This is a genomic window from Prosthecobacter sp., from assembly GCF_044236155.1.
Classification (GTDB): domain Bacteria; phylum Verrucomicrobiota; class Verrucomicrobiia; order Verrucomicrobiales; family Verrucomicrobiaceae; genus Prosthecobacter.
The window spans coordinates 1-57671 of sequence record NZ_JBIIHA010000003.1; the positions used below are offsets into that span (position 1 = coordinate 1).

The 57671-nt window shown below is 60.3% G+C and carries 43 protein-coding genes and 1 tRNA gene (1 of these 44 running past the window's edge); 29 read left to right on the top strand and 15 right to left on the bottom strand.

The features are described from left to right. Window positions 1-189: 189 nt before the first annotated feature. A complete protein-coding gene (locus ACILSE_RS03840; protein ID WP_395716032.1) occupies window positions 190-1482 on the top strand; it encodes a TolC family protein in 1293 nt (430 codons plus the stop codon). Here the strand turns inward: ACILSE_RS03840 and ACILSE_RS03845 are convergent, their stop codons facing one another. Continuing rightward, window positions 1483-1764 (bottom strand): putative quinol monooxygenase, encoded by a 282-nt coding sequence (locus tag ACILSE_RS03845; RefSeq protein ID WP_395716033.1) that lies wholly within the window; start codon window positions 1762-1764, stop codon window positions 1483-1485. A 70-nt stretch (window positions 1765-1834) separates the two neighbouring features. On the opposite strand from ACILSE_RS03845, the gene ACILSE_RS03850 reads away from it, so the two are divergent. From ACILSE_RS03850 to ACILSE_RS03860, 3 genes are all read left to right on the top strand, one after another. Continuing rightward, window positions 1835-2881 carry a leucine-rich repeat domain-containing protein gene (locus tag ACILSE_RS03850; protein ID WP_395716034.1) on the top strand — a complete coding sequence of 349 codons (1047 nt, stop codon included), beginning with the start codon at window positions 1835-1837 and terminating at the stop codon, window positions 2879-2881. Between the two features lie 86 nt (window positions 2882-2967). Next, a complete protein-coding gene (locus ACILSE_RS03855; RefSeq protein ID WP_395716035.1) occupies window positions 2968-3885 on the top strand; it encodes a prolyl oligopeptidase family serine peptidase in 918 nt (305 codons plus the stop codon). Between the two features lie 25 nt (window positions 3886-3910). Next, on the top strand, window positions 3911-4396 hold the full coding sequence (locus tag ACILSE_RS03860; RefSeq protein ID WP_395716036.1) for a Fur family transcriptional regulator: 486 nt from the start codon (window positions 3911-3913) through the stop codon (window positions 4394-4396). Between the two features lie 52 nt (window positions 4397-4448). Here the strand turns inward: ACILSE_RS03860 and ACILSE_RS03865 are convergent, their stop codons facing one another. Then, entirely contained in the window at window positions 4449-6152 is a 1704-nt protein-coding gene (locus ACILSE_RS03865; protein WP_395716037.1) for a hypothetical protein, read from the bottom strand. A 195-nt stretch (window positions 6153-6347) separates the two neighbouring features. Here ACILSE_RS03865 and ACILSE_RS03870 point away from each other — a divergent pair, with 195 nt between their 5' ends. The 3 genes from ACILSE_RS03870 to ACILSE_RS03880 all read left to right on the top strand — a co-directional run bounded on the left by ACILSE_RS03870 (window position 6348) and on the right by ACILSE_RS03880 (window position 10313). After that, a complete protein-coding gene (locus tag ACILSE_RS03870) occupies window positions 6348-6992 on the top strand; it encodes a hypothetical protein (protein WP_395716038.1) in 645 nt (214 codons plus the stop codon). Further along, complete coding sequence (locus ACILSE_RS03875; RefSeq protein WP_395716039.1) at window positions 6989-8167, top strand: hypothetical protein; 1179 nt, start codon at window positions 6989-6991, stop codon at window positions 8165-8167. Before ACILSE_RS03870 ends, ACILSE_RS03875 begins: the two co-directional genes overlap by 4 nt. Before the next feature lie 718 nt (window positions 8168-8885). Next, entirely contained in the window at window positions 8886-10313 is a 1428-nt protein-coding gene (locus tag ACILSE_RS03880; protein ID WP_395716040.1) for a hypothetical protein, read from the top strand. Window positions 10314-10340: 27 nt separating this feature from the next. Here ACILSE_RS03880 and ACILSE_RS03885 read toward each other — a convergent pair whose 3' ends face one another. After that, window positions 10341-11705, bottom strand: coding sequence for a DUF1552 domain-containing protein (locus ACILSE_RS03885; protein ID WP_395716041.1), 1365 nt, complete (start codon window positions 11703-11705; stop codon window positions 10341-10343). Between the two features lie 153 nt (window positions 11706-11858). Here ACILSE_RS03885 and ACILSE_RS03890 point away from each other — a divergent pair, with 153 nt between their 5' ends. The 4 genes from ACILSE_RS03890 to nagB all read left to right on the top strand — a co-directional run bounded on the left by ACILSE_RS03890 (window position 11859) and on the right by nagB (window position 16669). Beyond that, window positions 11859-12320 carry a plastocyanin/azurin family copper-binding protein gene (locus tag ACILSE_RS03890; RefSeq protein ID WP_395716042.1) on the top strand — a complete coding sequence of 154 codons (462 nt, stop codon included), beginning with the start codon at window positions 11859-11861 and terminating at the stop codon, window positions 12318-12320. Between the two features lie 28 nt (window positions 12321-12348). Next, complete coding sequence (locus ACILSE_RS03895; protein ID WP_395716043.1) at window positions 12349-12876, top strand: hypothetical protein; 528 nt, start codon at window positions 12349-12351, stop codon at window positions 12874-12876. Window positions 12877-13048: 172 nt separating this feature from the next. Continuing rightward, on the top strand, window positions 13049-14620 hold the full coding sequence (locus tag ACILSE_RS03900; protein ID WP_395716044.1) for an ammonium transporter: 1572 nt from the start codon (window positions 13049-13051) through the stop codon (window positions 14618-14620). A gap of 162 nt (window positions 14621-14782) precedes the next feature. Then, window positions 14783-16669: a glucosamine-6-phosphate deaminase gene (nagB, locus tag ACILSE_RS03905; protein ID WP_395716045.1), complete on the top strand. Its 1887-nt coding sequence runs from the start codon at window positions 14783-14785 to the stop codon at window positions 16667-16669. A 9-nt stretch (window positions 16670-16678) separates the two neighbouring features. Here nagB and ACILSE_RS03910 read toward each other — a convergent pair whose 3' ends face one another. Further along, complete coding sequence (locus ACILSE_RS03910) at window positions 16679-17158, bottom strand: Fur family transcriptional regulator (protein WP_395716046.1); 480 nt, start codon at window positions 17156-17158, stop codon at window positions 16679-16681. Window positions 17159-17779: 621 nt separating this feature from the next. Here ACILSE_RS03910 and ACILSE_RS03915 point away from each other — a divergent pair. From ACILSE_RS03915 to ACILSE_RS03930, 4 genes are all read left to right on the top strand, one after another. After that, entirely contained in the window at window positions 17780-18058 is a 279-nt protein-coding gene (locus ACILSE_RS03915; RefSeq protein WP_395716047.1) for a hypothetical protein, read from the top strand. Window positions 18059-18108: 50 nt separating this feature from the next. Next, complete coding sequence (locus ACILSE_RS03920; RefSeq protein WP_395716048.1) at window positions 18109-20124, top strand: ATP-binding protein; 2016 nt, start codon at window positions 18109-18111, stop codon at window positions 20122-20124. A gap of 94 nt (window positions 20125-20218) precedes the next feature. Next, window positions 20219-21577, top strand: coding sequence for a 30S ribosomal protein S12 methylthiotransferase RimO (rimO, locus tag ACILSE_RS03925; protein ID WP_395716049.1), 1359 nt, complete (start codon window positions 20219-20221; stop codon window positions 21575-21577). A 118-nt stretch (window positions 21578-21695) separates the two neighbouring features. Further along, the gene (locus ACILSE_RS03930; RefSeq protein ID WP_395716050.1) at window positions 21696-24968 is read left to right on the top strand and encodes an efflux RND transporter permease subunit; all 3273 of its coding nucleotides are present in this window, start codon (window positions 21696-21698) and stop codon (window positions 24966-24968) included. Here ACILSE_RS03930 and ACILSE_RS03935 read toward each other — a convergent pair. Beyond that, window positions 24937-26307, bottom strand: coding sequence for a lysostaphin resistance A-like protein (locus ACILSE_RS03935; protein ID WP_395716051.1), 1371 nt, complete (start codon window positions 26305-26307; stop codon window positions 24937-24939). The genes ACILSE_RS03930 and ACILSE_RS03935 overlap by 32 nt on opposite strands. Before the next feature lie 83 nt (window positions 26308-26390). On the opposite strand from ACILSE_RS03935, the gene ACILSE_RS03940 reads away from it, so the two are divergent. From ACILSE_RS03940 to ACILSE_RS03960, 5 genes are all read left to right on the top strand, one after another. Beyond that, window positions 26391-27641: an acetylxylan esterase gene (locus ACILSE_RS03940; RefSeq protein ID WP_395716052.1), complete on the top strand. Its 1251-nt coding sequence runs from the start codon at window positions 26391-26393 to the stop codon at window positions 27639-27641. A 63-nt stretch (window positions 27642-27704) separates the two neighbouring features. Further along, entirely contained in the window at window positions 27705-28733 is a 1029-nt protein-coding gene (locus tag ACILSE_RS03945) for an ROK family protein (protein ID WP_395716053.1), read from the top strand. 8 nt (window positions 28734-28741) lie between these two features. After that, complete coding sequence (locus tag ACILSE_RS03950) at window positions 28742-30295, top strand: hypothetical protein (RefSeq protein WP_395716054.1); 1554 nt, start codon at window positions 28742-28744, stop codon at window positions 30293-30295. Continuing rightward, the gene (gene ppk1, locus ACILSE_RS03955; RefSeq protein WP_395716055.1) at window positions 30270-32411 is read left to right on the top strand and encodes a polyphosphate kinase 1; all 2142 of its coding nucleotides are present in this window, start codon (window positions 30270-30272) and stop codon (window positions 32409-32411) included. The genes ACILSE_RS03950 and ppk1 overlap by 26 nt, the downstream gene beginning before the upstream one ends. Window position 32412: 1 nt before the next feature. Then, window positions 32413-32820, top strand: a complete 408-nt coding sequence (locus tag ACILSE_RS03960) for a hypothetical protein (protein ID WP_395716056.1) — start codon at window positions 32413-32415, stop codon at window positions 32818-32820. 6 nt (window positions 32821-32826) lie between these two features. Here ACILSE_RS03960 and ACILSE_RS03965 read toward each other — a convergent pair whose 3' ends face one another. The 5 genes from ACILSE_RS03965 to ACILSE_RS03985 all read right to left on the bottom strand — a co-directional run bounded on the left by ACILSE_RS03965 (window position 32827) and on the right by ACILSE_RS03985 (window position 40641). Then, window positions 32827-33561, bottom strand: a complete 735-nt coding sequence (locus ACILSE_RS03965) for an MIP/aquaporin family protein (RefSeq protein WP_395716057.1) — start codon at window positions 33559-33561, stop codon at window positions 32827-32829. Window positions 33562-33697: 136 nt separating this feature from the next. Then, the gene (locus ACILSE_RS03970; protein WP_395716058.1) at window positions 33698-34687 is read right to left on the bottom strand and encodes a polysaccharide deacetylase family protein; all 990 of its coding nucleotides are present in this window, start codon (window positions 34685-34687) and stop codon (window positions 33698-33700) included. Further along, window positions 34677-35729 carry a hypothetical protein gene (locus ACILSE_RS03975; RefSeq protein ID WP_395716059.1) on the bottom strand — a complete coding sequence of 351 codons (1053 nt, stop codon included), beginning with the start codon at window positions 35727-35729 and terminating at the stop codon, window positions 34677-34679. The genes ACILSE_RS03970 and ACILSE_RS03975 overlap by 11 nt, the downstream gene beginning before the upstream one ends. Beyond that, on the bottom strand, window positions 35726-38749 hold the full coding sequence (locus tag ACILSE_RS03980) for a PVC-type heme-binding CxxCH protein (protein ID WP_395716060.1): 3024 nt from the start codon (window positions 38747-38749) through the stop codon (window positions 35726-35728). The genes ACILSE_RS03975 and ACILSE_RS03980 overlap by 4 nt, the downstream gene beginning before the upstream one ends. Before the next feature lie 413 nt (window positions 38750-39162). Next, the gene (locus tag ACILSE_RS03985) at window positions 39163-40641 is read right to left on the bottom strand and encodes a hypothetical protein (RefSeq protein WP_395716061.1); all 1479 of its coding nucleotides are present in this window, start codon (window positions 40639-40641) and stop codon (window positions 39163-39165) included. On the opposite strand from ACILSE_RS03985, the gene ACILSE_RS03990 reads away from it, so the two are divergent. Further along, on the top strand, window positions 40640-41521 hold the full coding sequence (locus tag ACILSE_RS03990) for a TatD family hydrolase (protein WP_395716062.1): 882 nt from the start codon (window positions 40640-40642) through the stop codon (window positions 41519-41521). The two genes, ACILSE_RS03985 and ACILSE_RS03990, sit on opposite strands and share 2 nt — an antisense overlap. A gap of 45 nt (window positions 41522-41566) precedes the next feature. Then, window positions 41567-42538, top strand: coding sequence for a PmoA family protein (locus tag ACILSE_RS03995; protein ID WP_395716063.1), 972 nt, complete (start codon window positions 41567-41569; stop codon window positions 42536-42538). An 11-nt stretch (window positions 42539-42549) separates the two neighbouring features. Here the strand turns inward: ACILSE_RS03995 and ACILSE_RS04000 are convergent, their stop codons facing one another. Continuing rightward, window positions 42550-43308 (bottom strand): polysaccharide lyase, encoded by a 759-nt coding sequence (locus tag ACILSE_RS04000; protein ID WP_395716064.1) that lies wholly within the window; start codon window positions 43306-43308, stop codon window positions 42550-42552. Between the two features lie 30 nt (window positions 43309-43338). Further along, a complete protein-coding gene (locus ACILSE_RS04005) occupies window positions 43339-44946 on the bottom strand; it encodes a hypothetical protein (protein WP_395716065.1) in 1608 nt (535 codons plus the stop codon). A gap of 98 nt (window positions 44947-45044) precedes the next feature. On the opposite strand from ACILSE_RS04005, the gene ACILSE_RS04010 reads away from it, so the two are divergent. The 4 genes from ACILSE_RS04010 to ACILSE_RS04025 all read left to right on the top strand — a co-directional run bounded on the left by ACILSE_RS04010 (window position 45045) and on the right by ACILSE_RS04025 (window position 49327). Next, window positions 45045-48080: a hypothetical protein gene (locus ACILSE_RS04010; RefSeq protein WP_395716066.1), complete on the top strand. Its 3036-nt coding sequence runs from the start codon at window positions 45045-45047 to the stop codon at window positions 48078-48080. A 39-nt stretch (window positions 48081-48119) separates the two neighbouring features. Further along, window positions 48120-48395 carry a hypothetical protein gene (locus tag ACILSE_RS04015; protein WP_395716067.1) on the top strand — a complete coding sequence of 92 codons (276 nt, stop codon included), beginning with the start codon at window positions 48120-48122 and terminating at the stop codon, window positions 48393-48395. Then, window positions 48396-49166, top strand: coding sequence for an alpha/beta hydrolase (locus tag ACILSE_RS04020; RefSeq protein ID WP_395716264.1), 771 nt, complete (start codon window positions 48396-48398; stop codon window positions 49164-49166). It begins immediately after the preceding gene. An 85-nt stretch (window positions 49167-49251) separates the two neighbouring features. Beyond that, window positions 49252-49327 (top strand) — tRNA-Lys (locus ACILSE_RS04025). A gap of 4 nt (window positions 49328-49331) precedes the next feature. On the opposite strand, the gene ACILSE_RS04030 is transcribed toward ACILSE_RS04025, so the two are convergent. Next, on the bottom strand, window positions 49332-50021 hold the full coding sequence (locus tag ACILSE_RS04030) for a PIG-L deacetylase family protein (RefSeq protein WP_395716068.1): 690 nt from the start codon (window positions 50019-50021) through the stop codon (window positions 49332-49334). A gap of 66 nt (window positions 50022-50087) precedes the next feature. Next, window positions 50088-50987 carry a lipoyl synthase gene (gene lipA / locus ACILSE_RS04035; protein ID WP_395716069.1) on the bottom strand — a complete coding sequence of 300 codons (900 nt, stop codon included), beginning with the start codon at window positions 50985-50987 and terminating at the stop codon, window positions 50088-50090. Window positions 50988-51188: 201 nt separating this feature from the next. Here lipA and ACILSE_RS04040 point away from each other — a divergent pair, with 201 nt between their 5' ends. From ACILSE_RS04040 to ACILSE_RS04050, 3 genes are all read left to right on the top strand, one after another. After that, window positions 51189-52013, top strand: coding sequence for a peptidoglycan recognition family protein (locus ACILSE_RS04040; RefSeq protein ID WP_395716070.1), 825 nt, complete (start codon window positions 51189-51191; stop codon window positions 52011-52013). Between the two features lie 41 nt (window positions 52014-52054). After that, window positions 52055-54643 (top strand): hypothetical protein, encoded by a 2589-nt coding sequence (locus ACILSE_RS04045; protein ID WP_395716071.1) that lies wholly within the window; start codon window positions 52055-52057, stop codon window positions 54641-54643. Window positions 54644-54861: 218 nt separating this feature from the next. Further along, complete coding sequence (locus ACILSE_RS04050; RefSeq protein ID WP_395716072.1) at window positions 54862-55764, top strand: DMT family transporter; 903 nt, start codon at window positions 54862-54864, stop codon at window positions 55762-55764. Window positions 55765-55770: 6 nt separating this feature from the next. Here the strand turns inward: ACILSE_RS04050 and ACILSE_RS04055 are convergent, their stop codons facing one another. Next, a protein-coding gene (locus ACILSE_RS04055; protein WP_395716073.1) for a PVC-type heme-binding CxxCH protein crosses the window boundary here: on the bottom strand, window positions 55771-57671 show its 3' portion. 1708 nt of this gene lie beyond the right edge of the window; the window shows 1901 of its 3609 coding nt (coding positions 1709-3609); its start codon lies off the right edge, out of view — the gene reads right to left on this strand; its stop codon occupies window positions 55771-55773.

The window sequence follows — 57671 nt, forward strand, 5'->3', positions numbered from 1 at the left end:
TATGGCTCTTATAACACGGGCCAGCTTGGGCACCGCCAACTGATAGCTTGGATGTAATTCCATTCTTCTCGCTACACCAGTTGCTCTATCTGTACAATTTTAAAACACGCCCTAGGCTTTAGCCGACTCTTTGAACTCCCCTATCCTCCCAAACTTCGGCTAAAGCCTAGACTCCAACCTCTGACTGCCATGTCTTCTCTGATTCGATCCCTTGGGCTGCTTGTGTTTGCTTCCGTGTCAGTAGCCGCGCCAGTTCACGTCGATCTTCCGACGGTCATGATGCTCGCGGGAGCGAACAATGATGAGATCCAGCTCGCGAAGACCAAACACACCGAAGTGCTCGCGGAGTCAAAACTGGCTTGGCAGCGGTTTTGGCCTTCGTTGACGCTGGGGGCGGGTTATCGGCGCACGGATGGGAATGTTCAGGACATCGCGGGCGCGGTCTTTGATGTGAGCAAGCAGCAGTACACCGTGGGGCCGAACCTCATGATCGACTGGTCGCCGGGGGACATGTATTACGTGGCGCTGGCGGCAAAACAGCGTGCCCTCGCGGCAGAGCATCTCGCGGAGAAGTCGCGACGCGACATCGTGATGCAGGCCACAGGCCGTTACTACGATCTTTTGGCCGCAGAGGCCTCACTGGCGATCATTGAGGACGATTTGCGGCTCACGCAGGATTACGAAAAGCAGATCGGTGGCGCGGTCGATGCGGGCACGGCGTTTCGGGCCGACTTGCTGCGCGTGAAGACTCAGGTCAGCCGCGAAAAGCTCGCCATCCGCCAGCATCAGGAGAAGCGTGATCTGGCTGCGGCAGCGCTCTCGGAGACGCTGCGTTTGCCTGCGGACAGTGAACTCCGCCCAGCGAAGGCTGATCTGGTGCCGGTGCGCTTGCTCGACCGGAAACTTGGTGTGGCCACGCTCATCTCCCAGGCCGCGCAGCATCGTCCGGAGATGAAAGCGGTCGGCGCGGTGAATCAGGCGGCGGTTTTGGAAAAAGACCGCGCCCGCGTGGCTCCGATGATCCCGAACGTGCAGGCGGGTTACAGCTTTGGCGGCCTCGGCGGCGGCTTCAATCGCGACGTCAGTAACTTCGACGACACGCAGAACATGTACATCGGCCTCGGCTGGAAAATCGGCCCCGGCGGCCTCTTTGACAAACAACGCCAGATCATCGCCGGAGCGCAGGAAGAAGCCACGAAGCTCCAAGCAGGCCAAATCAAGGCCGCGATCGGTCGCGAGGTCGTGGAGGCCGCGGCGAAGGCGCAAAGCGCCCACGATCAAATCGACATCAATGACGAAGCCGTCGCTGCGGCGCAGGAAATGGTGAAACTGGCCAAAGAACGCCAGGCGAGCCAGCTTGGCGTGGTTTTGGAGTATCTGCTGGCTCGTGAAGAACTCACGCGCGCGCGACAAAACCGCGTGCAGGCGGTGGCGGCCTTCAACAAGGCTCAGCACGAATTGAAACGCGCGGTGGGAAAGTGATCAGAGCACCGGGCCTTTGACCGCCCAACGTTTGATGACGAAAGCGGGGCCTTTTTCGCGCCATTTGGCAACATGAGGCGTTGTGTAATGGGCCTCCATGGCGGCTTGATCGCGATAGCTTTCACTGAGGGCGAAGAGATTGGGCTGGTTCGCATCGCGGCTGACTTCGAAACGCAGGCAGCCCGGCTCCTGGCGCGACGCGGCAGCGTTTTCGAGGATGACGGCGAGGAATTCGTCGATCTTCTGTGGATCGATCTCAAGAATGACAATGACATTGACCATGCGGAAGCGACAGAGGCGATTTTTGCTTAACATGCAACCGGCCTTCTGCGTATCATTAGCATCGCCAGCCATGAAAGTCCTATTTGTCGTTGTTTCCGCCCTGCTCGCCAGCAGCCTGCACGCGCAGGACACTAAGCCCGCGCCCGCCACTCCGGCCAAACAAAACACAACGCCACCAGCACCTGCAAAAGCAGAGATCAAGCCCGCCCCTCAGCCGGCGACATCTGCCAAAGTGGAATCCAAGCCCGCTGCAGCAACCGCCAAACCGGCCCCAGTTCCCGCTCCTGCCAAGCCCGCCGAAGCGAAACCCGCCCCCGCCATGCCAAGTGCCGCAGCCAAACCACCACCGCCAAAGCCGGTGGCCATTTTTCCTGACAAGGCGCTCGAGGCCGTGGTGCGCAAACAGGTTTTTGCGAAGCGCGACAGCCAGGATGTTCTGACTGCGGAAGATGTGGCAACCGTGTCAATCATCGAAGGCAAGAAGGCAGGCATCAAGGATTTGACGGGGCTCGAAAAGTGCGTGGCTCTGGCGTCGCTGACTCTGCCAGAGAACCAGATCTCTAATCTGGCGCCGATCAAAGGGCTGGAGCGTTTGCAGTTTCTTGATTTGTCGAACAACCAGATCAGCGACATCAAGCCGCTGTCTGAGTGCAAGGCGTTGCAATATGTGGCGCTCACAGGCAACAAGGTGAGCGATGTCAGCCCGCTGGGCGGAATATCCTCACTGACATCGCTTTATCTGGCGAACAATCAGATCAAGGACGCAACACCGCTTTTCAAGCTGCCGAAGGTGTGGACGCTGTATCTCGAAGGCAACCAGGTGACGAACATCGCGGGCATCGGCGGCATGAAATGGCTGTCGATGCTTTCACTTAAAGGCAACGGCGTGGCGGACCTCACGCCGCTGGAACCGCTGACGGAGCTGCAGTTTTTGTTTTTGGAGAACAACAAGATCACCGACCTCACGCCCCTGCACCGCATGTGGAAGAAGGACAACGATGGCGCCCGCGAGTGGGCGCCGTATTGCCAGATCTTCATTGACGGCAATCCGATCGACGAGAACTCGAAGAAGCTGGTGGAGGAGATGAAGAAGGCGGGCGGGCGGATCACGCCTTGAGAGCGGATCGCAAAATTCTTGCCGCCATGGCCGGACGCGGCTTAGCATGCAGCATGACATCTTTTCGATCTCTTCTCGCCGTAGGCTTGCTCTTTTCCGTAGCGCAGGCAGCCCCCCCGCCGCGGGAGTGGACGTCCAGTGATGGGAATTCGAAGTTCCTGGGTGATCTCATCGAATTCTCCGAGAAGGAGGTGAAAATCCGGCGGAGGTCCGACTTTAATCAGTTCCGGCTGCCGCTCGACCGTCTTTCCAAAGGAGATCAGGATCACATCCGCGGGCTGCTGCGTGAAAGGCGCCGCGATGCCGGAATCAAAGAAGGTGCTTATACCGCAAAAGTGACCGGACAATTCGTCAAAGGCGTGTCGAAGCAGGGCCTGAACTACCAGCTTTGGGGCAATCCGGAGCTCGAGGGCACCCAGCGCTATCCGATTGTCATCTGGCTGCACGGATCGGGTCAGAGCGGCGATGACAACGAGTCCCAGCTCGGTGGCGCGCCGAAAATTCTGACCACCGAGGACAACCAGGGGGAACGTCCGTGCTTCCTGCTCGCCCCGCAGTGTCCCTCCGCCGAGATCGGCTGGAAGAACGAGGTGGCAGACAAGCTGCTGGCGCTGATCGCCGACCTCGCGGACCACCTGCCAATTGATGAGAGCCGCATTTATCTCACTGGCTCGTCAATGGGCGGATTCGGCACTTTTGGGATCGCAGCGAAGTATCCGGAGGTGTTTGCCGCTTGCGTGCCGCTGTGCGGGGGGGGGGACGTTAAATACGCGGAAATTTTGAAGAACATCCCGTTCTGGGTCTTCCATGGCGACAAAGACGACATGGTACCGGTGGAGCGATCACGCGCCATTGTGGAGGCGGTAAAAAAGGCAGGTGGCGAGATGATGAACTACACCGAGCTCGCAGGCGCGGGCCATGGCATCACTGGATTGGTTTATCCACGGACAGATCTGCACGAATGGCTGTTCAAGCAGAAGAGGACCGCCATCGGAACTCGTTGAAAGCCACAAAAAGACGCCCCAGCCCATGCTCCACCACCACCATTCGGCCACATGCCGCCATCACGACGGCGAGTCTGCGCAGCAACTCTCCGTCACCCTGCTGGAACGTGCCAAAGAAGCCGGCCTGCGCCGCACGAAGGCACTGGAGAACATCCTTTTCATCCTCGTTTCAGCACACCAGCCCTTGTCGCTGGCGGACATCTTCGAATCTCCCGATCTGACCAGCGGCGCTGACAAGGCCACCGTTTATCGGGTGCTCATCAAACTGGAGGAACTCGGCTTTATCCGTCGCCTTGGGCTGCATGACCGCAGCACCTATTACACCCTGATCCAGCCGGGTCATCATGACGACTATCTCATCTGCACCCAATGCGGCCGTATTCAGCGCTTGGATCTCTCCTGTCCGGTGGAGGCATTGGAGAAGCAAATTGAGAAGCAGTCAGGATTTCGAGAGCTCTACCACGAACTTGAGTTTTACGGACTGTGTCCGAAATGCGGTCGGGAAAGATAGCACCAATCTCGAACTAGTCAAAAGCCCCGGCGATCATATTCATCTTTCAATGTCACGGGGATGTGACGGATATGACAGTACCGCCACCGTTGGCGGTAGCACCTGGAGTAATACTACCAGTAGGGCTAGGGTTAACCCCTGAGAGATTGTTAGCTGTATTCGTGCTGGCACTTACAGCACCAGTGGCTGCACCGGTGCTTCCTACAGCGGTCGTTGGAGCAGTTCCCGACGTTTCCGTGATTGCGTTTGATGCAGCGGCCACGAGACTTTGTGCAGTCGCACCCGGGGCACTGGCCGTCTCCACAATTGTACTGACGGCGGCATTAACGGCGTCTGTAGTGGTTCCAAGTGCTTCCGCTATCACCTGAGCTGTCGCAGTATCAACCGAGGCTGAAGAGCCAGCAGGAGGAATTGATGAGACAGTCGCACCTCCCACCACAGCAGGCGGGGGAACCCCAAGCAAGACGCCTGCCGGAGTCGGTGCTGCGGACAATGTGCCACCAGTGCCAACTGAAATAGTAGCGATGGCAGGTGCCACATTTGAAATGGCACTTGGGGTGCTGCCTGTTACGATTTGGATTCCCGTGGCGGTCACATTCACCCCTGTAACGCCTGACCCCGAATAGGTGACAGATTGCCCTGCTGCCGTGGTGACCGTAACTGTGGCTTGTGCTTCAGTTGTTCCTGCACCCACAGCAGGACCGGGATCCACCGTGACGGTGACTGTTTCGCCATTGACCACTGCTGTAAAGGCTTGTTGCCCCTGCACTTGGGTGACGAGACCTGTTATTGCTGTGCTGGCGATTATGAAGGCTGGCGGATTGAAGTCTGGCTCCCAGCGAAGAGCCAAATAGCGAGTCTTAACAGGCTTCTGAGGTTTAACTTTGATGTGTCCAGTTCCAATTTTATCTTCATATGCAACCACTGGTTTGGATATATTGAAGTCAGCCGGATTGAAGGCCAAACGGCCACGCCAGTCTTCCTTTTCAGGCAGCTTGTCGAACGCAAAAACTTCAAAACGAACAGGGCTCTCGGAGTGAACCGAGGAAAACTCACTCATCACGCGCACTTGTCCCATGTCGTAGATGAGAGTGCGATACTGCTCGTCCGATTCAGGGAATTCGAACTTGTTAAACGCCGCCGCAGTGTCGATACCATTGACGGGCTTGGGAGCAGCATAAACAAGACGCGCCCCGCCAAGTCCTCCCACAAAATTCATTGGTTTGCCTTTTTCACCACTCGGGTCTTGCTTCAAGGCATAGCCGTAGTCGGTCTGATTGCCATAAACTGTCAACGACTGCATCGAACCTCCTTTGGAAAGAACAAATTCATACTTCAAAAATTTCGCCTGGATGCCGGCGAACTTAAAATTGATCTCGCGATCCGCGGCTGAAAACACCTTTTCCTCAAGCACCGCCCAACCATTCTTATCCGCGCTGGCTGACAAGGCGACTTTCCCTTCGACCCCGTCATTCACGAGCGAGGAGTTTGAAACCATAACCGGCTTGCCGAAGTTGATGATGAAAAAGCTTTTGCCGGCGCTGAGTGAGGCAGCAGAGGTCACGTCGGCAGCATTGATCAAATTATCCACCTGCCCGATTCCAGAGGAACTGTCGATGCTCACCGAGGAATGAGGTCCTTTCGCAGCTATATTCACCGGCTTTTGCTGCATCACTGGAACACGCCCCCATTTGGCTTGAAGCGAGGATGTCACCATCAATGAGGTGAGAATGATTAAAGTGGAAGCGAGCTTCATGATGAAGTTAAAAAAATGACGTTGGGATTCGCGGGTTCAGCTTGGAATGCGGCGGCGAAAAGAGCGTTGGGAGGTCTTAGATTCAGTCAATCTGCATTAGTTCATCATAAAGCCTCTGGCATGTAAACATTTTTTCTGTGTCACGAGTGTGAAATTAGAGGTTGATTTATTGTGTATTCCATATATTTTATAACAATGAAGTGTCCACGCTGTCAGGGCCATGTGACGGTCCAACAGAATACCTGCAATGCTTGCGGGTTTTCCGCCACGCTTCTGCATGGTTATCTTGGAAATCAATGGGTTAAGTTAGAGCGTATCACCGACGCAGCGCATTGCCTGCGGCTTGAAGAGGCCCGCAGGGCGGAAGTTGTGCTGGATGAATTTGAACGCTCCTTTCCACAGGCATTTTTTGCCACCTACTTAGGTGTTTTACCGAATTACTTCAATGTGTCCGAGCTTGGCTTTTGGCTGCTTAATCAGGGTGCCTTCAACACTCCTTCCGTCAGTCGTCGAAATGACTTTGGCGTTGTTTTGGTGGTCGATCCCTCCTCCCTTTTCGCCAGTCTCACCTTGGGATATGCGGTTGAGGCTTATTTTGGGGAGGACAGGATGCAACAGATTCTGCAATCCGTTGCCAAACTGCTTGCCGAAGGCGCGCATGGAGAAGCCATTGTCACCGCTTGTACGCGCTGCGCCGAAGTGCTGCGCAAGCATGGGACCAGAACAGCCTGGAGCCCTGCCTCACTTGGTGGTGGCAGCCAACCGGACATGGGGTTGCAACCTCTCCGTGGCGGTCAAAAGCAATCTTCAAGGCCCCTGGCTGGTTTTCCCCATTCATGACTGCCAACCGCCCCAGTCCCATCATTCACGAAGCAGCCCTCCAGTTCTTCCGAGCGGCCTTGTTCTTGATGATCCTCGTCTTTCAAGGCAGCAATCTCTGGGCTGAGGTGCAAGGCAATTCCAAGGAGGAAAGCTTTGAAACACTCCCCTTGCCACGCTGGAGCGAGCAGGAACTCAGGTCATTTCGCGAAAGCCTTCCCGCCACAGGCAGCCAGGGCGTGCTGTTTCCAGAACACGGGGGGATGGCAACCGACATCAACGAACTCATGCGCGCTCCGATGCCCACAGGCCCTCGCCTTGAGCATCTTTTCAACGGCCATGAGGCGGAGATCTCCCCCCGCCTGAAGCCCGAGGACATGCGCCTGTTTCTGCCTGAGTCCATTCTGGGCAATCTTCCGCAGAACGATCCGGCTGGCGCCCGTCTGCCGACTCCTGTTTCGTCGATACGAGAAGTTTCCCCCGAATTCATGCACGTGTGCGAGCGATCGCAGCCAGAGGATTACTTGATCGATCCTGAGCATCTTGTCCCGGAAATGCAAAATCACGACATCGCGGGTTTTCTCGAGTTTCATGCCAGGGATGCACGCATCAAACTGCATGTCTTGGTCCTCGCGCATGACCAAAGGCTGCCTGCAGATGCTGATCTGGGAAAAGTGGCCTCCGGCGGACTGTTGCAAAGAGATGCCTGCCTCTTAGTCTATCCCTTGGGCGAGCCTTGGAGGGCTCGTTTATTTGTGAGCAAATTCGTTCATGAGCAGACCTCGGGAGCTTTTCTTTCTGAAACAGCCAAAGCCTGCCTGCAAGAAGCGCTGCAAGCCAGCGATGTTCACGATCAGTTGCACCGCTACTCCGTGCATCTATCAACACGACTTTTCTGGCTGCAACGAGCACTGGCAGGCGAAACATCAGTTGATTCAAAAAAGGATCAATCGCTGGCTGAAATCACTCCCGAAATCACCGCACGCATGGAGCAGCCGGAAGACTGGAGCATTGTGGTGTCGGTTATGCCGTGGCTATGCCTCGTCACCATCGTCAGCGTAGTTTTGCAGAAAGTCGTGCGCCAGCGGCGGCTCAAAAGACAAAAAAGCGTCTGGCTTCTACCTGAACCTGAGACCATTCCAAGGCTTGGCGGCGCTTTCACCGGCGGTGGCGGCGGCATGATTCGTTATGGATAAAGCAGGAGGAAGGTGCGCGCCCTGCATTTAACTTCTCCAGACTTTTAGAACTTCAATTTGTCAAAATCACTCTCTTGGGTGATAATTGTCATAATTTATTGCGCCAAATCAGGGGATGAACCCGGACACACTTCAGTTTCAATGCGGATTCTGCCGCACCACTTTGACCGTTCCTGCTCAGATGGCTGGGGTTTCGGGACCATGTCCTAGTTGCGGACAAACCGTCACTTCTCCAGTGGCCGCTCAGCCCCCTCAGTGGCCGCAGGCTCCGGCGATGGCCCAATCTTCTCCTGCGTGGTCTGCCCCTCCTCCGACAGGGCCGACGCCCTCGGGTACGCCTGCCGCTGCCGTTAGCACAGGCCTGCCACCCAAGCGATTACCAGGGCAAACACCTCTGAGCACCACGCTGGGTGGAACTGCCATCGGCCAGGCATCTTGGAATTCAACGCCGCCTCCATCTCCTGGCATGCCGGAGATGGCCTCAGCTGGCTCCGGCAGTTTGCCCCAGCATTCTCGCCTCATTCCTGGTGCGCCGGCATTGCCAGACATGGCACTTGGCGGCTCTTCGGCTGCTCCTGGCATGATGTCCGTGCCTGGAACGTCACTACTAGGAAGGGAGGTGCCGCCTGCTCCCATCTCTCCCATGACGCAGCCTCTTCAAGCGGCCGGTCTCCCCTCACTAAGTCTTGGAGGGATGCAAGGCCATGAAGGATCTTCCGTGTCCCCGATGCCCCCCGGCCGCAGCATCTCCAGTTTGCGAGCACCTCGTGGAACGAATTTCATCCGGCTCGCTTTTGCCGCCGTGTTCATGCTGGGATTTCTCGGCCTTGTCGGCTTCCTGCTCAAAGACTACCTGCCGGGTGTTTTCCCTGGACTCACAGGCCAGGAATCAGAAGAAATCATCTCCGAATCAGCGCCCCGAATGCCTGATCCCGGCCAACTGGCGGACTCAAGCCCCCGCCAGCCAAGCGTTACCCCAGCCATTCTTTCGAAGGCTGATGAAAGCACTCTCCCGCCAACAAAATCACCCACTGGCGGCTTTGATCCCACCGAACCCGTGGCAACAGCCAAATCGGAAACGAAGCCAACCGTCGAGATCACGGCTGCAACTTCTGGAATCATCCCAAAAACAGAGGACGTCGCCAGCATGACGCAGACGTCCCCCACGCCAAAGACTTCGGCGACACCCAACGCCCTGCTTGAAATCTCCCCGAAGACCGCCGCAAATAGCGCGCCTGACATGGTTTCGCCCACGGCCGCTCCTGACGCCTCCACACAAACGCACGCAGACGTGGAAGACGACGCGCCGCCCGAGGCCAAACCCGCTGTTGAGGCTTTGCGAAAATTTCTCAGCGCCAACTCGCTCTCCGAACGCCTGCAACACACCTTGGGCGCTGAGCACATGAAGCCCTTGATGGAGCGTTACTACACACGTCTGGCCGACGGGCCGGTCATCGTGGATCGCATCCAGTTTGTCCGCATGGACCCAAATCCTGAGCTTGGCTCAGGCAGGCACTGCATCTTCAGTTTGGAAAACAAAACCTGGGAGTTTCCCGTGCCGGTGATGCTTGAGGAGCAGTCTGACGGCTTCAAGGTGGACTGGCTCGCGTTCGTCGAGTTCAAAGACCGTCTGCTGGAGAAATTCTTCCAGTCTTATCAGGAGGGCGCGGCGCGCTTCCATGTCGGCATCATCCGCCATCATTACTTTGAAGACGGCGTGCCGAACATCGAGCGCAAGGACGCCTTTCGTGTGATGCCAGCACCTCCAAACTCCTTTCAAGCCTCTGTTTTCCTCGATAAGGACTCCGCGCTCGCGCAGGAGCTTCGCACCCGGCTGCCTTGGGAAACCCATGTCTGGGCCGTGGTGGAACTGGAGTGGAAAAAACTCGGCTCCCAGCAATGGGTCGAGCTAAGCGCCGTCCCGCAGATGCACTGGTACTCGCTGCCCGTGGCCCCACGTCCGATTTCCACGGCACAAAAAGTGCCGGAAAAAGAGGAACTGCCTCCCGGCATCACCAAAAATGGCGCTCGAAGCAAATCTGGAGGCGCTTCGGGATCGGGCGGCAACCTCCCACCTCCCGGCATTCAAAAAAGCAGCCCTGGATTGCCGCCCACGATCAAGCGCCCTCTTCCCGCAGGGCGCTAAGAGGTAGGTTCAGCGTGTGCGGTCACGCTAGCTCACCTCCAGTTTGCCGGTGCTGTCACCCACTTTCTCCGCAGGCACGCCGAGGCGGTCCAGCATCGAAAGATACAGGTTGGTCATCGGCGTCTCACCTGGAAGGACGACGCGTTTGCCCGGCGTCAGCGTGCCGCCGCCACGACCAGCGAGCAGGATCGGCAGATTGTCGTGATTGTGACGATCACCATCACCAATACCGCCACCAAACACAACCATCGAGCTGTCCAGCAGCGTCTTGTCGCCTTCCTTGACTGACTTCATCTTGTCGAGGAAATAGCCAAACTGACGAAGGTAAAACTGGTCGATTTTCGCGATCTTCTCCAGTTTCTGCGGATCGCGCTGGTGATGCGAAAGGTAGTGATGCGCGTCCGGCACGCCAAGATCGGGGAAGCTGCGGTTGCTCCCGTCGTGCGCAAGCATGAAGGTCGCCAGGCGTGTCGTATCTGTTTGGAACGCAAGCACCATGAGGTCAAACATCACGCGGATGTGCTCCTCGTAAGAATCCGGAATGCCTTCGGGGATTTTCACGTCCGGCATCTGCGCGGTGAATTTCTCCGCGCGCTCGATGCGCTGCTCGATGTCCCGAACAGAAGAGAAATACTCGTCGAGCTTGCGGCGGTCGCCCGCGCTCACCTTGCTCTGCAAGCTCTTCGCATCTTCCAGCACCGTGTCGAGAATGCTCTTCTGCATGCGCTTCGCGCGGGCGGCCTCCGGCCCCCTGCCCGCGGTCGCGCCCAAGCCGAACATCCGCTCGAAAACCAGCCGGGGATCCATCTCCGGTGCCATCGGCATTGTTTCGTTCTTCCATGCCAGGTTGAACTGATAAGCGCATGAGTAACCAGAGTCGCACTTACCTGAGCTCCGTTGTCCGTCCGTGCTCAGCTCCAAGGACGGCAGTCGAGTCAAATGACCGATCTTCTGCGCCGCAATCTGGTCCACGGAGATGCCGAGATGAATGTCCGCTCCCGCTGTCTTTTTCGGCATGCACCCGGTGAGGAAAGTCGCCGTCGCGCGCGCATGATCGCCACCGCCATTGCCATGGCTGCGCGCGAAATCCTGCATCAATCCCGACACCACCATGAAGTCATCACGGTTTTTTTCGATTTGCTTGAGCGAGGGCGAGAGCTGGTAGGCCGTGCCTTCGCCACTCGGCATCCACTGCTCCACATTCACACCGTTGGGGATGTACAACCACGCTGCGCGCACCGGCTTCACCGCCGCTTTCTTCGACTCCGCGGCGAAGGCGCGGAAGCCAAGGGACTCGAGGAACGGCAGCGACATGGCCGTGCCCAGGCCGCGCAAGACTTTGCGGCGGCTCACCGAATGAGCCGCAAGGGAAGTTTCACGAAAAGGGTTCATAGTGGGGGTGCTTTTGATACGATTGGCATGCAACGGAACTTTCCTCCCGCAAGCCTCATTGCCGGAGCGCTCGGAAAAAGTCGTTGATAAACCGCCTTGCCACCGCCCGATTAGAGCTCCCCTCCACCCCAAAAGAACCCACTCACCACACACATGAAGAAGCACCTCCTCTCCACCATCGTCGCTCTTGCCATGCCCGTCTTCGCCCAGGACGCGGATGTCGCGGCGCTCGAACTCAAGCCGCATGCGCAAAATCCCCTTGGCTATGACAAGACCGAACTCACGGTCAAAGCGGGCCAGAAAGTGAAGCTCACTCTCAACAATACCGGCAGCATCGCTCCGCAGCCACACAACTTCCTTCTTCTCAAGCCCGGCAAGCTCGACGCAGTGGGCGCGCTCGCCAACGCCATGCTGGCAGACCCTCAGGGCATGGCCAAGCACTACATCCCTGAGGCCGCCAAGCCCGACATCCTCGCCAACACCAAGCTGGTCCAGCCAAACCAGACCGAGACCATCGAGTTCACCGCCCCCGCTGAGCCCGGCGACTATCCGTATATGTGCACTTTCCCCGGCCACTGGCTGCTCATGCGCGGCGTGATGCATGTCACGAAGTAACACAGGAATCACAACCCAACGCGCCACCATGAAACACATCCTCACCGCCACCTTCATCGCCATCTTCTCACTCGCCTCCGCAGTTCGTGCCGAGGACGGGAAGCTTGATGTAGCGGGCCTGTCATTCAAATACGCTGCTCCTTGGGCCTCCGTCGAGAGCACCGGCATGTTCCGCGCAGGAACCCTCGCCGCCAAAGTCGAAGGACTGGACAAGCCGGTCGAGGCTGTGTTCTACCACTTCCCAGGCCCGGGCGGTGGTGGCGGTGTGGATGCCAACGTGCAGCGCTGGCTTGGCCAGTTCCAGGGCACACCTGAGTCCAAGCGCGAGGAAATCGACGCCGGAGGCAAAAAAATCACCCTCGTGACCGCCACCGGCACCTACAACGACGGTCCGCCGATGGGAGCCAAGACGCCAAAAGCCGACTACACTCTCATCGCCGCCATCGTCCCCACAGAAGACTCCAACGTCTTCGTCAAGCTGACCGGCCCGAAGGACGCCATCGCCAAACTGGTCGAAGGCTTCAAAAAAATGGTTGGTAGTCCGTTCGTGAAATAACCACGGCGAGAAAACCGCCAAGATATCCCACGCAGAGAGGCAGGTGACACTCACCTGCCTCTTTTTTTGCACCTGAAACCGCGTGAAAAGAACTGCACGCCAAGAAACCTCTCAAAAACTTGGCACGCGCCATGCTTTGCAATTTCTCGGAGTTAATCCACACCCCTGACTTATGCTGAAACTCAACCACACACGAACCTGGCGCAGCATGGCAATTGCTGCGGTTGTCGCCCTCACCTCACTCGCATTCACCCCCGGCGACGCCCGCGGACAGGATGCGGCCGCTCCGGCCCCCGCACCCGCCGCAGCTCCAGCCGCTCCGGCCCCCGCCGCGCCATCGTTGGATGATGTTGTCAAACGCCTTGATGCGGCTGAAAAGCAGTTGGGGGATCACTTTCAGTATTTCAACAACCTTGCTCCCTCCGGTGATGGCAAGCTCGCAGGTCTGCCTGGTCCAGGCCACAACGGCTTCCTCATGATTTGCGCCGCACTGGTGCTCTTCATGACTCTGCCCGGACTCGCCCTGTTCTACGGCGGCTTGGTTCGTTCGAAGAACGTGCTGAGTGTCGTCGCCCAGTGCTTCGGCATCGCCGGTCTTGTCACTATCCTGTGGTACTTCTGCGGCTTCTCGCTCGTCTTCGGAGAGCATCCCGCAGAAGGAGCTCCTTCTTGGGCGTCCTACCTTGGCAGCTTCAAGTATTTCTTCCTTGAAGGCGTCGGCGGTGCCCCGAACGGCAACTACACCGGCTGGCCCAGCTTCAGCGTTTTTGCGATGTATCAGTTGATGTTCGCCATCATCACACCGGCCCTTATTGTCGGTGCCATCGCCGAGCGCATGAAGTTCTCCGCCATCATGCTCTTCGTCACCCTCTGGATGTTCATCGTTTATTTCCCGCTCGCCCACATGGTCTGGGGCTTCGACGGCCTCATGAATGGCGTCTGGAACGGCGGCGCGAAAATTCCCGCTATCGACTTCGCTGGCGGCACCGTGGTTCACATGTCCTCAGGCTGGTCGGCCCTTGTTCTTTGCCTCCTGCTCGGAAAGCGCGCCGGTTACGGCAAGGAAAAGATGGCCCCCCACAGCATGGTGCTCTGCGCTGTCGGCACTGGAATGCTCTGGGTCGGATGGTATGGCTTCAACGCTGGTTCGGCGCTCGCTGCTGACGGCATCGCTGCAAACGCCTTCATGACCACCACGCTCGCAGCAGCCACCGCCTGCTTCGTCTGGGCTGTCGTGGAAAAGATCCACAAGGGCAAGCCATCCGTGCTTGGCTTCTGCTCGGGAGCCGTCGCCGGTCTGGTTGTCATCACGCCTGCCGCTGGCTTTGTGAATGCTAAAGCCGCCATGATCATCGGCGTCCTTGCCGGTATTATTCCCTACCTTGGCGTCATGGTGATCAAGCCGCTATTCAAATATGACGACGCCCTCGACACCTTCGGCGTGCATGGTATCGGCGGCACCTTGGGAGCCATCGTCACGGGCATTTTCGCCACCAAGGATGTCAACGCCAACCTGATCAGCGAGGCTTATGCGAAGGTCAATGGCCTCGATAAGCTCGTCACCGAAGGCGGTCTGCTGGGAGTCCAGCTCAAGGCCTGCGCCATCACCATCGTGCTCTCCGTTGTCGCCACAGTCGTCATCACCCTGATCGTGAAGGTTCTCACCGGCCTTCGTCCGGCTCCTGAGGAAGAGTCCGTCGGTCTCGACCTCACCGATCACGGCGAAGCAGGCTACGAACATTAATACACGCAGGGCAACCCCCTGTTAACTCCAAAGCCGGGCTGAGAAATCAGCCCGGCTTTTTTGTTCTCCTGCCTTGAGGCGGCGGATGATGCCGCCTGTGATGAAAGCGGGTTGCGTGGGAGGCAATTCGCGTCTTCTTCGAGGCTTCCCAACCAACCCGCCATGCCCATTCGTCCTCCAGCCGAAGCCTACGAGAAAGTTCCGACGACCATTTTCCCTGACTCCGCCGCGGCGGCCAGAAAGCTGGCACAGGAGGTGAAATCCCTCATCGAGTCGAAAAATCATGCCGGGAAGCCCGCCATTCTGGGCATGGCGACAGGATCAACACCGGTACCATTTTACCGCGAACTCATCCGCTTGCACAAGGAAGAGGGGTTGAGCTTCAAAAACGTCATCACCTTCAATCTGGACGAATATTACGGCCTCGGAGCCGACCACCCGGAAAGCTATGCAAAGTTCATGGCCGAGCAGCTTTTCGACCACATCGACATTCCGAAGTCGAACATCAACATTCCCAGCGGAACCGTGCCGGGCGACCAGGTTTTCGCGCATTGCCGCCAGTATGAGGAAAAAATCGAAGCTGTTGGCGGCATCGACCTGCAGATCCTCGGCATCGGCCGAACCGGTCATATCGGCTTCAACGAACCGGGATCAAGCCGTGACTCGCAGACACGCCGCATCACGCTGGACCGCGTGACACGCCAGGACGCGGCGAGTGACTTCCGCGGGGAGCAAAACGTGCCGCATTTCGCGATCACGATGGGGGTTGGCACGATTCTGCGCGCAAGGAAGCTCGTGCTAATGGCGTGGGGAGAGAACAAAGCCGTGATGGTGGCCAAGGCGGTCGAAGAGCCGATGACAGAGGCGGTTTCCGCCTCCTTCCTGCAGGATCACCCTGATGCGCGCTTTTTCATCGACACCGGCGCTTCACGCGAACTCACGCGCATCAAGCTGCCTTGGCTCGTCGGCCCTGCCTCATGGACGCCGCGCGAAACCCGTCGCGCGATGGTTTGGCAGGCGTTCAAGATCAAGCGGCCGATTTTGAAGCTCATCGACGAGCATTACAATGAAAACGGCCTCTCCGACCTGCTTTCGGAACAGGGTCCGGCCTACCAGCTCAACATCCGCATCTTCAACCAGCTCCAGCACACGATCACCGGCTGGCCGGGCGGCAAACCCGATGAAGACGACACCTATCGTCCCGAGCGCGCGCGTCCATATCCGAAACGCTGCCTCGTTTTCAGCCCGGAGCCGCAGGACGCGGTGGTAGGCATGGGTGGCACCATTGATCGACTTGTCGAACAGGGAAACGAGGTGAGGCTTGTCGCTCTGACATCTGGAAGTCTGCGCGTGCCGGATAGCGAGGCGGACAAATTCGCCGAGACGCTGCTCGAACTGGCCTCCAACGCCGCGAAGCCGGAGGCCTGGGGCCCGCAGGTGGCCTATGCGCGCGAGGCGCTGGAGTTACTGGAGGCGAAAGGCGAATTCGGCGAGGATCCACCGCTGCTGCGCCAGCTCAAAGGCCTCATTTTGCGTGGCGAGCTGCGTGACGCGGCGCACACCCTGGGATTGGCGAATGATCGTGTCACGTTCGTGGACCTGCCGTTCTATGAGCATGGACGTTATCGCCGCTTCAAAAGCACCCAGGCGGACATCGACGCCCTCACCCGCCTGCTCCTGGACCACAAGCCGCACCAAATTTACATCACAGGTGACGCGGCGGATCCCTCGAGCGTCGCGGGCATCTGCTTCCGCCTGCTGGTTGCTGCTTTGCAGGCCTGTGCAGGCGAAGAATTCGCCGGTTCATGCAGCGTGTGGCTCTATCGCGGTAAAGAACGTCCGCTGGAGCCGCATGAGATCGACATGGCGATCCCGATGAGCCCGCTTCAGCTCGAACGGAAGGCGATTGCGCTCTCTCGTTACGGGGCATTGTCCTCACTCGAAAAAGAAGCGCCGGAGATCAGCCGCGAAAATGCGAGACTCTACGATGCCCTCGGCCTGGCCGAGTATGAGGCCATTGAGACGTTCCAGCGCTGGCGCAGAGCCTGACCAGGATGGTCAATACGCGGCGGGCACCTTGGCGTCGCGATACTTGCATTTGCCGAGACGCAGAAACTCGTCGCAATGCGCCTCGATGCGCATGCTCTTCATGCTGGGCTGAAAACCAAGGCGGCGGGTGATGCAGTCATGCAGCAAAGCGGTGTGCTCGTCCTCAAACTCCACCACGCGGTCGCAATCCAGGCAGATGAGGTGGTTGTGCTGGGGCTTGTCGAGGAAATTCGGATCGTAGTAGGTCTGGTCACGCCCCAGATCGACCTCACGTAGAAGACCACACTCCACCAACAGTGTCAGCGTGCGGTAAACCGTGGCGCGCGAGACAGTGCTGTCGATTTTGCGCGCCTTTTCCAGCAATTCCTCAGCCTTGAAATGATCATCCGTGGCGAAGGCCGCCTCCACGATAACATCCCGCTGTTTGGTTCGTCGCAGCCCTTGGCTGGCGAGATGCGCGTCCAGGCGTTGAGTGATGCGTTCGTCCATGTGAGAGCGAGGGTAGGCATGGCTTTCGGGCGACGCAAGACATCGGTTTCCGGCAAAAAAATAAACCACCCGCATTTTAAGACCATGGAGTGAATAATTTTCTGAAAAATCAATGGCTCAAGACAGAGTTAATCAATTAATAATCAACGACTAATACCCACTCATATGAGCTGGCTTTTGCCAAGGAAACAAAGCAATCGCGACAGTTTAGGTTGAGTGTAATTCAAATTATTTTCAGATAATTATGGATTTTATTATTAATTTTGTTAAAATTCCACTGTCTGCCTGATTCCAAGCATGCCTTTACCATTTTCATTCTCCACACAACGTCAAGCTGCCGAGGCCGAAATGCCCTCTGTAGCCACGGATGTTGCGGTTATTGAGAAAATCATGGGGCATTCGCCCGGACAAATAAGCACGGAGCCATTGCTGGGAACGCCTGGAAACATTTTTTCTCCCCCCGTGCTCGAAAGCGCGGCACCGCAGCCAAAGCGTGACATTTCACCGCGGCTTTCCACGGGCTTGCCCCCGGCTCCTTCGCCTAATCAGCGCTTCACCGACAGCCCTCCTCCGGCGTTATCATCCTCCGGCACTCATTCAGCTACGCTGCATTTGCATCCAGTGACCGCGCAGCCTCAGTTTCACAGTGGGAACGATTGGAACGCGCAAATGGAGCAGTTGCGCAACGACCTCTTCGGAATCGCGATGAGCGTCAGCGCTTTGAATGACCGGCTGGATCGTCTGGAACAGCGGGTTCCCTCGGGCGCTTCACCAGTTCAGGCCAGCCTCGCCACGCTGCGCGCTGAAATCGAGTCCTGGCTGGAAAATCATCTCAACACCGCTGTCGAGCACTGCATGCAACGCATCATGAGCCGCCCCACTCACCCTGCCTCCTCATAGTCAGTCAGTTAAAGCCCGGAACTCCCGACCAACCCGCCACCCACCACGCCATGAACTCCCTGCGACTGCGCATCCTGTTCCCGCTCTGGCTCTTTGGCTTCCTGCCGGCCATGGGAGCCACCCGCATGATGGGCCATTCTCTAGACTGGTTTTTCGGCATCACCGGCGTGCTGCTCGGAGGCGGTGTCTTCCTGGCCGCCTACCTGATCTCCGGCTGGCTGCTCAAACCCACCAGCGCCGTCATGAAGGGCACCAGCGCCGTGCTGCGCGGAGTGCCTCCTGATGCCCAGTCCGCCGAATGGCTGCCATCCGACTTCTGGAAGCTGCGCTGCGACATCAACATGATCTTCGCCAAACAGCGGCAGGCGCTCAACGCCGCCGAGCAGCACGCCTGCCAGACCGCGCAGCGCCTCCTCAATGCCGAGCGCCTTCTCCGCGAGGCGTTCACCGCGTTGCAGGGGCTCTTCTCCGCAAGCGACGAGGGCGTCCTGGTCGTCGATTCCCAAGGCTCGATCATCGCCTCGAACGCGAAGCTCGATGACTTCCTCGGCAAACCCGTCGAGGAACTCGCAGGGCGCGACGCCTCACGTCTGCTGAATGCGCTTGTGGAACGCTTCCATGAAAAGGCCGCCGTCACTGTCTGGATCGAAAAAACCGCCTCCAGCCTCGAAGGCCAGGACGAGTTGCCTCCGCTCGTCACCGAAGACGGCCGCGTCTTTTCACTCCGTTCCAATCCCATGCGAACCGACGCGGGCGAGATCATCGGCCGCATCTGGATCGTCAAGGACCGCTCCGAGATGCGCGTGCTTGAAAACCAGCTCCGCGAATCACAGAAGATGGGAACCATCGGACAGCTCGCCGGTGGCATCGCCCACGACTTCAACAACCTTCTCACCGCCATCCGCGGCAATCTCACCCTCGCGGAGCTCACCCCGCCCACGAACCCGGCGGGAGTCCGCGACAAGCTGCAAAACGCCAATCATGCGACCACGCGTGCCGCAGAACTCGTCAAATCCCTCCTCGGCTACTCGCGGCGTAGCACCGGCGCCTCAGTCCGTAAAACCACCAACCTCAAGCGGTTGCTGGCCGACGTGCAAAACCTCCTCAAGCACAGCGTCGATCCTCGCGTCACCATCCAGATGCGCGGCGGCATGGATGCCTCCTACGTCAATGCTGACGCCACCCAGGTCGAGCAGGTCATGCTCAACCTCTGCCTCAATGCACGTGACGCGCTCCCGGCTGACAAGGGTGTCATTGAGATCGCCATCGAAAACGTCACCCACCGCATGCCCGGTCGCGCCGCCGCGAAGGTGAACGGTGTGGATGACACCGCGGATTTCGTCATGCTGGTCGTTCGTGATAACGGCCACGGCATCTCCGAGGAGCATCGCGGCCGCATTTTCGAGCCGTTCTTCACCACCAAGCCTGAAAGTGTGGGCACCGGGCTCGGGCTTTCGACCGCGCAGGAAATTGTGCGCGAGCACGGCGGCTGGATCGAGTTCGACAGTGAGATTGGCCGTGGCAGCGAGTTCCGCGTGTTCCTTCCCCGCGTGCTCAATCCCGACAAGGTTGATGACGAAGCTCCTGTCGATGACGGCCCCGCCATCGCCGCCCCCGCCGGCGGCCAGACCACCGTCCTCGTGGTCGATGATGAGGCGCCCGTGCGCTCCATCGCCACGAACATGCTCGGTTTCCTCGGCTATCATGTCATCGAAGCCGGCGACGGACAGCAGGCGCTCGACATCATCCTGCGAGGCAACGAAAAAATAGACGCGGTGCTGCTCGACATTTACATGCCGAAGCTGTCAGGCCGCGACACCTTCAAAGAGCTCCGTGCCGTCGGCAATGACGTGCCTGTCGTCGTCTGCAGCGGCTTCGTCATCGATCCCGACGAGTTCATGATCCTCAGCCAGGGCCACCCGCCGCCCGTTGACATCATGTTAAAGCCCTATTCCCTCGATGGATTGAGCAAGGCGCTCGCCAAGGCCGTGCAGAAGCCCCTGGAGCGCGAACCCGCCTTCAACCTCAGCGCCACCCGCTCCCAGGCACCGGCGCTCGTCTCCTGATCACCGACGCACGATAAAAAAGCCGGAAATAGCAGCCTTCCGCCGCCATCTTTCCCCTTTTCGATTCCCGCAAAGGCGCTACCATCCGCGCCCCATGATCAAAGTCGGCCTCGTTTCCCTCGGTTGCGCGAAAAACCTCATCGACTCGGAAATCATGATCGGCCACCTCCAGCAGGCTGGCATGGTCATGACGCCCGAGCCGGATCTTGCCGACGTTTTGATCGTCAACACCTGCTCCTTCATCGACATGGCGAAAAAGGAGAGCGTCGGTGCCGTGCATGATGCCGTGGATGGACGCGCAACCTCGAAGAAGCGCGCGAAGCAGAAGATCATCGTCGCCGGCTGCCTCTCGCAGCGCTTCTCGCAGGAACTGCCCGGCCTCATGCCCGAGGTGGACGCCTTCATCGGACTCGACCAGATCACGCAGGTCGCGCCGATCATCCAGAACCTCGTCGGCGTGAAGGATCACGAGCAGGAAAACCTCGTCACCAAGCAGCCGAAGTACATCCCCGACTACGACACGCCGCGCTTCCGCCTGACGCCAAAGCACATGGCCTACATCAAGATCGCCGAGGGCTGCAACCACCCGTGCTCCTTCTGCATCATCCCGCGCATTCGCGGCCGCCACCGCAGCCGCACGCAGGAAAGCATCGTCAAAGAGGCGCGCCAGCTCGTGGCGAGCGGCGTGAAGGAGATCAACCTCATCTCCCAGGACACCACCTACTTCGGCATGGACAAGTGGGAAGGCGAGCGGCCGAAACCTCGCAGCGGCGTCGATTCCAGCAAGGGCGAATCGCTTTCCACGCTCATCCGCGAGCTCAACAAGATCGAGGGCGACTTCTGGATCCGCCTGCTCTACACACATCCCGCGCATTGGAGCGATGATTTGATCCAGGCCATCGCCGAATCGCCCAAAGTGGCGCGCTACATCGACATGCCGCTGCAGCACATCAGCGACCACATGCTCGACCTCATGAAGCGCGAGACCGATGGTGCCTACATCCGTGATCTGCTGAAGCGCATCCGCGCCGGCATCCCCGGCATCGCCATCCGCACCACGTTCATCGTCGGCTTCCCCGGCGAGACTGAGGCTGATTTCAACGAACTCATCCAGTTCATCGAAGACCAGAAGTTCGAGCGCGCTGGCGTCTTCAACTACTCACGAGAGGAAGGCACCCGTGCCGCCAGCATGGAGGATCAAATCCACCACATGACCCGCAAGGCCCGCTGGAACGAGGCCATGCGCGCCATCCAGCGCGGTGTGGAGAAGTACAACCAGTCGCAGAAGGGCAAAACTGTCCGCGTCCTTGTCGAGGAGCCCGGCGTGGCCCGCAGCGAGATCGACGCGCCGGACATCGACACCACCGTCTTCGTGAACAAAAAGCTCCCCGTCGGCTCTTTCGCCGAAGTCACGATCAAAGACTGGCGCGGCTACGATCTCGTGGCGGCGTGAGACGGATAAAAACTCATCAAAACCGCAGGTTGGACGCACTGGATGCGTTTCCGGATCGTTAGATCGATAGCCTTCCCGGCTAGATTGACTCAGTCCTTAGCCTCTTGACCATGCGTCCATGATTTCCTGGTTCGCCCGCAACTCCGTCGCCGCCAATCTCCTGATGCTCGCCATCATGGGACTTGGCCTGTGGACGCTGCTCACGGGACGCATCCCGCTGGAGGTGTTTCCGGACATGCCGTCGCGTTTCCTTTCCATCCAGGTGCCGTATCCCGGTGCCACGCCGGAGGAAGTGGAGGAAACCATCGTCCTGCGGATTGAAGAGGCCATCCAGCAGGTCACCGGCATCAAGCGCATCGTTTCGACCGCCTCATCGAGCGGTGGCAATGTCATGATCGAAATCAATGAAGCCGATCAGGCCCGCGACATCCTCGACGAGCTGAAAATCCGCGTCGATGCCATCCCAAACTTCCCCACGCTGGCGGAGCGGCCCATCATCCAGCAGGACGACCACCTCGACTCGGTCATCAGCGTCATGCTGGCCGCCGACATGGCCGAGCGCGACCTGCGACGCCTCGGCGAGCAGATCCGCGACGAGATCGCCGCACTGCCCGGCATCTCGCACGCAAACCTCAGCGGTGTGCGGCCTTACGAGATCAGCATCGAGATTCCGGAGGCCACCTTGCGAAAATACGGCCTCACGCTCGATCAAATCAGCACCGCCATCCGCGGCAGCGCCATCGACCTTCCCGCCGGCGTGGTGCAGACCGAGGCGGGTGATGTTTCCATCCGCACCCGCGGCCGCGCTTACAGCGGAGCCGATTACGCCCGTGTTGTGGTCCTTACCCGGCCGGATGGCACCAAGCTGACACTCGGTGAGATCGCGAAGATCGCCGACGGCTTCAACGAAAACCTCCTCATCTCCCGCCTCGACGGCAAACGCTGCGTCTCCATCACGGTGATGCGGGAGAAGTCGCAGAATGCCATCGAGATTGCCGAGAACGTCAAAAACTACATCCTCACGAAAGGCAGCAAGCTGCCCAATGGCGTGCGGCTTGAGTTCTGGAACGACCGCTCGAAGATCGTGAAGGGCCGCATCCAGCTCCTCCTGCAAAATGCCCGCAGCTCCCTCATCCTTGTCTTCATCTGCGTGGGGCTCTTCCTGCGCTTCGACGCGGTGTTCTGGGTGGCCGTCGGCATGGTGATGAGCTTCCTCGGCGCGTTCGCGCTGATGCCGCTCTTCGATCTCTCGATCAATCTGAGCTCCGTCTTCGGCTTCATCCTCGTCCTCGGCATCGTCGTGGACGACGCCATCGTCACCGCGGAGCAGGTGGACACCTTCAAACAGGAAGGGCGAAGTTCGCTCGATGCCGCCATCGAGGGGGTGAAGCGTCTCGCCGCGCCCATCACCTTCGGCGTGCTCACCACCATCGCCGCCTTCTCACCGATGGCGGCCGGCTTTGGCGACTTCGGCGTCATGTTCCAGCCCATCGCCATCATTTTCATCTGCGTGATGCTGCTGGCCCTGATGGAGACAAAGCTGATCCTGCCAAGTCATCTCGCGCACCGCTTCCCTGTGCTCAGCAGCGCTGCCGACGCGCTTGATCCCGTGCATCGCTTCTCGGAAGGCCTGCTGGCAAAGTTTGTCACACGCGTGTACCGCCCCGCGCTGCGCTTCTGCCTGCATTACCGCTACAGCGTGCTCGCCGCAGTCTTCGGTGGTCTCGGCGTGCTCTTCGCCTTCTACTTCAGCGACCGCATCGCGACCACCTTCTTCCCCCGCGTCGCCTCAGAGCGCATCGAATGTCGCCTCGCCATGCTCGATGGCACTCCGTTTGAAACCACGGACAACCACGTCGCCAAAATCTATGAGCTCGCCGAGCAAATGCGCAAAGATTACGTCGGTCCTGACGGCCGTCCGGTCATCCGCAGCATCATTTCAAACTCAGGCATGACCAGCAGCTCCCGCGGCTCCTCCGGCGGTAGCGGCAGCCATCGCGGCGAAGTCACCATCGAGACCTACGGCCCCGAGGAACGCAGCATGCAGGTCAGCACCGTGGAAATGGCCGCCGACTGGCGGAAGCGCATCGAGGCCGCCTATGGCTCGAAAAGCATCCCCGGTGCCGAGGAGCTCACCTTCCGCGCCGAAATCATGCGCAGCGGTGATCCCATCGACATCCAGCTCACCGGCACGAATCCCGATGAGCTGCTCGCCCTCTCCGAACAGATCAAAGCAAAGCTCGGCACCATCGCCGGCGTCTTCGACGTGTCCGACAGCCTCGATTCCGGCCGCAACGAGATCCAGCTTCGTTTGAAGCCCGAGGCGCAGCAGTTCGGCTTCACCGTCAACGACCTCGCACGTCAAGTGCGCGGCGTTTTCTTTGGAGACGAGGTCCAGCGCATCCAGCGCGGCCGCAACGAGGTCAAGGTCATGCTCCGTTATCCGAAAGAGGACCGCAAATCCCTCGCCACGCTCGACACGCTCCGCGTCCGTGCCATGAACGGCCTCGAAATCCCCTTCGCCCGCGTTGCGGAGGCGAAAGTCGGCAAAGGATTCACCTCCATCAAACGTGTGGACCGCCGCCGCGCCCTCAACATCACCGCCGATGTGAACAAGGCCACCACCAACCCCGGCGTCGTGCGTGAATCCCTCATTCCCTTCCTGGAGGAGCTCATGTCCCAGCATGCGCACATCGGCTGGAATTTTGAAGGGGAGGCCCGCAGCGAAAAAGAAAGCCAGACGGCCCTGAAGTACTCCACCTGGTTTGTCCTCTTCCTCCTCTACGCCCTCATCGCCATCCCGTTAAAGAGCTACCTCCAGCCATTCATCGTGCTCATCTTGATCCCCTTCGGCGTCGTCGGCGCCACGCTCGGCCATCTCTTCCACGGCATGCCGCTCAGCCTCATGAGCCTCTGCGGCATGCTCGCCGTCTCCGGCGTCATCGTGAATGACACGCTCGTCCTCGTCGATCGCATCAATGAGTTGCGAGACAACGGCGGCGACATGGCCTCTGCCGTCACCGAGGGCGGCTCCTCGCGCTTCCGCGCCATCTTCCTCACGCAGATCACCACCTTCGTCGGCCTCGTGCCGCTCATCTTCAATCTCGGCCCTATGGTGGAGCACTCCCCGCCCATCGTGAAGCAGATCCTCGAATGGATCTTCGGCGACAACCGCACCGCGCAGGCCACCAGCGCTCAGTTCCTCACGCCCATGTCCGTCGCCATGGGCTACGGCAGCCTCTTCGCCACCGTCATCACCCTCTTCCTCGTCCCCATGTGCTACATGGTGCTCGATGACGTGATGAGGCTCGTCAAAGGCATGCTCAAAGCGGTGCGCATCCGGACAGAGACTCCCGACATCACCACAGCAGCAACATCATCGCGCACATGAGGCCGTTGTTCAGCGCGTGAGCGGTCATCGGCGCGATCAGGCTCTGCCGCCACATGCGCAGCAGGGAAAACGCCGCCGCCAGCGCCATGATCGCCGGGACCCCGGCCCAGCCTTGCGGATGGATCACCGCAAAAACAAAGGCGCTCACCAGCATGCCCGGCACCCAGCGCAGCCACGCGGTCAATCCGGGAAACAGCAACCCACGGAACATCAGCTCCTCCGAAACCGGCGCCCACACCACCGCGAGCATGATCGCGCCGAATTTCGCCCAGCCGTCGCCTGCAAACACCTCCACAATCGGATGGGAGGGAAATTGGCCGGTCAGCTTCGTGATCCACGAGGCCGCGATCATGCCCAGCACAATGAGCGGCAGCGCCGCCAGCCATCCTAGCATGCCCGCGCCCATCTCCCTCAGCATGCCCTGGCCGCCATGGAGCCCCATGGACTCGCGCCAGCACTTCCCGCGCATGCCGCGCAGCAGCGGCCAGCACATCCCGACGATCAACGCCACAAGCATGGCCAGATATACCGTCCAGCGTGGCAAATGAAACGGCAGCGCCCTCTGCAGCGATGGCAGAAAAAGGAACAGCCCGAGATAAATCGCAAAACCCTCCACCAAAACACCTCCATGACCGCCATCGCGTCTCTTCAAGTCGAGTCGCAGCGTCCCTTTCCGCCAGCGCACGATGGCCATGATCATCAACACCAGCCCGCCGACCGCGGCGAGCATTCCCAAAGAGGTTCCACCAATGAGCACCAGCGTCGTGCCGATGGCCTGCCCCACGATCTCCTGGCGCGCCTGATCCTTGGCTCCTCCGGCCTGCGCACGCGTCATTTTGGCGATCCAGCCATGCCGTTTCAAAAACGGCTGCCACAAGCCGTCCTCCACATTTCCCTGCATGGCCTTCAATTGCGCGATCGCGGCCACATCCTGCCGCAAACCCTCATTTTTAGCCGCCAGAGCGGCCAGTTCCGCCTCGGCCGGCCAGGTGTCATTCAACCATCCTTTCAGCAGCAAAATCCGCAACTCGTCCACCTCGCCACGAGCCACCGTTTTCACATCTCGCATCACGGTAACCGCCAGCCCGGCATCCTTCTGGCCTGTGCTCTCCACCAGGCCCTTCACTCCCACCGCGTAGCGCGCCAGCAGTTCCAGCACCTGGTTCGGCTTCACCACCGGTGACTCGTCGCGCTGCTGCTCCGCGTTTGTCCGCAGCACAAACAACGCGCATGCCGTGATCACGGCGAACGCCAGCACGACACCGGTCTTTGAAAAACGATACTGCGGACTGTCGGGCACGGGTGCGGGCAAAGGCGGCGGCATAGCGGGCGTTTCCATAAAATCTCCGCCGATCAAACAACACCTTGCCAGCCATGGCACGCACAATTCTGTCCTCCCATCACGTTCCACCTCCACCAACCATGCGCACCGCCTTCTTCACCCTCCTTGCCGCCACCGCCCTCGCCCAGACTCCGCGTCCCGGCGTGAATTACGACGAATCCAAGGTCGGTAACGATCCGCTGCCGGATCTGAAGCTCACCACGGCAGAGGAATGGACCCAAACACGTCGCCCTGAAATCGTGAAGCTCTTTGAAGACCACGTCTTCGGCAAAACGCCCGCAAACCTCGGCGCTCCGAAGTTTGAAGTCACCGCCACAAAGCCGGACGCGCTCGGCGGCATCGCCACTCGCAAGTTCATCCACATCTCGCTTCCAGCTTATCCGGCATGGCCCGGCATGGACGTGATGCTTTACACGCCCAACCACATAAAACGCGCCCCCTGCTTCGTCGGCCTCAGTTTCGGCGGCAATCATGCCGTGAGCCAGGAAACCGACATTCCGCTCAACACCCGCTGGATGCGCGAGAGCAAGGAGAAGAACATCGTCGATCACAAGGCCACCGAGGCCACACGCGGCACGGAAAGCAGCCGCTGGGCGCTCGAAATGATCCTCAAACGCGGCTTCGCCGTCGCCACCGCCTACTATGGCGACATCGAGCCCGACCACGCCGACGGCTGGAAAGACGGACTCCGCGCCGCCGTCAGCAAGGATGGTGCGAACACAGTCTGGAAAGACGGCGAATGGGGCGCCATCGGCGCATGGGCCTGGGGCCTCAGCCGCATCGCCGACTACCTGCAAACCGACGCGCAAGTCGATGGCAAGCACCTTGCCGTCATCGGCCACTCACGGCTTGGCAAAACCTCATTGTGGGCCGGAGCGCAGGACGAACGCTTTGGTTTTGTGATCTCCAACAACTCCGGCGAAGGCGGTGCCGCGCTCATGCGTCGCGACTTCGGCGAGACCACCGCCATCATCACCAAGGCCTTCCCTCATTGGTTCACGCCGAAATATGCCAGCTACGCCGGCAACGCCGCCGCCTGCCCCATCGACATGCACATGTTCATCGCCCTCGCCGCGCCACGCCCCATCTACATCGCCAGCGCCGCCGAGGATCACTGGGCCGATCCGAAAGGCGAGTTCCTCTCCGGGAAGTTCGCCGGCCCCGTTTATGCGCTCTTTGGCAAAAAAGGCGTCATGGTCGATGAACAACCTGCCATCGACACTCCCGTCGGCGATTTCGTTGGCTACCACGTCCGCACCGGCAAACACGACGTCACCGACTACGACTGGAAGCAGTATCTGACCTTCGCCGCGAGGCATTGGGGGAGGTGATTTCACCGCCCGCCAGAATGTCACTTGCCGATTCAACCAAGCCCGTGTGTCTTGCATTCATCTATGCCTGCCAAAAAAGCTTCCCCAAAAGCCGCCAAGCCCGTCAAAGCAGCCAAAAAGCTCAAGAACGTGCCGTTCTGGATCGGCTTTGATCTCGGCGGCACAAAGATGATGGCCTCGGTGCTCGACGCGAACTACAACGTGCTCGGCTCCGCGCGCAGATCGACCAACGGTTCCGATGGCGCGGCCAAAGGACGCTCGAAGATCGTCAAGGCCATCCACGAGGCCATCGAGGATGCAGGCGTCAATCCGAAGGGCATTCAGGGCATCGGCATCGGCTGTCCTGGCCTCGTGAATCCGGCCAAGGGCGTCCTCGTCTTCGCGCCGAATCTCGGCTGGTCGAATATGGCGCTGCGCAAGCTGCTGCAGACCGAGTTCAAGTGCGAGGTCGCTGTGCTGAACGACGTGGATGCGGGCACGTATGGCGAGTATGTGCTCGGCGCTGGCAAGGGCGCGCGCTCCTTGCTCGGCGTGTTTCCCGGCACCGGCGTGGGCTCCGGTTTTGTTTACAACGGCCAGCTCGTCATGGGCCGCGCCATTTCGGCGATGGAACTCGGCAACCTGCTCCTTCCAGGCACGCACATCGGCAGCCCGGTTTTCGGCACCGTCACCTTGGAGGATCTCACCAGCCGTCTCGCGCTCGCCTCGCAGGCCGGTGTGGCCTGCTATCGCGGCCAGCTTCCTGAGCTCGACAAAAAAACCGAGGGCGCGCTGCGCGGCATCCGCAGCAAGGCGCTCGCCAGCGCCTTCAAAAGCGGCGACGACGCGGCGATGATCATGTTCCGTAACTCCATCCGCTATCTTGGCATGGGTGTGGCCATGGTGGTCAATCTTCTCGCGCCGGACCGCGTCACGCTTGGAGGTGGACTCGTCGAGGAGTTGCCCGGCCTTTATTTGAACCTGCTGAAGGAGGAAGTCGAACGCTACGCCATCCCCGAGCTCGCCAAGGGCGTGAAATACTCGCTCGCCAAGCTCGGAGGCCAGGCCGTGGCCGCAGGTGCGGTGGCTTGGCTGCGCAACGAGAAGAAGTAATCACGCGCATGAGCGAAACACTCCAAGCAGCGGCGGCCACGCCGCCCGAACATGCCGTCATTTATGTCGGCGCGGCATCGGTCTCCCTCGTCATCGGCCGTCAGGATGAAAAGGGCCAGTTCAACCGCGTTGAAAGCCTGGACCGTCCCCTGCCCGTCGCGCGCGACATCTTCCGTTCCCGCAGCATCTCCCGCGCCACGGTTGATCAGGCCGCCGCCATCCTGCGCGATTATCTGCAGACGATGCGCGAATACGGCATCCCGTCATCGCAGTTGCGTTTGTTCACCTCAAATATTCTCTCCGAGGCCTCTAATCACGAGATTTTCCTCAACCGCCTCCAGGTCCACAGTGGTGTCGCTCCCAGCCTCATTGATGACGGCAACATGACGCGCCTTGTCTATCAGATCGCCCAGCGCCTGCTCATGCGGAATCCCACGCTAGCAAAGGGAAACACCTTCGTGTCGCACATCGGCCCTGGAAACACACGCGCCATCTATTTCCAGCAGGGACGCCTCGCCGCCTACAGCAACTACCGCCTCGGCATCTTCCGCGCCCGCGAGGCCGTCGCCACGCCGGACGAGGAGTCGCACCACCAGCTCCTGCATCTGGAGGAGCACATTCGCGGCGTCGTTGACCATCTCGCGCAGGATTACTCCGGCGTGAAGATCGACCACCACGTCGCCATCGGTGTCGAAATCCAGAGCGTCGCCCCGCGCCTTGGCAAGGCGCGCCACGGCGCGCACCGTGTGCTGGAGGACGATCTGTCACGTCTCACCGACAAGCTCGCACGCCTGAACCCTGACGAACTCGTCCGTGAACTGCATGTTCACTACACCGGCGGTGAGGGCATCGTGCCTGCATTGCAGACGAATCTCGCCCTCGCCCGCCGCTTTGGAGATGACTCACTCTGGGTACCTGAGGGCGACTTTCAGCTCGAGCTGATGCTCGATCTGATGACCTCCGGCTCCCGCACCGCCGTCTTCCAGGAGGAGGTCATGCAGGCCGCCTGCGAGATCGGCCAGCGTTATAAAACCGACCGCAAGCACGCGGATCACGTCTCGAATTTCTCCCGCCAGCTCTTCCGCGAGCTGCAGCATCTGCACGGACTCGACTCCAAATACGAGCTCATCCTCCGCGTCGCCGCCACACTGCACGAGGTCGGCATGTTCATCAGCCCGCGCGAGCATCACAAGCACAGCCTCTACATCCTGCTGAACACCGAGATCTTTGGCCTCAGCTCGCAGGACCGTGTCATGGTGGCCCTGCTCGCCCGCTACCACCGCCGCTACAATCCGGAACCGAATCACCCGCACTTCTCCGACCTCTCACGCGAGGAGCGCATGATCGTGCTCAAGCTCGCCGCGCTGCTGCGCCTCGCCGATTCGCTCGACCGCAGCCACGCACAGCGCATCAAATCCATCCAGCTCCGTCCCGAAGGCTCGCGCCTCAATGTGCTCACTCAGGGCGTGGACGACACCACCGTGGAGCAGATCGCCATCAACTCGAAGTGCGATCTCTTCCGCGAAATTTACGGCTATGACATCACCCTCGCCAAATCCTGAACAACGTCCCGCGCCGGCCAAGCCGCGCTTCACCGAGGAGCATTTCATCAACCGCGAGCTGAGCTGGCTGGCCTTCAACTCCCGCGTGCTCGATGAAGCCGCCCGCGCCACGCTTCCTGTGCTCGAACGGGTGAAATTCCTCGCCATCACCGCCTCAAATCTGGACGAGTTCTTCATGGTCCGTGTCGGCGGCCTGCAATTGCTGCGCGAGCAGGGCGTCCGCGCGCGCGACAGTGCCGGCCTCACGCCCTCGCAGCAGTGGGAACAGATCCACCAGCACGCCGCCGTCTTCGTCAGCCGCCAATATGAGATCCTCCAGCAGCAGCTCGTGCCCCTCCTGCATGAAAACGGCATCCGCCGCCTCGCTGTGACGAGTCTCTCGCCCGCGCAGCGAACGCATCTGCGTGAGTTTTTTGACGAGCACATCTTCCCCGTCCTCTCACCCGTCGTGGTCGATGACGCGGGCGCGCGCGCGGCCATCCCCGCGCTAAACATCGTGCTTCTCTGCACCGTGACCACGGGGGAGGAGAAACGCCACGTCCTGCTGCCCCTGCCAGCCAATCTGCCACGTCACGTGTCGATCCCCGACCCCGATGGCGGCCAGTTTCTTTATCTGAACCTCGAAGACGTCGTCACGCTCTTCATTGGCGAGTTTTTCCCGTCTGAAAAAGTCTCCACGCCCGCCCGCTTCCGCGTCAGCCGCAACACCGACATCACCGTCGATGACGAAAGCGCCTTCGACCTCGCCAGCGAGATGGCGGAGGTGCTGGAAGCACGTTTGAAGAGCCCCGCCATCCGCATCGAGGTCGAAGCCGGTGCCTCACGCGAGCACACGCGCATCATCCGCGACCTCTGCGGTGCCAAAACCGCGCAAGTCTATGAAGTTCCCGGCGAACTCGACCTGCGCGCCTACTTCCAGATCGCAAGCATCTCCGGTTTTGATGAATTGAAGGTCGAATCCTGGGACAGCCACCTCAGCACCTCGATCACGCCGGGTGAAAGCATCTTCGACGCGATCAAACGCGGCGACATCCTGCTTCATCATCCGTATGAGAGCTTTGATCCCGTCCTCGCGCTCGTCGAGGAGGCCGCCGCTGATCCGAACGTCATCGCGATCAAACAGATCCTCTACCGCACGGCAAAAAACAGCCGCATCATCTCCGCGCTCATCCGCGCCGCTCAGGCCGGCAAGCACGTAACCGTGCTCGTGGAGCTGAAGGCGCGCTTCGACGAGGCCCGCAACCTCGAACGTGCCGCCGATCTCATCAACGCGGGTGCGCAGATCATCTACGGCGTCGCCGGATTGAAGACGCACGCGAAGGTCTGCCTCGTCATGCGCCGCGAGTCCGGCCACATGACGCGCTACATGCACTTCGGCACGGGGAACTACAACGAAAGCACCGCGAAGCTCTACACCGACATCAGCCTGCTCACCTGCCGCGCCGAGCTCGGTGCCGACGCCTCCGCGTTCTTCAACACCGTCACCGGACGCTCCCGCTTTGTGCATTTCAACAAGCTCAGTATGGCCCCCTACGGCCTGCGCGAGCGGCTGCTCGGCATGATCCGCAGCGAAACGGAGCGTGCCCGCCAGGGCGATGCCTCCGAGATCATGCTCAAGATGAACGCTCTCGAGGACCGCCAGATGATCGAGGCGCTCTACGAAGCCTCGCAGGCCGACGTGAAAATCCGCCTCAATGTGCGCGGCATCTGCTGCCTGCGCCCCGGCATCAAGGGCATCAGCGAAAACATCAGCGTCGTCAGCATCATCGACCGCAACCTCGAGCACGCCCGCATCTTCTGGTTCCGCCAGGGCGGCAAACCGGTCGTCTTCATCGCCAGCGCCGACTTCATGAACCGCAACTTGTCGAAGCGCGTCGAACTGCTCACGCCCGTGGACGACAAGGAGGCGCGCAAACGCCTCCAGCACATCCTCGAAGTCCACTTCGCCGACACCGCCCGCGGTCGCATCCTCAAACCCGACGGCACCTGGCACCTTCCGCAAGTCACCGCCACCAAAGCCGTGCGTTCGCAGGAACAATTCGCCAAGGAGATGACCAAACGCGCTCGTCAGGCGAATGAGTCACCCGATGTGCTCGTGCCACACACGCCGAAGTAAGATGAAAGCCGTCCTTGCGAGTGTTCTGATTTTATGCGCTTCCTGCTCTGAAGGGAAATATCAACGAGATCTGAAGCAACTAGAGCGAATGTCTTGGCAGTGGGCCAACCCTGCGTTCTCGCATACTATAGAACATATCAAGTCATTGGAAGAACGACACGCAACACGCGATGAATGGAGCAAGAGTGATGACTCCGGCTTTGAGGTAAAAGAAACTGTCATCAACAACCCGAACGATTTGGATCAAGTTCTCCAATCACGTCGTTACAGGCCTTGGATCAAACAACATGCAACCCAACTTCAGCAGACCAGCAGCTTTACTGCCCTATACGTGTTTCCCGGACTCTACAGAATTTTGGTTTTCTTTGATGGGGAAGGCCGCTCATGCGAAATGATCAGAGATCCTTGATTCTCTTCACACCACCGGCCAGAACGCCTTGTAAACCATCGCGCCGAGAATCCCGCCGATGATCGGGCCGACGACGGGAATCCAAGCGTAGCCCCAATCAGGGCCGCCCTTGCCGGGAATCGGCAAAACAAAATGCGCGAGGCGCGGACCAAGGTCACGGGCGGGATTGATGGCGTAGCCAGTGGGACCGCCGAGAGACAAACCAATCGCCCACACGATCACGCCAACGAGCGCGGGAGCGAAACCTTTGTCGAAACCGGAGTTCGGCACCAGATTCGCGGGCGAAAGGACCGCCAGCACACCCAGCACGAGCACAAAGGTGCCAATGATCTCGCAGATCAAATTACTCACGGTGTGACGAATAGCCGGACCGGTGCAAAAGACGGCAAGCTTCGCTCCCTGGTCTTCCGTGGCCTTCCAATGCGGCAGATAGGCCAGCCAGACGAGCACCGCGCCGAGAAACGCGCCCGCCATCTGAGCGGCGATGTAACCGGGCACCAGCGCCCAGTCGAATTTGCCAATGGTCGCCATCGCAATCGTCACGGCGGGATTCAAATGCGCGCCGCTGATCGCATTCGTGCAGTAAACACCCACCGTCACCGCCAACGCCCAGCCCGTCGTGATCACGATCCAGCCGCTGTTGTGCCCCTTGGTCTGTTTGAGCACCACATTCGCGACGACGCCGTCGCCAAGGAGGATGAGGATCATCGTGCCGAGCAGTTCTGCGAGATTGGCGGACATAAGCGTGGCTGGGTTGGTTGAATTTCCGCGCAGGCTATCGGGACGCTCGGAAAAGGGCAAGACCCTATTCCTCCCGCGCCGCATTCCCGCGAGCTTCCACGCGTGGATGGAGTCAAAGCTCTGAACACAGTGCAGGCTACTTCGAAAGGCTTGCCGCGATGTCGTCCAGAGTGACTAACTCGGCACGATCACCAGCCTTTCTCACAAGGTCGCAAATGAGTTCGATGGTTTTGAACTCTGGGTCGCTCGGATACATCACGGAGGGATGGCAGAGGAAGTCGAAAACGGCGCGATGCTCGATGGTCCATTCGACCGCGAGACGGATGGCACGGAGGAAGTCATCGAGCTTCCACCGGCCGTTGCGGAAGGCACCCACGTCGCTGATCGGGCTCATGGGAATCTCGATCAGGCCGCCTGGATAGACAAAGGGCTGCGCCGCGGCTTGGGCGGCGAGGATGTTCTCGATGACGGAAGCCTCCGGTGATTCGCCTGTTTTGGAGTTGGAGTGGGCAGGATACTTGGAACTGACCCAGGTGAAGCCCAGATCGCGCAGCATGCTCTGCAAATCATCACGCCCATTCAGACCTGTGGCTGAACCGCCTGGAGTGCGGAATCCAGCAGGGGCAATGCCGAGACGTGCGCGCATGGCCTCGGTGCAGAGATGGATGTTCTCGCGGATGATCTGCACAGGCTCCTTTCCTTCAATGAGCCAGGGAGCACGCCGAAAGCGGTACTGCAGATCAGCAGGCCGCCGGGCAAGAACGTTGATGTGGTCGTAAGTGTGATTACCGATGCGATGACCGCTTTGATTGAGTTCCTTGAGCCAATCAACGTTTTCCTGTTCAAAGACCTGGCCAACGACGAAAAAGTGCATGTGGCCGCCGTGCGCCTTCACCCGACGCGCGGCATCGGTGGTGTAGCGTTTAGTCTCTTCGTTGAGATTGCCCTTTTCATAATCCCAGCGCGTGTCTTCCCATCGAGGAAAGTTGCGCGACATTTCGAGGTCAAAGGTGATGGCGATGCGCGCCTTCTTCTCGCCTGCTCGCACGGGTAGCGCGGCGGACAGACCTGAGAGCGAAAGGGCGCGAAGAAAGCCGCGGCGTGTGTTCCCAAGTTCAGCGTTCATGTTTGATCCAGGAAATCTGGGTGATGAGTTGATTCAATGACGCGGTGGCGATGTGGGCGCTGGTGGCGAAACGGGGCGTGATGTGCGCGGGAAAAGTTGCCAGCGTGGCATCACCGACGAGGAAAACATTGAAATCCTGCGAAAGGTTCTGGTAGCCAGCGCAGGTTTTGGCAAAGCAGAGATCAGTGGCGTAGCCGGTCAGCAGGATGTGCCGGATGCCGTAAGATTTCAGATGGTCACGCAGCCTCGGATAGCCTTCGTTGTCATAAACCACGATGTCTTCAGGCGCGGCAGAGACGTCACGGGAGAGTGGAATGGGCAGATCCCAAAAGCCTGCGTTGTTGAAGTGCGCGTCCGCCTCGAGTCCGCCGAACTGCTTGAAGTAGTCTGCCACTGGATTGTCAATCGAGAGCGTGAGCTTCGATGGCAGCGATCCCGCCTTGTAATTAAAACCACGCAATTTCTTGTCGAGTTCCACCGCGCCTTGCTTCCGCTCAGCGGCTGTCGGCGTGTGATCAAGCGAACGGTAGAGTTTGCGTCGGATAGGGTCGCAGGAACCCGGCAGGCTGTGAAAAACGCCGGCAACCTTGCCGCGCAGTGATTGAAGGAACGGAGCGATCACCTCGCGTGTGTGCTTCCCCGCGAGGCGGTTTTTTTCGGGTGTGCAGAAGTCCGCCGCACCAGCAGGCTCCGGCGTGTTCCAGCCCTGACCATCGTCGATACCCCAGGGATGCACCATGATCACGGCGGTCTGGCTGGCGATCAGGTGATTGGGCAACTCGATGATGGCGCGTGCGTTGTAGCTCCAGCGCCAGGCGCGCACGTGCAGGTCTGCGCCAGGGTCATTGACCAGCGCAGGGGACTCATAGCGGCGCGTTTCGCGGACGGGCTCCACCCATTCAGGATGATCAGCAAGCAACGGGGTGGCGTCGAGGATCGGTGTGCGCTTGTTCGCATAAACACGAGGTGTTTCCGCGCTGAGCGATGCGCTGACGAGGACGGACGCGGCGGTGCTTATGACACACAAGACGGTTGTTTTCATGGATTCCTGGCGGGCGGCTGTTTGCTTTCAAGATAGCTGAAAAGATCACGCAGTTCCTGAGGTTTGAACAGCTTCATAAGCCCCTCAGGCATGAGGGAGACTGTTGACTGCTGAACAGAGCGCACCTGCGCGAGCGGGATCGTCACGCGCTCGCCGGTGATGGTGCCGAGCACGATACCGTCACCGGTATCATCCGCGTTCACTCCGGAGAGCACACGACCATCCGTGGTTTGCACGATCGAGGTCAGGTACTCTTTGCGAATCGCCGCGCTGGGGTCCACGAGGCTCAACAGAAGGAACTCGCGATCCGCGCGGTTTGCCTGGGTGAGATCAGGGCCGATGTGGCCCCCCTCACCATGGAGTGTGTGGCAGGCGGCGCAGACGCGGGCATAAAGTTCTCTTCCACGCGCGGCGTCTCCCTTGCCCGCGTTGAGATCATTTTTGAGGCGGCGCATCTCCGCCAGTTTCTCCTCTGTTGTGCCGGCGCTCATGCGGCCCCAGTGTTTGGCGACTTGTTTGTCCAAAGCCGCATCCCCATGCAGCGCCACCACGCGGAGCTCATCATTGCTGAAATCGCTGGCAGCGACACGCCCGGAATCAACCTCTTGCAGCAGTGCCCGCGCCCACGATTGACGGCTCAGCAAAACCTGCCGCACACGCGCGCGCACATCCTTCTCAAGCAAGGAGTATCGGCTTATCAAAGGACCTCCGAGATCGGCCTTTTCAAACGCAGGCAGCGCATCGAGCGCGCTGAACTGCAGCGGCACCGGGCCAGAGCCCACGAGTCGCAACAAACGCGGCGCGTCCGCTGCATCAGCACGCTTGGCGAGCAGGGCGATCATCCGCGTCCTCGTTTGGGTGTCAGCAGTGGAGTCTTCCAGGATCTGGCGTGCGCGCTCGGACGCGGCGGCACGGCCCGAGCGCAAACCCAGCGCGATGAGCACCGCATCCTGCGTATCATCACGCCATGCGGCGTCGATTTGGGCCAATAGCGAGGGTGGGAGATTTTGTTCGAACCGGGTGCTCTGGGTGGTCAGTGTTTGCACTTTGGCGGAATTGGCAAACAGCCCTCCTCCATCGGGTGCAGCCAGGCCGGTGGGCCTGTCCTCAAATCCCTGCTCCATTGCCGCGAACAGCCGCTGTCTCTGCACCTCGTCCGGCGCACTCGCGAGCAGACGTCCGGCGGCGTCATAGGAGGCGGTGGTGCCTTCGGCGATCCACCGACGCATCAGCCGCGTGACGATGACCTCCCTCACCAGCCTGGATTTCCATGCCATCGGAGAGATCATGAATCGTTCGATCTCCGGCAGGGCGCTGATCGAGTGCCGCTCCAACGCCCACCACAACTGCAGGGGCACATACGGATCGTCCGCATCCACATCACGCAACAGCAGTGCTTCGAGAACCGGCAGCGCTGCATCCGAGGGGATGCGTTTTGCCGTTGCCGCCAGCTGACCCCGCACCCGCACACTGTCATCGCTCCGCGCCAGCTCGACCAACTGTCTGGCGTTCTCAAGTGACACATGCTTCTCATCGCCGAGCAATCGCACACTCCACTTGCGGACGGTTGCCAGCGGGTGCCTCAGCGTTTTCTCGGCAAAGGACTCGTTGTAGCCGCCGCTGACCTGCAACGCCCATAGGGATTGCAGTGCCAGACGCTCATCTTTGGCCTCCAAAATCTGCGCCCGCAGCGGAAGCACTGCCTCGGGGTCACGTCGATCAGCGAGCAAACGTCGCACCGTGCGCACGACCCATGGATTTGGGTCGCCCAGCAGAGCGATCAATTCCTCCGTTTTCTTGTCCATCAAGGCAGGCGCGGCCTTGGGACTGCTGCCCTTCGCCGCGATGCGATAAACGCGTCCGTTGCTGCGATCCCACTCAGCATCAGGATCAGGGTGCGCAGTGCGCTGGTCACACCAGTCCGCGACATAGACCGCGCCGTCGGGCGAGACGGTCAGGTCACACGGGGCAAACCATGCGTCATTCGCGCGCAGTAGGTAGTCCACATACGAGGAGCTGAAGGTGGAGCCGCGTCGCTTCATCTCATGCCATTGGACACCATGACCCAGAAGGTCGGCGCATAGGTAGCGGCCTTGGTAGCGGGATGGCAGATGCGTGCCCTGATACACGATGCCTCCTGCCGCCACATGACCGCCCGTCGAGTTCGCGTGCGGGATGTGATCGAACCAGCCAAAAGCATATGGATTGTGCAGCGGTCCGTGTTTTCCGAAACTTTTCCACAAATACGCCCCCTGCATGCCATGCAGGCTTCGATACGGCCCCGCGTTCGTGCTGTAGATCAGCTCGCCCTCGGCATCGAAATCCAGGCCCCAGGAGTTTCCGCCCCCCTCGCAGAAAAGCTCGAACTCGTGCGTCAGGGGATGATAGCGCCACACCCCCTGCTGGAACTCCTGCCCGCGAATCCGCGCTGTCACCGTGCTGCCCTGGCAGCCGTAAAGCCAGCCATCCGCCCCCCATGTCAGCGAGTTCGCGACCGAGTGCGCATCCTCCATGCCGAAGCCTGACAGGCACACCTCGGGATCACTGTCGGGAACATCGTCTTGGTTCCGGTCGGGATAGAATAGCAGGTAAGGTACATTCAGCACAAAGACGCCGCCGTGGCCGAAGGCGATGCCCGTCGCCAGGTTCAGCCCTTTGACAAAGTCATGCGCCTTGTCCGCCACACCGTCGCCATTCTCATCATCCAATATCGTGATGCAGTCCGCCCCTTTCGGGCCACGCGGCGGTGGTTCAGGCGCATGATCATACGTTGTTCGTGACCAACGATCCACACTGGCCCGCTTGAGCCCTTCAGGGTTCGGATACTGCACATACTGCACCACCCATAACCGTCCACGGTTATCAAACTCGATGCAGACCGGCTGCACGATCATCGGCTCCGCAGCAACCAAGCTCACCTGCAAATCCGCAGGCACCGACATGCGCCGCACCGCTTCTTGAGGAGACAGCCCCTGCGCCATGCTGACGGTGCCGCTTGCCAGCAAGACGGCCACTTGCATGGGAATGGAGCGCAAAAACAATCGAAGTTTTATTAGAAACTCGTTCGGGAACTGAGCGTGCGGGCTGCCTCTTGGAATGGCTTTCATATTGTCTACGCAAACTTTTTTTAGCATAGAAACGGTTCATGACGGTTGCAAAGGTCATCTTCGGCTGCTCCCGACCACTGGTGATGCAAGGTTGTGGCTTTCCTCTTGGTTCCCGCCAGACAAAAGGCGCAGGAGCATAAATCGTCCTATCGTGGAGGACCGCAGCATTTCCTCATATGAATGGCCTTGAGACGGCCCATTAGCCCCAAAAAGAAGCCGAAGCAATAGAACGCCCGTCTGGCCGGATACCAGTCTGCTACTACCAGACGATACGATACCCAGACTCTCATCCACGCACATGAGCCCTGATTCGTGTGCTGCCCGCCCTATTCCGCCCGCGCCGCCTTCAGCCGCTCGTCATCGAGATCGAGGCGATACATGAGCTGGTTGTAGTCGTAGCGCGGCGTGGCAACGGGATTTCCTGAGAATGTCTCGGCGTAGGTGCCTTGGAAATAGATCACACGCCCGTCCTGCTGGTCGAAGAAGGCGTGATGGCTCGGATTGTAGAAGCTGTACTTCGGATGCGTGGCGATCTTCACCGCCTTGCGCCACGGCCCTTCGATCTGCTTCGATTCGAGATACCAGACCTCGCCGAGATACGACTCCCCACCGCCCTCCTGCACGGCGATCATGATCCAGCGCTCGCGGTGCTTGTTCCAGTGCACGCTCCCGGCGTGCAGATGCACGCGTTTGCCCGTCTTTGCGTCGGTGAACTGCATCCGCGCCTTGCTCGCCGGCATCTTTTTCTCCGCGACGAACTTCTCCTCGTCTTTCTGCGACGTCGGCTTCAGCGTGCTCTGCCAGACGTATTCCCCATGCTCCGGCGACCACAGCAGCGACTCGTAAGCCGAGGTGTTCTGCACGGAGTCGTAGTCCGCCTTCACGCGTGTCTGGCAGAAAGGCGCGGCGAAGTAGATCCAGTCGCCATCCGCCCCTTTCACGCGCACGGCGTTGTGCCGCGGATGCTGCCACTCGAATTCATCTCCCAGCACGGCGATGCGGCGGAAGCGTCCCGCCGTCTCGTCGTATTCCGCGAGACCGTGCTCCAGCCGCTTGCCGAGGTCGCGCCAGCGTGAGTAATGCGCGAGCAGGTGCTCCTGGTTCTGCGCATCCGTGACGATGAGCATGCCAAAGAGCCACACCACGCCCGGCTCGTCCACCGGCAGCATCTTAGCGACGGCGCCGTTTTCATCCGTCACGTATTCAAAGTGGATGCCGTTCTCGGGATCGAGCCCACCTTTGTCCGGCGGATCGCTCCAAGCGGCGGTGGAGTGGAAATTTCCCAGCGGGTAGTTCGGCCGCTGCGTGTCGCCGAAGATCCAGAAGTAGCGCCCCTTCCACGGCACGACCTGCACGGAGTCCTGGCCCATGACATCGGCGAAGAGATTCGGCCGTGGCAGCGGCACCTCATGGCCGAGCAGCGTGCTGTCGCGGTAAATCCCCTGCCCTGTCAGTCGGCAGATGCGTTCGGCGATGTTGGTGCGCAGCACCTTCACCTCCACCGATTTTCCAGCCAGCGGCGTGAGTTTGACGCCCGCAAAGCCGAAGCCGTCCTTCGGCAGCGCGTATCCCGGACCCTCGACACTGAAATACACGACGCGGTTCATCAAACCCGGCTCGTTGAAGGCGATCCAGCCAGCGCTGTCCGTCGTCAGCGCGATTTGATTGGTCGTTTTCAGTGTGATCAGCGGCACGCCGCGCCCTGTGGTCTCGTCGATGACATGGATGCCGAAATAATCCTCCGTCGCGGCAAAAGCGGCCAGCTGCAGCAAAGCGGAGACGAGGCAAAGCAGGCGAAAGAACATGCCTCTGGTTTACCACTTCCGCGGGGAGATCGGAAAGCCCAATTTCGCAACGCTTGACACTCCAACCGCCCGTGCGAAGGCGCAGAACATGTTTTTCGACACGCACACGCACCTCGGCAGCAAACAGTTCGACAACGACCTGCCCGCCGTGCTGAAGCGCGCACGTGCCGTTGGTGTCACGCGCATGGTCGCGCCAGCCACGAATCTCGAAAACGCGCGCAAGCTGCTCGCCATCGCCGAATACGAGCCGGATGTGCGCGTGGCGGTCGGCATTCATCCCTGCGACGCGGATTCGGTGAGCGGCGAGGCCTGGATCGATGAGCTGCGTGAACTCGCGAAGCATCCGAAGGTCTGCGCCATCGGCGAGATTGGCCTCGATTACTTCCATGCGCCGCCGGAGGGCTTCACGTTGGAAGATTGGAAGTCGCATCAGGCCAAAGTGCTCGCCGCGCAGCTCGAACTCGCGGCGGAATTGAAGCTGAACGTGATTTTGCACAACCGTGAGAGCTGGGATGACCTGACGGCGCTGGTGCTTCCTTTCAGCGACCGGCTGCGCGGTGTGTTTCATTGTTTCACCGGCACGATCGAGCAGGCGCGGCCGCTGCTGGAGCGCGGGCATCTGATTTCCTTCACCGGCATCGTGAGTTTCAAGAACGCCGGTGTCATCGCCGAAACGGCGCGTGTGGTGCCTGCGAACGGTTTTATGATCGAGACGGACGCTCCTTACCTAGCGCCAGTCCCGCATCGCGGGAAGCGCTGCGAACCAGCCCATGTGGCGGACACGGCGCGCGCCATCGCCGCGCTGCGTGGTGAATCCGTCGAAAAAGTCGCCGCTGACACTGCCAGAAACGCGCTGGGATTCTTCCGGGGCTGGAATTGACCTCGCACGAAAGCATTTCAGACTCGCCACGTTCACTCAACCACCATGAAACTGACCGCCCTCCTCGCCTCCACGCTTGTTCTGGCCCTGCCGGCCGCCGCCGCTGAATTCACCGTCGAAAAGACCGCCACCGGCGGCGCTGTCGTGAAGGTGGACGGCCAAGTCTTCGCCGAATACGTCGTCGATCAGGCGAACAAGCCGTATCTTTGGCCAATCTACGGCCCCACGGGCAAGTCCATGACACGCTCCTATCCGATGAAGAACGTCGAAGGTGAGAAGCAGGACCATCCGCATCATCGCGGCCTCAATTTCGGCCACGAAAGCATCGGCGGCTACGACACGTGGGCGGAACTCGCAACTTTCGGCACGAATCCGAAGACCAGCGAGCGCGTGAAGCACCTCGGTGCCATCAAGCATCGTGAGTTCAAGGAGCTGAAAGGCGGCGCGACCGGCGTGATCTACGCACTTTCCGATTATGTCGATCCGCAGGGCAAGGTGACCATCACCGAGGAGCGCAGCATGACCTTCCAGGTGCAGGGAGAGAGCCGCGTGATCGACGTGGACATCGACCTGATCGCCTCCCAGGGCCGCGTCGTGGTGGATGACAAGAAAGACGCCGGTCTGAGCATCCGCGTGCCGCACAGCATGTCCGTCGATGCGAAAGAAGGCGGCAAGCTCATCAACAGCGAAGGCCACCAGGACGCCGACACTTGGGGCAAGCGCGCGAAGTGGTGTGATTATCACGGCCCGGTCGAAGGCGAGCACCTCGGCATCGCGTTCCTGAACCACCCGAGCAGCTTCCGTCATCCCACGTCCTGGCATGCGCGCACCTACGGCCTCTTCACCGCGAATCCTTTTGGTCTCTCGCAGCTCAAGCTGCAGACTGAAAGCGGCGCGCTCGAATTGAAGGAAGGCGAGCGCATCAAGCTACGCCACCGCTTCATCTTCCACAAAGGCGACGAGAAGGCCGCGAAGATCGCCGAGGCGTATGAGGCGTACGCGAAAGAGGCGCGCTGAGCCGCGCCTGATCAGCTTTCCTTCGTCACACTCATCTCCGCAAACTCCACCCAACAGGGCCGTGTGGGAGCCCAGGACTTGTCTCCGCCGCCGTGGAAGGTCTCAAAGTAGAGGCCGTCCACGCCGAAGGTGTCCACGCTGCGCCACTCCATGTCGGTGCGCTCGACCACAGGCTTGTCATCGATCCACACTCGCAGCGTTCCATCGCGTTTACTGGGCGTATTCATCGTCACCGCGATGCGCACCTTCACCGGCGTGTCGGTGGGAAAGCGAAAGTCAGCGGGAAAGGCGAAGCTGTCGCCATAACCGCCCTTTTGGTTCTTGTGATAGACGTAAGCCTCACCGCGTTCGTCCTTGCGCCACATTAGACGCGCGGAGAAGCCGTTCTCGCCGTTCGCAGGCCGGCCACCGCTCACATTGTCCGGCCCGCCGCAGAGTCCGGGGAGTTTGCCTCCTTTGACGAAGTCGAAGTCCTTGCTGAAGCGCAGCGTGTAGCTCATCTCCGCCGCCTCATGTTTCCCAAACGGCATGCGCCAGCCCGCGCCACCTTCCTCCGGGCCGATCTTACCGACGGCAAAGTTCACGCGGAGACACTTGTCTGCCGTCACGGCCACGCGGCCTTCTTGGATGCCTCCCTCAAACTCGCAGCCGGGCCAGTCGCTCTTCCAGCGTTCCTTGGTGTAAGGCCCGGCCCCGCCTGAAATTGTGACACTGAGCGGCAGGCCAGCCGCGTAGGCCGCAGATATAATGAGGATGGCAGGTAAGCGCATTGTTCGTGATACCACAGCTTTTGAATTGCATCACATTGAGTCTCCAGGCCCGTCCTTCAGCCGGGAATGCATCTGTTGCAGTTCAATGATGATTTGAAGAGCTCTGGCCCGGATATTCAAAGGAGTCTGCCACTGCTCCATCAACCACTCGAGACATTGCAGCGATCTGGCACGAATAAGGATCAAGTAATCCAGGAAAGTCAGACGCAATGGCAGTCCGCAGTTGGCGAATTTTTTCAAATCCTCCAGCCGGTGGTCATACAAGAGCGGAGAAATAGGTGTTTCCCATATGGGACCTCCCATCCAAGACTGCGAATCGAACCAACTGGCCTCGTGGCAGGAGAGAAGAGGAAGGATCCGGGCGAGTTCGCAGGCTGCTTCGAATGAAGCCCGCTGTTCATCCTGCATTCTCACAAAACATTTCTGCCAATCGGGCTCCTGGTCCCTTGGCAGATTTACAAGCCATGGTGGTTTGATGAAAGATTGAAAAGTGACTCCTTTCTCGATCAGCCTCCATTGAAACGAGGTGCCCTTGGAGCAACGCATGGCTTGCCAAAGTGCTTTCGAATGTGTGGGGCCGGGTTTGAAGGCCGGGTGATCTACCAGCAGTTGAAAAACCTTGCATCGGTCGGGACCGCCCGTCCTGCTTCCGCCAATCACCCAACCAACGCTCGTGTAATGCTCACTTTGACAGTCCTCCAGTTCCCAGAGATGCAGATTGGGATCAGCTCCATGCTCGAGCGCCAGTGACACGCCCGGAGCCCAGCAGCGAAAGATGGAAGCCTCCAGAAGCATGTCGATCAACCGGTCGCTCACATCCTTCAAATCGTCTGGCCATTGATCACGATCATCCCGAGTCACAACGGCATCGAGCCAGCTTTTGCCTTTCGATAAAACGGCCTCCAAAAGCCGCAGATCCCGATGATAGATGGCCCCACAGGCGATCTCCGCCAAATGGCTAGCCAAGAGAATCACGTCCGGCAGGCTGGCAACGATCCAGTCGTTGTCCCATTGACGTTCTTTCGCAGTCTTTTCCTGCCGGTCTTCTTCCGACAGTCCCGCAAGCATCATGCCACGCTCCTCGGCACCGAGATTGGGCCATGCGGCCTGCATGATATGGCGCAATTTCAGCCTGCCTACGAGCCATGCATGCCGACGCACTTCGATCATGGCTTCCGCGTCCAGGAAGGCGGGGTTTTCGTGTATCCGATGACCGATTCGCCGCCATTCTGCACTGAGATCAAGATATATCTCCCGCGGATAATTCGCGCACTTGATTTGGTGAAGCCAGCAAAACCAACCCTGCGGCCGAGTTGGCGCGGCCTGCATGATTTTCTGCAGCGCCCCATCGTCCGTCAGGGCGGCGATTGCTTCGTAAGCCTCATGGCTTTTTCGTTGCTCTGCGTTGCGATAAAGGGGCTCCTCGGCAGCGGAAGCTTTGTCTTCTTTTCGATGTTGTCGCGCCAGCAGCCATCCAAAAAAACCAAGCACCAGCAACTGAAGCGCGCCCGCATGCATCTCACTTAGGTTGCGTCCGATCCAGGACATTCCCAGCAGCACAGCGATCAAGACGACGAACCCACCAACCGCATAGCAAGTGCAGCGAAAGATCAAGAGCAGGTTTGGGCGAAACTCCATTCAATGAGCTTGGTTGCCTGATTCCATCATTTTCACCGCTCTCTTGCCACTAAAATCGGGCTCGACAGCCTGCTGCCTTCCTGATGTCATTCCCGGCCATGAAGTTGATTTTCACGCTACTGCCGGCCTTCGCCGCGATGTTTTCATGCCACGCTGCCGACACGGACTGGCGGCAGGCGGCGCGCGACTTTCTGAAGGAGCAACAATTTGCGCCCATCGAGATCAAACCGGGCGCGCGCTCCGCGATCGATCTGGCAAAAGTGCGCTGGGCGTGGATGCAGCGCGTGCTGCTGCCCGTCTTTGAGAAAAACATCGCGCAATGGCCGCAGCAGGCGGAGGCGGCGCGCAGTTTTGTGAAACAGGCGCTGCTGGCAAAAGCCGGACATCCCGATGTGGACCCGAAGCGGCCGTGGGACGTCATGGCGGCGGAAGGAACCGCGTTGGCGAAAGCGAAGGTGGAGGAGCCGCTGCTTCTCTGGCTGGCCGCGTGGGTGGTGTGGGAATCGAACGAGGGCTACACGGACGCTTGGGACTTTCTCTCGCGAGCGAACCGGCACAAGACGCTGAAGGATTACCCGTCCGTGGTCGCCGCGTACATCGAGGCGCAGTTCAATGAGATCAGGCGCTCGAGCAACTCGGAGACGATCGCGAAATCCAACGCCGAGCGGACGAAGCGCATGCTGAAAAGCGCCATGGACCCGGCGGTCTTCACGCCGGAGGAGGACGAGCTGTTTTTTGACGAGGTGGAGTTCGTTTTCACAAACGCGAACGTGAAGGAGCGGCAGGCGGAGCTGCAAAAGCTATGCGACGCGCCGCATCTCACTCCCTGGCTGCGGGAGATGCTGCTTGGAAAGCTGCACAACCGAATCGCCTGGACCCATCGTGGCGGAGGCTTCGCGAACACGGTGAAGGACGAGGGCTGGAAAAAGTTCGAGGAGCATCAGATGACCGCACGCGGGCATTTCAAGAAGGCGTGGGAACTGCGCCCCGACCGTCCGCAGGGCGCGTCATCCATGATCGACATCGTGAAATGCGGGCACGGCGAACCAGGCGAGACGACACGGCTGTGGTTCGATCGCGCCATCGCCGCGCAATGCGATTACTACAGCGCGTATTACGACTTGCTGTGGGCCCTGCGTCCGCGCTGGGGCGGCAGCATCGACCAGATGAAGGCGTTTTACTGCGCCTGCACGCTGACCGGCAGGCATGATCAGGGCGTGGTCGTCGCCATGCGGCGCATCCTTGAATATCTCGAAGACGATGTGGACGACATCCGGCTCACACTTTCCCAGGAGCCGCTGAAGCAGGTGGTGCTGGGCTCGAACCGCGAGATCGCGGAGTCGAAGGAAGTCTATCGCCTCTGGCAGCACGACTGGCGGCTGGCGGACTATGGAGTGCTAGCGTGGATGGCGGGAGATTACGAGACGGCTTACGACACGTTTCAGCAGGTGCCCGTACCGTTTCCACGGCAAACACGGCGACGGCTGAATCTGCGAGCCAACGAGGCCGAGGTGCGCGCGCAATCCGCCTTGTACACCTTTGGTTTCAACACGGAATGGGATGCCGCGGAGGAGGCCTACACGCTGGGGCGAGCCAATGACGCACTGGCAGGCTACCAGGACATCGCCTCCCGTTTTCAAGGTGAGCCGCCGGGGCTGCTGCTGGAGCGCATCGCCGCGTGCAAGTTTGAAAAAGACTTCGCCACCGGCAAATGGGTGAAGATGTGGGCCTTTCCCGATCTCGCGGAGTGGCATCACCTCAGCGGCTTCTGGACCGGGCTGAAAACGGGCACGCTCGTCAACAACGGCCACGGCGCGCGCGCCTTCCTGCTGCACAACGGCCGCGTCGGCACGAACTTCGAATTCACCGGTGAATACGAGGAGAAAGATCTGCCGGACGGCAAGCAAGGTCTGAGCATCATCCTCGGCTACCACGGCGGCGAACAGACCGAGGACTGGATCTCCTGCGCGCACTGGGACAGCTCCGGCAAAGGGCCGGTGGGTTCCATGCTGCGGAAGATGTACCAGACCGCCGCCCCGCAGGTCACGCCGCCCGTGAACGGCCGGACGTGGAAGTTTCACATCATCTGCCGCAACGGTCTCGTGACCTACCGTCTGAACCACCGCGACATCGTGGTGAACCACCGCACGACCTACAAGGACGGTGAAACCTTCGACATGCCGGAGAACTCCGTCATCGGCTTCTTCCATCACTTCTTCCATGAGAAGTCGCACACGCACATCCGCCGCCTCATGATCCGCCGGCTAGATCCACCGGACGAAAAAGGCGACGCCAAAGCCGTGGTGGCCAGTCTGGCCGATTTGCGCGCAGGATTCGCCGCGCGCTGCCGCCGCGTCACCGCGGATCTGAACGCCGCAGCGCTCATCGAGGCCGAGCAACTGGCCGAGGACCGCCAGCGCGCGAAAAAAACCGACGAGGCCGCCAAAGTCACCGCCTTCGCGGCGCTGCTGAAATCTGACGCTCCCGTGAAGTTCGCCGACATGCCGGTGGCTGCCCCAGGCGAGGACGCGCTCGCCACTTTGCTACGCGGTTATCATGCCAGCCTCGAATCGCGGCTCGCGGCCGCCCGGCGCGATTGGAAGGAGAAAGCGCTCGAGTTGAACGAGTCCACCATGGTGGCCGAACTCGAAACGCCGCTGAACAACGGAGTCGAGGAGCCGCTGGCCGCCGCCAACGCGCTCAAATGGCAGAAGCAATCCGGCGAGTGGCAGCGCACGACCGAATTACTCGCGGGCAACGGTGACAGCACGCTGCTTTACGACTTCAACCGCTCCGCCCCGTTCCAGATCGACTTCGAGATCACCGTGCTTGATGGCATGCGGCCGCGTCTCGTCATGGGGAACGTGAAATTCGCCAACGAGGCCTACAAAACGACCTTCGGCCTCTACCCGCAGCCGAAAGGCGCGAAGCTCTTCACCTACGAGCGCAAAAAGCCGTATCAGATCACGATCAAGGCCGCGAAGGACAAGACCGAGCTGCTCGTGGACGGCGTGAAGGTCTGCGACGGGCCGAAGGTCGAAGGTGTGCTCGACGTGCTGCAGTTCCGCGCCGGTGACGATTATTCCAAAGGGAAGGCCGAGTTCCGAAAGATCCGGATTTCGCCGCTACCTTGACATACAAACCGCGTTTCAGGTCACTCATGCGTCAACGCCATGCAACGCACACTGCTACTCCTCCTCGTTCTTGCCACGACGCTCCACGCCCAGGTCACCTCTGAAAACAACGAGATGCTGCGTGAGGGCTTGAAACGCTATCCCGACGCTGACACGAACAAGGATGGCATCCTCACGATGGAGGAAGGCCGCGCCTTCCTGGCGAAGATGCGGAAGAAGCCGTCGAACGACGCCACGCCGCCGAAAAACGCCCTGAAGCCTGACTTTGCCGACGTGGCCTACGGCACGCACGAGCGCGCCCGGATCGACGTTTAGCTGGCGAAATCCGAGCAGCCCACGCCGGTCGTTTTTGCGATCCACGGCGGCGGTTTTCGAGCGGGTGACAAAAGCCGCTGGGGTGCCGACAAGCAGGTGCAGCAGCTTATCAGCAGCGGCGTTTCGTGCGTGGCGGTGAACTACCCGTTCCTCGACTCCATGCCGATCCAGGACATCCTGAGGCATTGCGCGCGCGCCGTGCAGTTCACGCGATTTAAGGCAGCGGAGTGGAAGCTGGACAAAGAGCGATTCGCCTCGATGGGCGGCTCCGCAGGCGCTGGAACGTCGCTCTGGCTCGCCACACATGATGACATGGCAGATCCGAAGGCTGAAGATCCCGTGCTGCGCGAGTCCACACGTCTGGTCTGCGCCGTTTGCAACGCCACGCAGGCCACCTATGACCTCACGCGCTGGGAATCCTTCCTCGGCCCGGCGAAGCCTGAGTTCAACACCAGCGAGGCGGAGGGCGCGATGTTTTACCATCTCTCCTCCATCGCCGATTTTGCCACGGAAAAAGGCAAAAGCGTGCTGCGCGAGTGCGACATGCTGCATTGGATCTCAAAAGACGATCCACCGCTGCTGCTCAACAACTCGCAGGTCGTCGAAGCGCCGAAAAATCGCGGCGAATGGCTGCACTGCATCCATCACGCACGAGAGGTCCACAAAGAGTGTGCGGCTGACGGCGTGCCCTGCATTGTTTTGCAGGACGCACCGGAACCGAAGCCGGATGTGGTGAAGTTCCTCCTCAAGCATTTGAAAGTTTTGCCCTGAGAAGGGTGAAAACGCGCTTGCACGGCGGGCCGAGTCGGCTATTACTCGCGCCCTTCACCGACCCTGTTTGGTTCAGACAGGAAATGCCTCCGTAGCTCAGTTGGTAGAGCAGTTGACTCTTAATCAATTGGTCCTAGGTTCGAGTCCTAGCGGGGGTACCACCTTTCAGAGGTCAGAGGTGACGACGGCTTTCACGCTTTTCAGAGCCTCGGCATAACGAGCACCGCAGGCGAGGCCACGGTAGCGTGCCAGCACGGTCTTCGTGTCCATCGCCGCGTCGCTTTTCGCGGAATCGTAGTCCTCCTTGCGAACGAAGGCCATCAAGCGGCCCAGCCATTCGCTGGCGGCGGGCCAATCGGCGGTCACATCGACGAAGGTGTCCGGCTCGAAGCCGATCGTGTGGCCCGGGCCATTGTCATACCAATAGACTCGTGAAGGCCCCTTGGCATCGTCGCGGCCCAGGAGACGTGCGGGTTGATACAAGGCCGCGTGGCAGATGGCGCTGGCAGCCTCATGGTCGGGATGACGGTCACGCGGCCACAGCATGAACGCGGTGTCCGGCTTCACCTCGGCCACGACCTCCGCAACGGCGCGTTTCGTTTCGAGCGAGGGCTCGAAGCCCATGCTCTTGTAAGGCAGAAAGCGCATCTCCATGCCGCGCTCGGCGGCGAGTTGCTTCGACAGCTCGATCAAACCCTGCTCGCGGCCTTTGACCGGCGGCCAGTTCGTGTAATCGCCGATCAAACTCAGAATCACCACCCGCTGATGCTTCTGCACCGCCCGCAGCAGCGTGCCAGGGATGCCGAACGGGCAGTCGTCATAATGCGCGCCGATGGCGAGAATAGTGCGTGTCATGCCGCGATGATGCCGAAAGCGCCGACGCAGGGCAAGCAGCATTCCTGCCCCTTTCTCAAACGCCGACTACAAATCCAGCTCCGGCTTGAAGTCCGCCGCGTGATACGAGCTGCGCACCAGAGGAGCGCTGGCGACATGGCGGAAGCCTTTTTTGAGGGCGATCTGCTTGTAGTTCTCAAACGTGTCCGGGTGGATGTAGTCGATGACCGGCAGATGCTGCGGCGAGGGGCGCAAATACTGGCCCAGCGTCAAAACAGTCACGCCATGCTCCCGCAGGTCGTCCATGGCCTGGAAAAGCTCCGTCTCCGTCTCGCCGAGGCCGAGCATGAGGCCGCTCTTCGTGGCGCACTTGGTTCCAAGCTCCTCCGCCATTTCCTTCGCGCGTTTCAGCACGTGCAGGCTGCGGTGATACTGCGCGCGGCTGCGCACCAGCGGCGTGAGGCGCTCCACCGTCTCGAGGTTGTGATTGAAGATGTGCGGCCTCGCCTTCATCACGACTTCCAACGCGTCGTCCTTGCCGTTGAAGTCGGGGACGAGGATTTCGATGGTGATCGTCGGCACCGCCTCACGCACGGCCTCAATGGTGCGCGCAAAATGGTCCGCGCCGCCGTCTTTGACATCATCACGCGCCACAGCGGTGATGACGATGTGGTTCAGGCCCATGCGCTTTGTGGCCTCGGCCACACGCTGCGGCTCGTCGGCCTCCAGGGCGAAGGGTTTGGCCGTTTTGACGGCGCAGAAGCCACAGGCGCGGGTGCAGCGGTCACCGGCGATCATGAAGGTGGCCGTGCCCTGGCTCCAGCACTCCCAGCGGTTCGGGCACTGGGCCTCCTCGCACACGGTGTGCAGCTTCAGGTCGGTGATCAGCCCCTTTGTGCTCCAGAATTTCGGGTCACGCGGCAGAGTCACGCGGATCCAGTCCGGTTTTTTGTCACGATGCAGGGCGGGGTCGATCTTCGGGGTCATGGGGCGGTTTTTCGGCCCCATGCATCGCGCAAACGAGGGCGAATGCAAGCCGTGCTCTGTTCCTTGGCAGGCAGAAAAACCACCTCCACGCCGAGGAGAAAAGCTTGCCTTCAGAAATGCCATCCACCAGCATCCGCCTGGAATGCAGCCCCAAGCAGGCCGCCGCGTGTCACACACCCACCCTTCACCACGCCATACACCATGGGATTCGAAAACGTCGGCAAAGTCTGGACTCCGGTTTCTCTCGAAGAGCACCTCGCGTCACGCACCCCGCCCGAGTGGGCCACCAGCATCCCCCTGCACCACACGGCGTCGCCATCCCTGGCCGACCGGCCGAACGGACTCACCGTGCAGCACATCCGGAACATCCAGAGCTTCTACCAGAACACGCTTGGCTGGAAGTCCGGCCCGCATCTCTTCATCGACGAGGATGAAATCTTTGGCATGTGCGACTTCCGCGCGAAGGGCATCCATGCCGTGAGCTTCAATGCCAGCTCCATCGGCATCGAGGTGCTCGGCTACTACGACACCGGCCGCGAGGATCCGAAAAGCGGACGCGGGCTGCGCTGCTGGACGAACGCGGCCGCCACCGCCCGCGTGCTGCTGGACTGGCTCGGATTGAAGAAGAGCGCCAAGACGGTCCTGTTTCACCGCGACGATCCGAAGACGTCCAAAACCTGCCCAGGCACCTCAGTGACAAAGGACTGGTTCCTCAGCCTCATCCCCGGCGAGGCCGGCGATCCGGTCCATCCCCCCGCCCTGCCTGCGAAGCCGGAAACAGGCATTTCTTGGAGCGTCTGGCACTTTGTCGGCGAGCGTTGGTGCGTGCCCATCCATGACTTCCTCGTCGCCAAAGGCATCCCGTCGGCCGAAGTGCTCAAAAAGCTCAAAAGCATCGGTGGAAAACTTCATTACGACGGCGAACTCATCGAAGGAGCCTTCTACGTTCCCAAAGGCAAAACGCCGAAGCCCGACGAAACATCCTGGGCGCCCGCACGGGAGCTGCTGGATCTCATCGCAGCGTGATCAGTCAAAGAAACGACCCGAACCGCCACCTCAAACAACTCATGGCCAAAGATCCCGCCCCATCCTCCACGGCCAGAAAAGCCTCCGTCAGAGCGGCCAAACCGCGAAAAAAGCCGGATGTTCCGCTGCCTGCGGGCATCGGCCGCCAGGTGAGAGTCAGAGCTGGCTTTCGTGGCGCGCTGAGTGTCGATGACATTAACGCGCTGGAAAAAGAGGCCGTCTTGGAGCGCCGCAGGCAGTTGGACGGCACTGATCCAGGCACGGAGATCAATGACGTGAGCGGCCTGGCCTTTTCCGGCGGCGGCATCCGCTCGGCGACGTTCTGCCTCGGCATCGCGCAGGTGCTGCAAAGTCGCGGGCTGCTGCCGCGCTTTGATTATCTCTCCACCGTCTCCGGTGGCGGCTATTTCGGCAGCTTTTTGAGCTCCTACCTCGGCACCGGCGGCCCGGTGAAAGGCGAGAAGCCGGAGGACACGCCGCAGGAACGGCTGCGGAAACGTTTTGCGGAGGCTTTCCAGGCCGCCGGCAGCGCGGAGTCCACCGCCGTCCGCCATCTGCGCAACAACAGTTGCTACCTGCTCAACGGCGGCCTGCGCGGACGGCTGGCGATGATGGGCCTGCTCATTTCCGGCGTGATCTTCAACATCATGCTGGTGCTCCCGCTCGCCCTGATCGGCGCATTGGCCATGAAGGCGCTGGAGGCTGGCGGCTACTTCGGCACGGCGGTCTGGCTGGTGAACAAGCCGAAGGAGATGATGGCCGGCCTCGGCAACGCGGATGAACTGCTCGACAGCCTCTCCTCGCTGGCATGGGTGAGCAGCCTGCAAAACGTGAGCGCCGCGCTCGGGCAGTCCGCCAGCGTGGTGGAGGCGGCCTGGTTCCCCGGCTGGCACACGCCAGCGACGTCGGTGCTCATCACGTCGTTCACGATCCTGCTGCTCCTGCTCGTCCTGCTGCCCTTGTTTCAAAACATGGCGCACGGCGATCCTCCCGCGAGCGCGGACAAAACCTGGCGTGTCACCTGGGAGTCGGCGTCGCTGATGATGTTCGTGATCACAGTGCTGGCGCTGGCTTTGTGGCTCACGCCGGCGCTGTTCCGCTTCTATGGCATGACGCGCGAGGGGCTGGATGTGATGACGCATTTCAAGCAGTTGCAGGGACGGCTGGACACCGTGCTCGCCCTCGTGGGCCTCGGTTTCTCCTCCGTTTTCGGCTACATCTCGGTCAGGCTGAAAAAATCCGGCTGGCTGAAAAAGCTGTCGAGCCTGCTCTTCCTTCTTTCCGGCCCGGCGTTGCTCGGCTGGGTGTTTTTATCCGTCGGCTGGCGTCTCATGGTGAAGATCCCCGAACCCACATGGAACTGGCAGCCCGTGGCCTCCGTCACGCTCGTGCTGGCCGTCTGGGGCTGGCTGGGCGTGAATGTTAACACCTACTCGCCGCACGGCTATTACCGCAACCGCCTGTGCGAATGCTATCTCGCCACGCGTGACCGCAACGAGGCCGGCTGGTTCCTGCGCACGCTCGCGCAGTGGTGGATGACGCTTTGGTTCGGCGCTGACGCCGCCGCGAAAAAAGCCTCGCCTGTGCAGAAAAATGTCTTCGGCACGCTCCAGCAGCTCCCGCTCAGCCAGGTGGGCGGCAATCACATCGCGCCTTATCATCTCATCAACACGACGGTGAATCTCACCTCCAGTGAATCGCGCGAGCTGCGCGGCAGGAACGGAGATTTCTTCCTCCTCAGCCCGAAGGTGTGCGGCAGTCCGGTCTGCGGCTATGTGCGCACGGAGGATTTGGAGAAGCAGGACGCGCATGTCGATCTCGGCACCGCCTTCGCCGTCTCGGGAGCCGCAGCGTCCTCGAACATGGGCCACAAGACCATTCCCAGCCTGCGCATGATCATGACGCTCGCGAACGTGCGGCTCGGCTACTGGCTGCCGAATCCCGCGCTCAAACCGGCACCGTCCTGGCTTCGCGGCCCCGGCCCCAAATATCTTTTCAAGGAGATGGCCGGCTCCATGAGCGAGCACGACCGCTATCTGAACCTCTCCGACGGCGGCCACATCGAAAACCTCGCGGTCTATGAGCTGCTGCGACGCCGCGCGAAATTCATCGTCTGCGTGGACGCCGGGCAGGAGGCTGGCATGGAATGCAGCGACCTCGTCCGCCTCCAGCGCTACGCGGAGATCGATCTCGGCATCCACATGCGCTTTGATCCTCGCCAGCTCGCCCTGATGCCCGGTGGGAACTGCCGCGCCTACGGCCTGCTCGTCGAAATCACCTACCCTGCCGACCCACAGCGACCGGATGAGACGCCGCCCGCCGCCTGGATGCTCTACATCAAGCTGGCCATGACCGGCGCCGAGCCCGCCTATGTGCTCGACTACCGCCGCCTCCATCCGGAGTTCCCGCACCAGTCCACCGGCGACCAGTTCTTCGACGAGGAGCAGTTCGAGGCCTACCGCGCTCTCGGCGAATGCGCGATGGAGAGCTTCTTCCGAGGTGAAACCTCAGACGCTCACGAGAAAAACAGCCTGAGCCAGTGGTTCGATGATCTCCGCGCCCATCTGCCGCCGGAAAACAAAACACTGCTGGCCGAAAACGACGGCAAAAGTGAAAAAAGCCCCGCGTGAAGAATCGCGCTGGCATTCAACCTTTTCCCAGCCACCCTCAGCGCGTCTGATGAACCTTAAACCTGCCAGCCGGATTGCGATTCGTGCCGCTGTAAAAGCGGCGCGTGCCATCTGGCATGCCTGACCCAACGGTTTGAGGAACCTGCGCCAAGCGCGATCATCATTTCAAAATTCAATCAGACATGATGCCCGAAGGTAGCCCTCAGACCGGCGCCTCCATGAGCACTCACACCACCGAACTTCAACACCATCCCCGGCGTGGCACGCTGGCGATGCTCGTCTCGCTCACCTGCTTTACCGGCAATGCGCTGCTGCTCAAAGTGCTCGCCTCCATTCGCAACGTGGATCCTTGGATGTCGCTCACATTTCGCGCAGGACTCGGCTTGCTGGTCACCATCGTGCTCTTTGCCCCGGCGGGGTCATTGCGTTTGCGTCGTTCGTTCCAGAGCTGGCTCCTCGCGTCGCGTGGCGTGCTGGGGGCGCTCGGCACGGCGGCTTACTACATCACCATCGGTCCGCTGGGCGCGGGAAAGGCCACGCTCATCGGCAACACGTGGTGCGTCTTCGCTTCCATCATGGCGGCCTTCGTTTTGCATGAGAAACTCGGCGTTGTGAAGGTCCTGGGCATTCTCCTCGCGCTGTTCGGTCTCGGACTGCTCACCGGCATGACGCCGGGCACGCTCACACAGTTCGGGCACGATGAGATGATCGCGCTCATCGGCGCTGTGCTCGCGGCGGCAGTCGTCGTCGTGATCCGCCAGCTCACACGCACGGAGACGAGCGCCACCATCTTTGCCTCGCAATGCGTTTACGGCCTGCTGCTCGGTGTTCCCTTTGCGCTCATGCATTTCACCTCGCTGGGCTGGATGGATATCGTGTTGCTCTCCGCGGCGGCGATCTGCGCCACGTTCGGCCAACTCGCCATGACGGAGGGCTTTCGCTATCTCTCCGTCGCCGCCGGGGGAGCGTTTCAGAACACCGTGCCAGTCATCATCACGCTGTGCAGCATCAGCCTCTTCGCCGAGCCCTTCAGCACGCCACAGGCCATCGGGGCCGTGCTCGTCCTGTGGGGCAGCTTTCAAACCGTCGTCGGTGGCAGGACGCAGAAAAAGACCGCCTGATGCGCGCTACTTTGCCAGCTCATCCTGCGTCCAGAACACGGCGCGTCCGGCTGTGGCGTCACGCACGGATTTCACCTGGGCTGGCGTGACCGCCGGAGCCTTGTTGCTGAAGTTCGATCGCACATAGCTGAGCACGTCCGCCATCTGCTGGTCATCCAGGCCCATCGGCGGCATGGGCAAAGGCGCGAGTTGCTTGAATTCCTCGCCGTTGACGCGGATCGGCCCGCTCAGACCGTGCAATAGCACCTTGATCACGCGGTCGGGATCTCCTTTCAGCCAATCGCTGCTGATGATCGAGGGATAAATGCCCGGCAGGCCTTTCCCCTCCGGCTGATGGCAGTTCAGGCAAAGCGCGTCATACACCAGCTTGCCCGGATGTTCGACCACCGCGGCGGCGCTGGCGATCTGCTTCACATAGGCCGCCTGCTTCGCATTGCCGCCGAACGTGAGACTGGCCAGCACCGGCACAAACTGCGGCTTCAGGCTCTTCACCACCTGCTTCAAGGCGTAGTCGATGAAACGGTCGGTCGGCTTGTCGAGCGCCTGCACGGCCACTTCGACGGCCTGCGGCTTCAAAACATGCGCGCAGGCCACCACGGCCTCCAATCTCACGCGTGGATGCTCATCGCGCACGGCGGTGGCGAGGAGTTCGAGCGCGTTCGGCAGTTTCGCCGCCGCACGGGCACCGTAGGCACGCACACCGGCGTCTTTGGCCGCGAGCAGTCGCTTCACGAGTTCGGCATGCGTGGCTTCATGCGATTCAAAAATGCCGCTGACCTGCATGAGCACGCGTTCGTCCTGATTTTTCGCGATGAAAGCCTCCGCCGCCTTCAAGACCTCCTCCGCAGGCAGATCGAAGAGCAGACGCTTCGCCTGATAACGCGTCCAACGCTCAGGCGACTTGAGTTGTTCGAGCAGTTCGGCCGGTTTCATGTCCGCCAACGCTGGCTGTTTCACCAAAGGACGGCCTTTCGCCGTGATGCGCCAGATGCGGCCGTGCGTGCGGTCGCGGCGTGGATCGGCGTAGCTGGCCTGGTAGTGGCCGATGACGGGATTGAACCAGTCGCAGAGATACATCGCGCCATCCGGGCCGATGCTCACATCCACCGGACGGAACGACGGATCGCTCGACTTCACCAGCTTCGGCAACTGCGTGCTTTTGAAGCCAGCGCCGTCGTCTTCGAGGCGATGCAGCTCCACCACGCTGCCAAAATAGCCGCCGATCAAGGCGCAGCCCTGGATGTCATCCGGCAGCGCCTTGGTGCCGATGAAGTCGAGGCTGTTCGTCTTCGGATTCGTATCAAAAAGAGCGCCTGTGGGATGATATTCATCGGGATCAGGCAATGCGACGAGACCCGGCACGCTGTAGTAGCCGACGGGCCGGTCACCGCTTTTATGGAAGACCTGCAAGTGGTCGTCAAAGGCCACGCCCCAGCAGTTGTGGCCCGCCTTGCCGCCATTGAAGTAGCCTTCCATCTTCTGCGTGCGCGGATCGAGCCGCCAGACGCCTGCTTTGTCGAGTCGTGCGAGGCCGTGCGCCGTCTCCACTCGGGAGAACGCATGCAATCCCTGCGTGAACCACAGCGCACCATCCGGGCCGTGGCAGATTGAATTCGCGAGCTGATGCGTGTCGCCGATGCCGAAGCCGGAGAAGAGCACCGTCTTCTCATCCGCCTTGCCGTCGCCGTTCGTGTCCTTCAGATGCACAATCTGGTCGAAGTCACACACGTAAACGCCGCCCGCGCCCGGCTCCACGCCCTGGACCATCGTGAGGCCTTCGGCAAAACGCGTCGATTTGTCCGCCTTGCCATCGCCGTTCGTGTCTTCGACCACGAGGATGAAGTCCGAAGGCTTCACGCCGGGAACGGTCTGCGGATAGGTCGGCGAGCACGCGACATAAAGCCGAC

Bases quoted from the DNA above. Each gene is read 5' to 3' on its own strand.
- ACILSE_RS03860 (WP_395716036.1), top strand. From the start codon at position 3,911: ATGCTCCACCACCACCATTCGGCCACATGCCGCCATCACGACGGCGAG.
- ACILSE_RS04015 (WP_395716067.1), top strand. From the start codon at position 48,120: ATGCAACGCACACTGCTACTCCTCCTCGTTCTTGCCACGACGCTCCAC.
- ACILSE_RS04045 (WP_395716071.1), top strand. From the start codon at position 52,055: ATGGCCAAAGATCCCGCCCCATCCTCCACGGCCAGAAAAGCCTCCGTC.
- ACILSE_RS03940 (WP_395716052.1), top strand. From the start codon at position 26,391: ATGCGCACCGCCTTCTTCACCCTCCTTGCCGCCACCGCCCTCGCCCAG.
- ACILSE_RS03975 (WP_395716059.1), bottom strand. From the start codon at position 35,729: ATGAAAACAACCGTCTTGTGTGTCATAAGCACCGCCGCGTCCGTCCTC.
- ACILSE_RS03930 (WP_395716050.1), top strand. From the start codon at position 21,696: ATGATTTCCTGGTTCGCCCGCAACTCCGTCGCCGCCAATCTCCTGATG.
- ACILSE_RS04000 (WP_395716064.1), bottom strand. From the start codon at position 43,308: ATGCGCTTACCTGCCATCCTCATTATATCTGCGGCCTACGCGGCTGGC.
- lipA (WP_395716069.1), bottom strand. From the start codon at position 50,987: ATGACCCCGAAGATCGACCCCGCCCTGCATCGTGACAAAAAACCGGAC.
- ACILSE_RS03910 (WP_395716046.1), bottom strand. From the start codon at position 17,158: ATGGACGAACGCATCACTCAACGCCTGGACGCGCATCTCGCCAGCCAA.
- ACILSE_RS03895 (WP_395716043.1), top strand. From the start codon at position 12,349: ATGAAACACATCCTCACCGCCACCTTCATCGCCATCTTCTCACTCGCC.
- ACILSE_RS03920 (WP_395716048.1), top strand. From the start codon at position 18,109: ATGAACTCCCTGCGACTGCGCATCCTGTTCCCGCTCTGGCTCTTTGGC.
- ACILSE_RS03875 (WP_395716039.1), top strand. From the start codon at position 6,989: ATGACTGCCAACCGCCCCAGTCCCATCATTCACGAAGCAGCCCTCCAG.
- ACILSE_RS03900 (WP_395716044.1), top strand. From the start codon at position 13,049: ATGCTGAAACTCAACCACACACGAACCTGGCGCAGCATGGCAATTGCT.
- rimO (WP_395716049.1), top strand. From the start codon at position 20,219: ATGATCAAAGTCGGCCTCGTTTCCCTCGGTTGCGCGAAAAACCTCATC.
- ACILSE_RS03945 (WP_395716053.1), top strand. From the start codon at position 27,705: ATGCCTGCCAAAAAAGCTTCCCCAAAAGCCGCCAAGCCCGTCAAAGCA.
- ACILSE_RS04030 (WP_395716068.1), bottom strand. From the start codon at position 50,021: ATGACACGCACTATTCTCGCCATCGGCGCGCATTATGACGACTGCCCG.
- ACILSE_RS03865 (WP_395716037.1), bottom strand. From the start codon at position 6,152: ATGAAGCTCGCTTCCACTTTAATCATTCTCACCTCATTGATGGTGACA.
- ACILSE_RS03990 (WP_395716062.1), top strand. From the start codon at position 40,640: ATGCCTCTGGTTTACCACTTCCGCGGGGAGATCGGAAAGCCCAATTTC.
- ACILSE_RS03840 (WP_395716032.1), top strand. From the start codon at position 190: ATGTCTTCTCTGATTCGATCCCTTGGGCTGCTTGTGTTTGCTTCCGTG.
- ACILSE_RS04050 (WP_395716072.1), top strand. From the start codon at position 54,862: ATGAGCACTCACACCACCGAACTTCAACACCATCCCCGGCGTGGCACG.
- ACILSE_RS03870 (WP_395716038.1), top strand. From the start codon at position 6,348: ATGAAGTGTCCACGCTGTCAGGGCCATGTGACGGTCCAACAGAATACC.
- ACILSE_RS03985 (WP_395716061.1), bottom strand. From the start codon at position 40,641: ATGTTCTTTCGCCTGCTTTGCCTCGTCTCCGCTTTGCTGCAGCTGGCC.
- ACILSE_RS03970 (WP_395716058.1), bottom strand. From the start codon at position 34,687: ATGAACGCTGAACTTGGGAACACACGCCGCGGCTTTCTTCGCGCCCTT.
- ACILSE_RS03950 (WP_395716054.1), top strand. From the start codon at position 28,742: ATGAGCGAAACACTCCAAGCAGCGGCGGCCACGCCGCCCGAACATGCC.
- ppk1 (WP_395716055.1), top strand. From the start codon at position 30,270: ATGACATCACCCTCGCCAAATCCTGAACAACGTCCCGCGCCGGCCAAG.
- ACILSE_RS03935 (WP_395716051.1), bottom strand. From the start codon at position 26,307: ATGGAAACGCCCGCTATGCCGCCGCCTTTGCCCGCACCCGTGCCCGAC.
- ACILSE_RS03995 (WP_395716063.1), top strand. From the start codon at position 41,567: ATGAAACTGACCGCCCTCCTCGCCTCCACGCTTGTTCTGGCCCTGCCG.
- nagB (WP_395716045.1), top strand. From the start codon at position 14,783: ATGCCCATTCGTCCTCCAGCCGAAGCCTACGAGAAAGTTCCGACGACC.
- ACILSE_RS03885 (WP_395716041.1), bottom strand. From the start codon at position 11,705: ATGAACCCTTTTCGTGAAACTTCCCTTGCGGCTCATTCGGTGAGCCGC.
- ACILSE_RS04005 (WP_395716065.1), bottom strand. From the start codon at position 44,946: ATGGAGTTTCGCCCAAACCTGCTCTTGATCTTTCGCTGCACTTGCTAT.
- ACILSE_RS03845 (WP_395716033.1), bottom strand. From the start codon at position 1,764: ATGGTCAATGTCATTGTCATTCTTGAGATCGATCCACAGAAGATCGAC.
- ACILSE_RS03965 (WP_395716057.1), bottom strand. From the start codon at position 33,561: ATGTCCGCCAATCTCGCAGAACTGCTCGGCACGATGATCCTCATCCTC.
- ACILSE_RS03980 (WP_395716060.1), bottom strand. From the start codon at position 38,749: ATGCAAGTGGCCGTCTTGCTGGCAAGCGGCACCGTCAGCATGGCGCAG.
- ACILSE_RS04010 (WP_395716066.1), top strand. From the start codon at position 45,045: ATGAAGTTGATTTTCACGCTACTGCCGGCCTTCGCCGCGATGTTTTCA.
- ACILSE_RS03960 (WP_395716056.1), top strand. From the start codon at position 32,413: ATGAAAGCCGTCCTTGCGAGTGTTCTGATTTTATGCGCTTCCTGCTCT.
- ACILSE_RS03890 (WP_395716042.1), top strand. From the start codon at position 11,859: ATGAAGAAGCACCTCCTCTCCACCATCGTCGCTCTTGCCATGCCCGTC.
- ACILSE_RS03850 (WP_395716034.1), top strand. From the start codon at position 1,835: ATGAAAGTCCTATTTGTCGTTGTTTCCGCCCTGCTCGCCAGCAGCCTG.
- ACILSE_RS04040 (WP_395716070.1), top strand. From the start codon at position 51,189: ATGGGATTCGAAAACGTCGGCAAAGTCTGGACTCCGGTTTCTCTCGAA.